40 protein-coding genes and 1 tRNA gene (1 of these 41 cut by a window edge) are annotated in these 49611 nt (G+C 71.3%); 32 read left to right on the plus strand and 9 right to left on the minus strand.

Annotated elements, in window-relative coordinates; translation table 11 throughout:
- On the minus strand, window positions 1-67 hold the beginning of the coding sequence (locus BBH68_RS37070) for an IclR family transcriptional regulator (protein ID WP_065968310.1). It extends 698 nt beyond the left edge of the window; the window shows 67 of its 765 coding nt (coding positions 1-67); its start codon is at window positions 65-67; its stop codon lies beyond the left edge, outside the window.
- A gap of 249 nt (window positions 68-316) precedes the next feature.
- On the opposite strand from BBH68_RS37070, the gene metH reads away from it, so the two are divergent.
- From metH to BBH68_RS37085, 3 genes are all read left to right on the plus strand, one after another.
- On the plus strand, window positions 317-3841 hold the full coding sequence (metH, locus tag BBH68_RS37075; protein WP_065968311.1) for a methionine synthase: 3525 nt from the start codon (window positions 317-319) through the stop codon (window positions 3839-3841).
- Window positions 3842-4052: 211 nt separating this feature from the next.
- Window positions 4053-4754 (plus strand): HAD family hydrolase, encoded by a 702-nt coding sequence (locus tag BBH68_RS37080; RefSeq protein ID WP_065968312.1) that lies wholly within the window; start codon window positions 4053-4055, stop codon window positions 4752-4754.
- Window positions 4755-5096: 342 nt separating this feature from the next.
- The gene (locus BBH68_RS37085) at window positions 5097-6701 is read left to right on the plus strand and encodes an ABC transporter substrate-binding protein (RefSeq protein ID WP_065968313.1); all 1605 of its coding nucleotides are present in this window, start codon (window positions 5097-5099) and stop codon (window positions 6699-6701) included.
- A 58-nt stretch (window positions 6702-6759) separates the two neighbouring features.
- Here BBH68_RS37085 and BBH68_RS37090 read toward each other — a convergent pair whose 3' ends face one another.
- Together BBH68_RS37090 and BBH68_RS37095 are read right to left on the minus strand one after the other, a co-directional pair.
- The gene (locus BBH68_RS37090; protein ID WP_014181038.1) at window positions 6760-7431 is read right to left on the minus strand and encodes a response regulator; all 672 of its coding nucleotides are present in this window, start codon (window positions 7429-7431) and stop codon (window positions 6760-6762) included.
- Between the two features lie 13 nt (window positions 7432-7444).
- Window positions 7445-8326, minus strand: a complete 882-nt coding sequence (locus BBH68_RS37095) for a RecB family exonuclease (protein ID WP_245738494.1) — start codon at window positions 8324-8326, stop codon at window positions 7445-7447.
- A 130-nt stretch (window positions 8327-8456) separates the two neighbouring features.
- On the opposite strand from BBH68_RS37095, the gene BBH68_RS37100 reads away from it, so the two are divergent.
- The 3 genes from BBH68_RS37100 to BBH68_RS37110 all read left to right on the plus strand — a co-directional run bounded on the left by BBH68_RS37100 (window position 8457) and on the right by BBH68_RS37110 (window position 11683).
- Window positions 8457-9707, plus strand: a complete 1251-nt coding sequence (locus BBH68_RS37100; protein WP_104531506.1) for a site-2 protease family protein — start codon at window positions 8457-8459, stop codon at window positions 9705-9707.
- Between the two features lie 233 nt (window positions 9708-9940).
- The gene (locus BBH68_RS37105; protein ID WP_065968316.1) at window positions 9941-10903 is read left to right on the plus strand and encodes a tRNA (adenine-N1)-methyltransferase; all 963 of its coding nucleotides are present in this window, start codon (window positions 9941-9943) and stop codon (window positions 10901-10903) included.
- Between the two features lie 159 nt (window positions 10904-11062).
- The gene (locus BBH68_RS37110; RefSeq protein WP_065968317.1) at window positions 11063-11683 is read left to right on the plus strand and encodes a hypothetical protein; all 621 of its coding nucleotides are present in this window, start codon (window positions 11063-11065) and stop codon (window positions 11681-11683) included.
- Window positions 11684-11687: 4 nt separating this feature from the next.
- On the opposite strand, the gene BBH68_RS37115 is transcribed toward BBH68_RS37110, so the two are convergent.
- Window positions 11688-11978, minus strand: coding sequence for a ferredoxin (locus BBH68_RS37115; RefSeq protein ID WP_104531507.1), 291 nt, complete (start codon window positions 11976-11978; stop codon window positions 11688-11690).
- A 255-nt stretch (window positions 11979-12233) separates the two neighbouring features.
- Between BBH68_RS37115 and arc the strand changes: the two genes are divergently transcribed.
- The 6 genes from arc (at window position 12234) to prcA (ending at window position 18208) form a co-directional block, all read left to right on the plus strand.
- Window positions 12234-14000 carry a proteasome ATPase gene (gene arc, locus BBH68_RS37120; protein ID WP_065968345.1) on the plus strand — a complete coding sequence of 589 codons (1767 nt, stop codon included), beginning with the start codon at window positions 12234-12236 and terminating at the stop codon, window positions 13998-14000.
- Window positions 14001-14308: 308 nt separating this feature from the next.
- Window positions 14309-15820, plus strand: a complete 1512-nt coding sequence (gene dop / locus BBH68_RS37125; protein ID WP_076971107.1) for a depupylase/deamidase Dop — start codon at window positions 14309-14311, stop codon at window positions 15818-15820.
- A gap of 134 nt (window positions 15821-15954) precedes the next feature.
- Window positions 15955-16173 carry a ubiquitin-like protein Pup gene (locus BBH68_RS37130; protein ID WP_065968320.1) on the plus strand — a complete coding sequence of 73 codons (219 nt, stop codon included), beginning with the start codon at window positions 15955-15957 and terminating at the stop codon, window positions 16171-16173.
- Between the two features lie 135 nt (window positions 16174-16308).
- Window positions 16309-16590 (plus strand): endonuclease VII domain-containing protein, encoded by a 282-nt coding sequence (locus BBH68_RS40140; RefSeq protein ID WP_245738497.1) that lies wholly within the window; start codon window positions 16309-16311, stop codon window positions 16588-16590.
- A complete protein-coding gene (gene prcB, locus BBH68_RS37135; RefSeq protein WP_065968321.1) occupies window positions 16542-17387 on the plus strand; it encodes a proteasome subunit beta in 846 nt (281 codons plus the stop codon). Before BBH68_RS40140 ends, prcB begins: the two co-directional genes overlap by 49 nt.
- A 53-nt stretch (window positions 17388-17440) precedes the next feature.
- A complete protein-coding gene (gene prcA, locus BBH68_RS37140) occupies window positions 17441-18208 on the plus strand; it encodes a proteasome subunit alpha (RefSeq protein WP_076971108.1) in 768 nt (255 codons plus the stop codon).
- Between the two features lie 153 nt (window positions 18209-18361).
- Here the strand turns inward: prcA and BBH68_RS37145 are convergent, their stop codons facing one another.
- Entirely contained in the window at window positions 18362-19450 is a 1089-nt protein-coding gene (locus tag BBH68_RS37145; protein ID WP_245738495.1) for a LacI family DNA-binding transcriptional regulator, read from the minus strand.
- A 143-nt stretch (window positions 19451-19593) separates the two neighbouring features.
- Here BBH68_RS37145 and BBH68_RS37150 point away from each other — a divergent pair, with 143 nt between their 5' ends.
- The 15 genes from BBH68_RS37150 (at window position 19594) to BBH68_RS37220 (ending at window position 34819) form a co-directional block, all read left to right on the plus strand.
- On the plus strand, window positions 19594-20853 hold the full coding sequence (locus tag BBH68_RS37150) for an MFS transporter (protein ID WP_065968323.1): 1260 nt from the start codon (window positions 19594-19596) through the stop codon (window positions 20851-20853).
- A gap of 9 nt (window positions 20854-20862) precedes the next feature.
- Complete coding sequence (gene pafA, locus BBH68_RS37155; RefSeq protein ID WP_065968324.1) at window positions 20863-22224, plus strand: Pup--protein ligase; 1362 nt, start codon at window positions 20863-20865, stop codon at window positions 22222-22224.
- Between the two features lie 120 nt (window positions 22225-22344).
- Window positions 22345-23325: an FKBP-type peptidyl-prolyl cis-trans isomerase gene (locus BBH68_RS37160; RefSeq protein WP_065968325.1), complete on the plus strand. Its 981-nt coding sequence runs from the start codon at window positions 22345-22347 to the stop codon at window positions 23323-23325.
- Between the two features lie 55 nt (window positions 23326-23380).
- Window positions 23381-23755 carry an FKBP-type peptidyl-prolyl cis-trans isomerase gene (locus BBH68_RS37165; protein ID WP_065968326.1) on the plus strand — a complete coding sequence of 125 codons (375 nt, stop codon included), beginning with the start codon at window positions 23381-23383 and terminating at the stop codon, window positions 23753-23755.
- Between the two features lie 165 nt (window positions 23756-23920).
- Window positions 23921-24898, plus strand: a complete 978-nt coding sequence (locus BBH68_RS37170; protein WP_065968327.1) for a helix-turn-helix transcriptional regulator — start codon at window positions 23921-23923, stop codon at window positions 24896-24898.
- A 19-nt stretch (window positions 24899-24917) separates the two neighbouring features.
- On the plus strand, window positions 24918-25877 hold the full coding sequence (locus tag BBH68_RS37175) for a helix-turn-helix transcriptional regulator (protein ID WP_065968328.1): 960 nt from the start codon (window positions 24918-24920) through the stop codon (window positions 25875-25877).
- The gene (locus tag BBH68_RS37180; RefSeq protein ID WP_065968347.1) at window positions 25867-26133 is read left to right on the plus strand and encodes a hypothetical protein; all 267 of its coding nucleotides are present in this window, start codon (window positions 25867-25869) and stop codon (window positions 26131-26133) included. The genes BBH68_RS37175 and BBH68_RS37180 overlap by 11 nt, the downstream gene beginning before the upstream one ends.
- A 120-nt stretch (window positions 26134-26253) precedes the next feature.
- Window positions 26254-26505, plus strand: a complete 252-nt coding sequence (locus tag BBH68_RS37185) for a hypothetical protein (protein ID WP_065968329.1) — start codon at window positions 26254-26256, stop codon at window positions 26503-26505.
- 189 nt (window positions 26506-26694) lie between these two features.
- A complete protein-coding gene (gene tatA, locus BBH68_RS37190) occupies window positions 26695-26988 on the plus strand; it encodes a Sec-independent protein translocase subunit TatA (RefSeq protein ID WP_065968330.1) in 294 nt (97 codons plus the stop codon).
- A gap of 122 nt (window positions 26989-27110) precedes the next feature.
- Entirely contained in the window at window positions 27111-28013 is a 903-nt protein-coding gene (gene tatC / locus BBH68_RS37195; RefSeq protein ID WP_065968331.1) for a twin-arginine translocase subunit TatC, read from the plus strand.
- A 29-nt stretch (window positions 28014-28042) separates the two neighbouring features.
- Window positions 28043-28954, plus strand: a complete 912-nt coding sequence (locus BBH68_RS37200) for a diacylglycerol kinase (protein WP_065968332.1) — start codon at window positions 28043-28045, stop codon at window positions 28952-28954.
- Window positions 28955-29061: 107 nt separating this feature from the next.
- The gene (locus tag BBH68_RS37205; RefSeq protein WP_065968333.1) at window positions 29062-31884 is read left to right on the plus strand and encodes a DEAD/DEAH box helicase; all 2823 of its coding nucleotides are present in this window, start codon (window positions 29062-29064) and stop codon (window positions 31882-31884) included.
- Window positions 31885-32072: 188 nt separating this feature from the next.
- Window positions 32073-32789, plus strand: coding sequence for a PadR family transcriptional regulator (locus BBH68_RS37210; protein WP_079151443.1), 717 nt, complete (start codon window positions 32073-32075; stop codon window positions 32787-32789).
- A 201-nt stretch (window positions 32790-32990) separates the two neighbouring features.
- Complete coding sequence (locus BBH68_RS37215; protein ID WP_065968334.1) at window positions 32991-34046, plus strand: ATP-binding cassette domain-containing protein; 1056 nt, start codon at window positions 32991-32993, stop codon at window positions 34044-34046.
- On the plus strand, window positions 34043-34819 hold the full coding sequence (locus tag BBH68_RS37220; RefSeq protein ID WP_065968335.1) for an ABC transporter permease: 777 nt from the start codon (window positions 34043-34045) through the stop codon (window positions 34817-34819). The genes BBH68_RS37215 and BBH68_RS37220 overlap by 4 nt, the downstream gene beginning before the upstream one ends.
- A 124-nt stretch (window positions 34820-34943) precedes the next feature.
- Here the strand turns inward: BBH68_RS37220 and BBH68_RS37225 are convergent, their stop codons facing one another.
- Together BBH68_RS37225 and BBH68_RS37230 are read right to left on the minus strand one after the other, a co-directional pair.
- Window positions 34944-35837, minus strand: a complete 894-nt coding sequence (locus BBH68_RS37225; RefSeq protein WP_065968336.1) for a siderophore-interacting protein — start codon at window positions 35835-35837, stop codon at window positions 34944-34946.
- Window positions 35838-35886: 49 nt separating this feature from the next.
- The gene (locus BBH68_RS37230) at window positions 35887-36798 is read right to left on the minus strand and encodes a 5'-3' exonuclease (RefSeq protein WP_065968337.1); all 912 of its coding nucleotides are present in this window, start codon (window positions 36796-36798) and stop codon (window positions 35887-35889) included.
- Between the two features lie 232 nt (window positions 36799-37030).
- On the opposite strand from BBH68_RS37230, the gene BBH68_RS37235 reads away from it, so the two are divergent.
- From BBH68_RS37235 to BBH68_RS37245, 3 genes are all read left to right on the plus strand, one after another.
- Window positions 37031-38227, plus strand: coding sequence for a quaternary amine ABC transporter ATP-binding protein (locus BBH68_RS37235; protein ID WP_076971112.1), 1197 nt, complete (start codon window positions 37031-37033; stop codon window positions 38225-38227).
- Window positions 38220-40841, plus strand: coding sequence for an ABC transporter permease/substrate binding protein (locus tag BBH68_RS37240; RefSeq protein WP_065968339.1), 2622 nt, complete (start codon window positions 38220-38222; stop codon window positions 40839-40841). Before BBH68_RS37235 ends, BBH68_RS37240 begins: the two co-directional genes overlap by 8 nt.
- A gap of 273 nt (window positions 40842-41114) precedes the next feature.
- Window positions 41115-41849, plus strand: a complete 735-nt coding sequence (locus BBH68_RS37245; protein ID WP_065968340.1) for a helical backbone metal receptor — start codon at window positions 41115-41117, stop codon at window positions 41847-41849.
- A 104-nt stretch (window positions 41850-41953) separates the two neighbouring features.
- Here the strand turns inward: BBH68_RS37245 and BBH68_RS37250 are convergent, their stop codons facing one another.
- A complete protein-coding gene (locus tag BBH68_RS37250) occupies window positions 41954-45199 on the minus strand; it encodes an amidohydrolase family protein (RefSeq protein ID WP_425428898.1) in 3246 nt (1081 codons plus the stop codon).
- Between the two features lie 263 nt (window positions 45200-45462).
- Here BBH68_RS37250 and BBH68_RS37255 point away from each other — a divergent pair, with 263 nt between their 5' ends.
- Both BBH68_RS37255 and BBH68_RS37260 read left to right on the plus strand, forming a co-directional pair.
- Complete coding sequence (locus BBH68_RS37255; protein ID WP_065968341.1) at window positions 45463-46404, plus strand: alpha/beta fold hydrolase; 942 nt, start codon at window positions 45463-45465, stop codon at window positions 46402-46404.
- Between the two features lie 203 nt (window positions 46405-46607).
- Window positions 46608-46684, plus strand: a tRNA-Pro gene (locus BBH68_RS37260).
- Here BBH68_RS37260 and BBH68_RS40150 read toward each other — a convergent pair.
- Window positions 46647-48122 carry a tyrosine-type recombinase/integrase gene (locus BBH68_RS40150; RefSeq protein WP_076971113.1) on the minus strand — a complete coding sequence of 492 codons (1476 nt, stop codon included), beginning with the start codon at window positions 48120-48122 and terminating at the stop codon, window positions 46647-46649. The two genes, BBH68_RS37260 and BBH68_RS40150, sit on opposite strands and share 38 nt — an antisense overlap.
- Window positions 48123-49611: the final 1489 nt, after the last annotated feature.

The raw sequence follows: 49611 nt of genomic DNA on the forward strand, positions 1-49611 counted from the left end.
GCTCGCCGCCGGCCAGCAGGCGTAGCATCGCGGCAGCTCGCTCGAGCGACTGGATGGTCCGTGCCATCGCGCACCCCTCCTGACACTACGGTTCGACAATGCTGAACACTATCGGTCCATGCCGACCCCGCGGTACAGCGGGGAAAGGTTAAACGATCAAAGGCGCCCTCCGAGCGGCACCCCCCGAGCCCCCAAGAACTGTCCCGCCACGTGGAACACCCCCCGTCGAGAGCCCCCCGGCGGCTACGCTGGCCTGGTGCGCCCTCCGGGAGGAGGGCGCAAAGCCGACAGCCGTCGCACCTCAGGGAGCTCACCCATGGCCTCGCACACGCCCACGTCCACAGCCACCGACTCCGCCCACCGGGTCCGCGCACTCCGCGAGGCCCTCGCCACCCGGGTGGTGGTCGCGGACGGCGCCATGGGCACCATGCTCCAGGCCCAGGACCCCACCCTCGATGACTTCCAGCAGCTCGAGGGGTGCAACGAGATCCTCAACATCACCCGCCCCGACATCGTCCGCTCCGTCCACACCGAGTACTTCCAAGCCGGCGTGGACTGCGTGGAGACCAACACCTTCGGCGCCAACCACGCCGCCCTGGGCGAGTACGAGATCTCCGACCGGGTCTTCGAGCTGTCCGAGGCGGGAGCCCGGGTCGCCCGCGAGGTCGCCGACGGCTTCGCCGCCGACGGCCGCCCCCGCTGGGTGCTGGGCTCCATGGGCCCCGGCACCAAGCTGCCCACCCTCGGCCACGCCCCGTACACCGTGCTCCGCGACGCCTACCAGGCGAACGCCGAGGGCCTGATCGCCGGCGGCGCCGACGCCCTCCTGGTGGAGACCACCCAGGACCTGCTGCAGACCAAGGCCGCCGTCCTCGGCGCCCGCCGCGCCCTGGACGCCACGGGCACCGACCTCCCCGTCATCTGCTCGGTGACCGTCGAGACCACCGGCACCATGCTGCTCGGCTCCGAGATCGGCGCCGCCCTCACCGCCCTCGAGCCGCTCGGCATCGACATGATCGGCCTGAACTGCGCGACCGGCCCCGCCGAGATGAGCGAGCACCTGCGCTACCTGGCCCGCCACGCCCGCGTCCCGCTGTCCTGCATGCCCAACGCCGGACTGCCGGTGCTGGGCAAGGACGGGGCGCACTACCCGCTCACCCCCGGCGAGCTGGCCGACGCCCAGGAGACCTTCGTCCGCGAATACGGGCTCTCCCTGGTCGGCGGCTGCTGCGGCACCACCCCCGAGCACCTGCGCCAGGTCGTGGAGCGGGTCCGCGAGCTGGCCCCCACCCCGCGCGACCCGCGCCCCGAGCCCGGCGCCGCCTCCCTCTACCAGACCGTGCCGTTCCGCCAGGACACCTCGTACCTGGCGATCGGCGAGCGCACCAACGCCAACGGCTCCAAGAAGTTCCGCGAGGCCATGCTGGAGGGCCGCTGGGACGACTGCGTGGAGATGGCCCGCGAACAGATCCGCGAGGGCGCCCACCTGCTCGACCTGTGCGTCGACTACGTCGGCCGGGACGGCGTGGCCGACATGGAGGAGCTGGCCGGCCGCTTCGCCACCGCCTCCACCCTCCCCATCGTGCTCGACTCCACCGAGGTCGACGTCCTCCGCGCCGGCCTGGAGAAGCTCGGCGGCCGCGCGGTCATCAACTCCGTCAACTACGAGGACGGCGACGGCCCCGACTCGCGCTTCGCCAAGGTCACCCGCCTGGCCCAGGAGCACGGCGCCGCGCTGATCGCCCTGACCATCGACGAGGAGGGCCAGGCCCGGACCCCGGAGAAGAAGGTCGAGATCGCCGAACGGCTCATCGCCGACCTGACCGGCAACTGGGGCATCCGTGAGGAGGACATCCTCATCGACACCCTGACCTTCACCATCTGCACCGGCCAGGAGGAGTCCCGCAAGGACGGCCTCGCCACCATCGAGGCGATCCGCGAACTCAAGCGCCGCCACCCCGACGTGCAGACCACACTCGGCCTGTCCAACATCTCCTTCGGCCTCAACCCGGCCGCCCGCATCCTGCTGAACTCCGTCTTCCTCGACGAGTGCGTCAAGGCGGGCCTCGACTCGGCGATCGTCCACGCCTCCAAGATCCTGCCCATCGCCCGCTTCGACGAGGAACAGGTACGCACCGCCCTCGACCTCATCTACGACCGCCGCACCGAGGGCTACGACCCGCTCCAGAAGCTCATGGCGCTGTTCGAGGGCGCCACCGCCAAGTCCCTCAAGGCCGGCAAGGCCGAGGAACTGGCCGCCCTCCCCCTGGAGGAGCGCCTCAAGCGCCGCATCATCGACGGCGAGCGCAACGGCCTGGAGGCCGACCTCGACGAGGCCCTCACCGAGCGGCCCGCCCTCGACATCGTCAACGAGACCCTGCTGGACGGCATGAAGGTCGTCGGCGAACTCTTCGGCTCCGGACAGATGCAGCTCCCCTTCGTCCTCCAGTCCGCCGAGGTGATGAAGGCCGCGGTGGCCTACCTGGAGCCGCACATGGAGAAGACCGACGACGGCGAGAACGCGGGCAAGGGCACCATCGTGCTGGCCACGGTCCGCGGCGACGTCCACGACATCGGCAAGAACCTCGTCGACATCATCCTGTCCAACAACGGCTACAACGTGGTCAACCTCGGCATCAAGCAGCCCGTCTCGGCGATCCTGGACGCCGCGCAGGAACACCGCGCCGACGTGATCGGCATGTCCGGGCTGCTGGTGAAGTCCACGGTGATCATGAAGGAGAACCTGGAAGAGCTCAACCAGCGCAAGCTCGCCGCCCAGTACCCCGTCATCCTCGGCGGGGCCGCGCTGACCCGGGCCTACGTCGAACAGGACCTCCACGAGATCTACGAGGGCGAGGTCCGCTACGCCCGCGACGCCTTCGAGGGCCTGCGGCTGATGGACGCCCTGATCGCCGTCAAGCGCGGCGTGCCCGGCGCCTCCCTGCCCGAGCTCAAGCAGCGCCGCGTCGCCAAGCGCGAGGCGGCGGTGGCGGTGGCGGAGCCCGACGAGGGGCCGGTGCGCTCCGACGTGGCCACCGACAACCCGGTGCCCACCCCGCCCTTCTGGGGCAGCCGCGTGGTCAAGGGCATCCAGCAGGCCGACTACGCGTCCTGGCTGGACGAGGGCGCCCTCTTCAAGGGCCAGTGGGGCCTGAAGCAGGCCCGAACCGGCGAGGGGCCGACGTACGAGGAGCTGGCGGAGACCGAGGGCCGCCCGCGGCTGCGCGGCTGGCTCGACAAGCTGCACACCGAGAACCTGCTGGAGGCCGCCGTCGTCTACGGCTACTACCGGTGCGTGTCCAAGGGCGACGACCTGGTCCTGCTGAACGACGACGGCAGCGAACTCACCCGCTTCACCTTCCCCCGCCAGCGCCGCGGCCGGCGCCTGTGCCTGGCGGACTTCTTCCGCCCCGAGGACTCCGGCGAGACCGACGTGGTCGGGCTGCAGGTCGTCACCGTCGGAGCCAGGATCGGCGAGGCCACCGCCGAACTGTTCGCCGCCGACTCCTACCGCGACTACCTCGAGCTCCACGGGCTGTCCGTCCAGCTCGCGGAGGCACTCGCCGAGTACTGGCACGCCCGCGTGCGCGCCGAGCTCGGCTTCGCCTCCGAGGACCCCGCGGACGTGACCGACATGTTCGACCTCAAGTACCGCGGCGCCCGCTTCTCCCTGGGCTACGGAGCCTGCCCCGACCTGGAGGACCGGGCGAAGATCGCCGAGCTGCTGCGCCCCGAGCGGATCGGCGTCAAGCTCTCGGAGGAGTTCCAGCTGCACCCGGAGCAGTCCACCGACGCGATCGTCATCCACCACCCCGAGGCCAAGTACTTCAACGCCCGGTGATCAACGCCCGGTGACGGCCCCGCCGCGCCCGGTACGCGCCCGCACACGCCCGGAGGAAAACCACCGGGCACGCGCGGGCGGACCGTCGTAAACTGGTCGATCCGGTAGAGGCCGGTCGCCTTCCGCATCGCGGAAACCGCTGCATCGCGGTAACCACGGACGTCGCGGGGGACGACCGGCCTTCGTGCCCCTCGCCCCCGGAGGTGATTGGATGACCAGCAGCATCCCCGCCGTCGACACCCGCACGGCCGAAGGCTCCGCCCTGCAAGCCGTCCTGCTCGACATGGACGGCACCCTGGTCGACACCGAGGGCATCTGGTGGGACGCGGAGGTCTCCATCTTCGCCGAGCTCGGCCACGCGCTCGCCGAGGAGTACCGCCATGTGGTCGTGGGCGGCCCCATGACCCGCAGCGCCTCCTTCCTGATCGAGGCCACCGGCGCGGACATCGCGCTCGCCGAGCTGACCGGACTGCTCAACAGCCGCTTCACCGAGCTGCTCGACGGCACCGTGCCGCTGCTGCCGGGCGCGCGCCGGCTGCTCACCGAGCTGTCCGCGCACGGCGTGCCGACCGCCCTGGTCTCCGCCTCCCACCGGCGCGTGATGGAGGCGGTCCTGCGCTCCCTGGGCCCCGAGCACTTCTCGCTCACGGTCGCGGGCGACGACATCGGCCGCACCAAGCCGCACCCGGACCCGTATCTGTTCGCCGCCGCCGGGCTGGGCGTGGACCCGGCGCGCTGCGTGGTCGTGGAGGACACGGTGACCGGGGTGACGGCGGCCGAGGCGGCGGGCTGCCAGGTGGTGGCCGTGCCGTCGCTGGTGCCGATCGAGCCCGCCGTAGGGCGCACGGTCGTCGGTTCGCTCGAAGAAGTCGACGTCCCGTTCCTGCGCACTCTGGTCACGGCATTGCGCTGATCGCGCACCGAGCGTAATTCGGTAAAGGGCGGCCCGGAAAATGGGTTGCCCTAATTCCGCTTGCCTCCCGGTCATGGTCGCCGGGAGTGATGTTTCTCACCGCACGCACCGTCGACAGGGCGGGCACGCTCTGCTTCGGGTCCCCTCTGGCCCGGTTTGCGCGGGTCCATGTGTCCGGATTGATGACATGTCGTGCGGTACGTGACGGCGTCCGGATATCGGAGAACCCTGACGCGTTATCCGGGCGTGATATTGCCTCAACTTCGTTGTGTTCCGGTAGGACTGGCGCCGCGGACTAATCTCTTCGCGAGTAGTTGATCGATCGCAGGGAGACTCCCGACAATGAACCGCAAGTCGCTGGTGCTGCCGGTCCTGGCGGGCCTGATGACCTCCACGCTCACCGCGTGCGGCGGTACCGACGGCGCAGGCTCGGACGACGGCGCGATCGTCGTGGGGAGCACCGACCGGATCGAGTCGTCCAAGGTGGCCACCGCCCCGCTGGACCCCGCCCAGGCCTACGACTTCGCCACCTGGAGCGTGCTGCACAGCACCTTCCAGACCCTGATGAGACTGCCCCGCTCCGGAACCGACCCCATACCCGACGCCGCCGAGACGTGCGGCTTCCAGGACCGGCAGAGCGAGCAGTACCGGTGCAAGCTGCGCAAGGGACTGAAGTTCTCCAACGGCCACGACCTCACCTCCGCCGATGTGAAGTTCTCCCTGGAACGGGTTCTGAAGATCAAGGACCAGAACGGGGTGTGGTCCCTGCTGTCCAACGTGGACAAGGTGGAGACCCCCAACGCGCGCGAGATCGTCATCCACCTCGCCAGCCCGGACGCGACCTTCCCCTCCAAGCTCACCACCCCGGCCGCCGCGATCATCGACAGCGAGGTGTACCGGAAGAACGCGGTGCACAAGGGCTGGGACATGGTGGGCTCCGGCCCGTACACGGCACAGACCGAGGTGAGCGGCAACCGGCTGCGGAAGGTGGTCTTCACCAAGAACGCCGAGTACCAGGGCGACATCGAGCCGCGCAGCGACAAGGTCGAGATGCGCTTCTTCGACGACGCCAAGACCATGGAGCAGGCGCTCACCAAGGGCGACATCGACGTCGTCAACCGCGGCTTCTCGCCCGAACAGCTCGAGCGGCTCGACACCGGCGCGGTCAAGGGCGTCCGGCTGCGGGAGATGTCCGGCCAGGGCATCCGCTACCTGGTCTTCGACACCACCGCGCCGGTGGTGAAGAACAAGGCCGTACGGCAGGCCGTCGCCCGCGTCGTGGACCGCCAGGCCCTGGTGCGCGACGTGTACAAGCGGACCGCCGAGCCGCTCTACTCGATGGTCCCCACCAGCATCTCCTCGCACATCAACTCGTTCCACAACGAGTACGGCGACCCCAACGTCGGCGCCGCCCGCGACCTGCTCCAGCAGGCCGGCGTCGAGACCCCGGTGAAGCTGACGCTGACCTACACCACCGACCACTACGGCCCGGAGACGGCCCAGGAGTTCAAGAAACTCCAGACCCAGCTCAACGCCAGCGGCCTGTTCTCGGTCAGGATCCACGGCGTCAAGTGGACCGAATTCCGCCCCGCCGTCCCCAAGCGCGAGTACGCCGCCTACGGCATGGGCTGGCTCCCCGACTTCCCGGACCCCGACACCTACATCGCGCCGTTCCTCACCAAGGACAACTTCCTCAACTCGCCCTACCGCAACAAGGACGTCCAGGACCAGCTGATACCCAGGACCCGGCAGGAGGCCCAGCGGTCCCTCGCGGTCGGAGACCTCCAGCGGATCCAGGACATCATCGCGGCCGATGTGCCCTATCTGCCGCTGTGGCAGGGCAACCAGTACGTGGCCGCCCGCGACGACATCGTGGGAAGCGAATACCTGCTCGACTCCGCGACCATGCTCCAGCTGTGGGAGCTCGGCCGCGCCAGCGACGGCTGAACCCGGCTCAGGGGAGAGCGCCCCGGGACGCCTTGGCGCGTACCGGGGCGCTCGCGCGTCACTGCGCGCCGGGGCGCACCAGCCCGCTCTCATACGCGTAGACGGCGGCCTGCACCCGGTCCCGCAGGCCCAGCTTCGTCAGCACATGCCCCACATGGGTCTTCACCGTCGTCTCACTGACGAACAGGTCCGCGGCGATCTCCGCGTTGGACAGCCCCTTCGCGACCAGCTTGAGGACCTCCACCTCGCGCTCGGTCAGCGTGTGCAGCGTGTCCGGCACCGGCTCCTCGCCGGACGGCAGATGCCCGGCGTACTTGTCCAGCAGCCGCCGGGTGATGCTCGGCGCCAGCATCGCCTCACCGGCCGCCACCACCCGGATCGCCTGCACCAGCTCATGGGCGGGCGCGTCCTTGAGCAGAAAGCCGCTCGCCCCCGCGCGCAGCGCCTCCACCACGTACTCGTCCAGGTCGAAGGTGGTCAGCACCAGCACCTTCGCCGGACCGTCCCGGCCCGGACCGGTGATCTGCCGGGTCGCCTCCACCCCGTCCATCCGCGGCATCCGGATGTCCATCAGCACCACATCCGGCTGGAGCGCCCGCACCTGGTCCAGGGCCTGAAGGCCGTCCCCCGCCTCGCCGACCACCGCGAGATCCTGCTCGGCCTCGAGAATCATCCGGAAGCCGGTACGCAGCAGCGGCTGGTCGTCGACCAGTAGGACGCGGATAGCCACAGGATCTCCTTCGCTAGACCCGCCCCATTCTGCCGGACGGCGCCGGATGGGCCGCCAGGGGATAAGGCGGGGGAGTCCCACCGAACTCGGGGCAATGCGCCTGGTGGTCGCACCAGCCGCACAGCTTGGTCTGCCGCGGCAGGAACACCCCCGTCGCCGTCGCCTCCGCGATGGCCTCCCACAGGGCCCGCACCTTGCGCTCCACGGCCAGCAGATCCGACTCGCCCGGGTCGTACGTCAGCACATCGCCGCTGCCCAGATACACCAGCTGCAACCGGCGCGGCACCGCCCCCCGCAGCCGCCACAGCACCAGCGCGTAGAACTTCATCTGGAACAGCGCGTCCCCCGCGTACTGCGGGGCGGGGGCCTTGCCGGTCTTGTAGTCGACGATCCGCACCTCCCCGCTCGGCGCCACGTCCACCCGGTCGATATAGCCCCGCAGCGTCAGCCCCGATTCCAGCCGCGTCTCCACATACAGCTCGCGCTCGGCCGGTTCCAACCGGGTCGGGTCCTCCAGCGAGAACCACTGCTCCACCAGCCGCTCGGCATCCGCGAGCCACCGCCCGAGCCGCTCCGGGTCCTCGGCCCCGTCCTCCCCGCGGAACAGCTCCGCCAGCTCCGGCCGCGCCTTCAGCAGCCGCTCCCACTCGCCCGGCACCATCGCACGGGCCCGCGGAGCCGTCCGTTCCGCCGCCGGAGCGTCGAACAAGCGCTCGAGCACCGCGTGCACCACCGTGCCCCGGGTCGCCGCGGAGCTCGGCTTCTCCGGCAGTTTGTCGATCACCCGGAAGCGGTACAGCAACGGACACCGCATGAAGTCCGCCGCACGCGACGGCGACAAGGAGGGCGACGACGGCGACTCGGCCCGTTCGGCCTTACCGGTGGAGGTTCCCATGGCGCAGACCCTACGGCCCACCACCGACAACCGGACGCATACCATCGACGTCCAAGGCCCTCACACTGCATGATCGTGGGGACCATACCGAAGATAGGGGTGCGAACGACGCATCCGACGAGGGGACACCGTGGACAACAGCGGGCAGCGGCAGTCCGACAGCGGGGGAGCGGACCGCACGACCGAGCCCGAGGGCGAGAAGCCACAGCGCCCCCGCGAGGTGGGCGGCGGCTTCCTGATGGGCCGGCCCTTCGGCGTACCCGTATACGTCTCGCCCAGCTGGTTCCTGGTCGCCGCCCTCATCACCTGGGTCTTCGGCGGCCAGCTCGAACGAGTACTCCCCGAACTGGGCGCCGCCCGCTACATCGTCTCGCTCTTCTTCGCGGTGGCCTTCTACGCCTCCGTCCTCGTCCACGAGCTCGCCCACACCGTAGCGGCACTGCGCTTCAAACTCCCCGTACGCCGCATCCAGCTCCAGTTCTTCGGCGGCGTCTCCGAGATCGAGAAGGAGACCGAGACCCCCGGCCGGGAGTTCGTCCTCGCCTTCGTCGGCCCCCTCCTCTCCCTGGTCCTCTCCGGCCTCTTCTACCTCGGCATGCTGGTCGTCGAGCCGGGCACCGTCCCCGGAGTACTGCTGGCCGGACTGATGATCTCCAACCTCATCGTCGCCGCCTTCAACCTGCTCCCCGGCCTCCCGCTGGACGGCGGCCGGATGCTCCGCGCCGTCGTCTGGAAGATCACCGGCAGGGCCATGACGGGCACCGTCGCCGCCGCCTGGACCGGCCGCGCACTCGCCGTCGCCGTGCTCGTGGGCCTCCCGCTGGCCACCCAGACCGGCGGCTTCGGCGACGAGGCCAAAGGCTTCGGCAGCATCGACTCGCTCACCGACGCGCTCCTCGCCGCCATACTCGCCGCCATCATCTGGACCGGCGCCGGAAACAGCCTCCGCATGGCCCGCCTGCGCGAACGCCTCCCCGACCTCCGCGCCCGCACCCTCACCCGCCGCGCCGTCCCGGTCGCGGCGGACACCCCCCTCTCCGAAGCACTGCGCCGCGCCAACGAAGCCGGGGCCCGCGCCCTCGTCGTCGTCGACGGCCACGGCACGCCCACCGCCGTGGTGCGCGAAGCCGCCATCGTGGGCATCCCCGAACACCGCCGCCCCTGGGTCGCGGTCAGCGGCCTCGCCCAGGACCTCAAGGACGGCATGCGGGTCTCCGCCGAGCTCACCGGCGAAGAACTCCTGGACACCCTGCGCGCCACCCCCGCCACCGAATACCTCGTGGTCGAGGAGACCGGGGAAATCTACGGCGTCCTCTCGACAGCAGACGTCGAACGCGCCTTCGTCGCCGCCATGGCAAGAACGCCGGCCTCTTCTGCCTGAGAGGCTCGCTTGCCTCCGGGCGCTCGCCGCGTCCATCAGCGGCCTCCGGCCGCGGGCCTGTCGACACTCCTCGACACTGCGCTCTGTCGCTCGTTCCTCGCTCCGACGCTTGGTCTCCTCGCTCTCGACAGGGGCGCGCCCTTTGGCGCTCGCCTGAGAGGCTCGCTCGCCTCCGGGCGCCCGCGCAAGGGCTCGCGGTCAGGACGTCCCCCCAGGCCGGGTAGGCTGGCCACATGTCCGAACCGACCGGTGCCGCCCGCCGTCGCGGGCCCTTCCAGGTCGGGGACCAGGTCCAGCTCACCGACCCCAAGGGACGCCACTACACCTTCACGCTCGAGGCCGGGAAGAACTTCCACACCCACAAGGGTTCCTTCCCCCACGACGAGCTGATCGGTGCCCCCGAGGGAACCGTCGTGCGCACCACGGGAAACGTCGCGTACCTCGCGCTGCGCCCCCTGCTCCCCGACTACGTCCTGTCCATGCCCCGCGGCGCCGCCGTGGTCTACCCCAAGGACGCGGGGCAGATCCTGGCCATGGCCGACATCTTCCCCGGCGCACGCGTCGTCGAGGCGGGCGTCGGCTCCGGGTCGCTCAGCACCTTCCTGCTGCGCGCCATCGGCGACCAGGGCATGCTGCACTCCTACGAGCGCCGGGCCGACTTCGCCGAGATCGCCCAGCAGAACGTCGAGCGCTACTTCGGAGCCCCACACCCCGCCTGGCGGCTGACCGTCGGGGACCTCCAGGACAACCTCTCCGACAGCGACGTCGACCGCGTCATCCTGGACATGCTGGCCCCCTGGGAATGCCTGGGCCCCGTCTCCAAGGCACTCGTCCCCGGCGGCATCCTGTGCGCGTACGTCGCCACCACCACCCAGCTGGCCCGCACCGTCGAGGCCATCCGGGAGCACGGCACCTTCAACGAGCCCGCGGCCTGGGAGACCATGGTCCGCACCTGGCACGTCGAGGGCCTGGCGGTACGGCCCGACCACCGCATGATCGGCCACACCGGCTTCCTGCTCACCGCCCGCCGCCTCGCGGACGGCGTGGAGCCCCCGCTGCGCCGCCGCAGGCCCGCCAAGGGCGCCTACGGCGAGGACTACGCGGGCTGGGGCGCCGGCGGCGCGGCGGCCGGGGACGCGGGAGCGGCCGGCCGGGCCGCCGAGGGCCCCCGGAACGGCTCAGCCGACCGGGGCTGACCCCACCACCGCCACCCGGCGCCAACACCCGGCCGCGGCCACCGACTTCCCCCCGGAATTCCGCCGGGATTCCCGGGGGAGGCGGTGGCCGCGCCGTGTGAGATGTGGCACGATGCGGGGCACCCCCCGACGCCACCGCTCTCACAGGAGTCACGCCGCGTGCAGCCTCTGGGCCCGGACCTCGCGCACACCCACCCCCGGCCGGTGCACTGGCTCGCGACAGCGGCCGCCCTCGCCGCCGTCGTCGCCGGGGCCGCGGTGCTCCAGCCCTCCGACGCCAAGGCCACGACCGACACCTCCACCGCGGCCGCGCCGGGCACCGGCGCCCCGGTGGTCAAGGCCCCGGACCCCACCGCCGCCCACTACCCGGTGGACTGCGGCCCGGCGAAACTGGACGTCACGGACCGCGCCTCCGGCGATCTGGACGGTGACGGGCGACCGGAGACGGTGGCCGTCGTGCGCTGCCACTCCGCGACGGGCACCCCGCCCAGCGGCATGTACGTCCTCGCCCAGCCGGACGGCCGGAAGGCCGGCGGGGGGCAGGCGGGACAGGGCGCGGGACCGGGGCGGCCGCGGGTCGTGGCCACCTTCCTGGACCCCAAGGAACAGATGAGCGTCAAGGATTTCGCGCTGCGCGGAACCAAGGTTTCGGCCACTTTGCTCGGCTACTCCTCGGAGCAGGTGCCGCGGTGCTGCCCGGACCTTCAGCGCAAGGTCAACTGGCAGTGGAAGGACGGCAGGTTCGCGCTCACGGCGCTGCCGGCGCCGGGCAGTGTCTGAGCCGTCACTCGGCGTCCGGTCCGTAGACCTCGACCCCGTCGGACACCCGGCGCACATGGATGCACTCGCCGGGACACTCCTTCGCGGAGTCCGCGACCTCGGTGAGCAGGGGCAGCGGCACCCGCGTCGTCGCACCCTTGTCCTGGAGCAATTCGTCGTCGGCGCTCTTGACGTAAGCTAGACCGTCGATGTCGAGTTCGAAGATCTCGGGTGCGTACTGGGCACAGATGCCGTCGCCCGTGCACAGATCCTGGTCGATCCAGACCTCAAGGTCACCGAGCTCCTCGTTCCGCACAGTCACGATCTGCCGTCCCCTGATACATGATTCAACATTGACTAAATAGCGCCAGCCTTGGCGGGTGTTGACCGTCTCGACGATACAACCGGTCGCTTTCCGATGTTGTTGGGTGGGTATTCACCTGGCGTGAGGGAGTGCGCAAGGGTGAAGATCGGACACACGCCGACCGGGTTTGTGATCTAGGGGTTTCAACCCGCACCGGCCCAGGTAGGGTCAGGAAGCGTCCAGCTCCCCTTGGAGGAGGTGAGGACCGTGGCAGCCCACGACGACGACATCAACCGCGGCATCCGGCCGGGGCGGGGGTCTGACGACCCAGCCGGCCAGGTTGCCTATCTCGAGCAGGAAATCGCCGTCCTGCGACGCAAGCTCGCCGACTCTCCGCGGCACACGAGGATTCTCGAAGAGCGGATCGTCGAGCTGCAGACCAACCTGGCGGGCGTGTCCGCGCAGAACGAGCGGCTCGCCAACACGCTCCGTGAGGCCCGCGACCAGATCGTGGCCCTCAAGGAGGAGGTCGACCGGCTCGCGCAGCCGCCGGCCGGCTTCGGGGTGTTTCTGCAGGCGAACGAGGACGGCACGGCCGACATCTTCACCGGAGGCCGGAAACTCCGGGTGAACGTCAGCCCGAGCGTCGAGGTCGAGGACCTCAGGCGTGGCCAGGAGGTCATGCTCAACGAGGCGCTCAACGTGGTCGAAGCCATGGAGTTCGAGCGCGCCGGGGACATCGTCACCCTCAAGGAGGTCCTTGAGGACGGCGAGCGAGCCCTGGTGATCGGGCACACCGACGAGGAGCGCGTGGTGCGGCTCGCCGAGCCGCTGCTGGACACCACCATCCGCCCCGGTGACGCCCTGCTGCTCGAGCCCCGCTCCGGCTACGTCTACGAGGTCGTACCCAAGAGCGAGGTCGAAGAGCTCGTCCTCGAAGAGGTCCCGGACATCGACTACACCAAGATCGGCGGCCTGGGCAACCAGATCGAGCTGATCAGGGACGCGGTCGAGCTCCCGTACCTCTACCCCGACCTGTTCAAGGAGCACGAACTGCGGCCGCCCAAGGGTGTGCTGCTGTACGGCCCGCCCGGCTGCGGCAAGACGCTGATCGCCAAGGCCGTGGCCAACTCCCTTGCCAAGAAGGTCGCCGAGGTGACCGGGAAGCCCGCCGGGAAGAGCTTCTTCCTCAACATCAAGGGCCCCGAGCTGCTCAACAAGTACGTCGGCGAGACGGAGCGGCACATCCGGCTGGTCTTCCAGCGGGCACGGGAGAAGGCCAGCGAGGGCACCCCCGTCATCGTCTTCTTCGACGAGATGGACTCCCTCTTCCGGACCCGCGGCTCCGGCGTCAGCTCGGACGTGGAGAACACCATCGTCCCCCAGCTGCTGTCCGAGATCGACGGTGTCGAGGGCCTGGAAAATGTGATCGTCATCGGCGCCTCCAACCGCGAGGACATGATCGACCCGGCGATCCTGCGCCCCGGCCGGCTCGACGTGAAGATCAAGATCGAGCGTCCGGACGCCGAGGCCGCCAAGGACATCTTCTCGAAGTACCTGACCGAGACCCTGCCGATCCACGCGGACGACCTCGCCGAGCACGGCGGGTCCCCCAAGGCCGCGGTCGGCGGCATGATCCAGTCGGTCGTCGAGCAGATGTACACCGAGTCCGAGGAGAACCGCTTCCTGGAGGTCACCTACGCCAACGGCGACAAGGAAGTCCTCTACTTCAAGGACTTCAACTCCGGCGCCATGATCCAGAACATCGTGGACCGGGCCAAGAAGATGGCCATCAAGGACTTCCTGGACCACAACCAGAAGGGCCTCCGCGTCTCCCACCTGCTCGCCGCCTGCGTGGACGAGTTCAAGGAGAACGAGGACCTGCCGAACACCACGAACCCCGACGACTGGGCCCGGATCTCCGGCAAGAAGGGCGAGCGGATCGTCTACATCCGCACCCTCGTCACCGGAAAGCAGGGCGCGGACACGGGACGCTCCATCGACACGGTGGCGAACACCGGTCAGTACCTGTAACACCGCTGTCCGGCTGCGGATGTCCTGGACGGGGCATCCGCAGCCGGATGCGCTTTTCCGACCGCCGAACCGCCGATTCGCCGATCCGGAACAAGTCCACTCCGGACCGGTCGACACAGCGAGCGGCCACCTAGGAGCCGGACCCGAGCAATGACTGAAATGATCGCCTCAGCGCCGCGAAGCGGCTCTAGGCTCTTCGGTACCGCGGCATCGCGGTGCGGGGGATCGGGGGCCGCGCACGGACCGGAAGCACAGCGGTACTTGAGTGCCGACCCCGCCCAGGGGCGGCGCCGGGCAAGGAGGGCCGCATGACCGTACGGCGAGTAATGGGGATCGAGACGGAGTACGGGATCTCCGTCCCGGGTCACCCGAACGCCAATGCCATGCTCACCTCATCCCAGGTCGTCAACGCCTACGCGGCGGCGATGCACCGGGCGCGCCGCGCCCGCTGGGACTTCGAGGAGGAGAACCCACTGCGGGACGCCCGCGGCTTCGACCTCGCGCGCGAGTCCGCGGACGCCAGCCAGCTCACCGACGAGGACATCGGCCTGGCCAATGTGATCCTCACCAACGGCGCGCGGCTCTACGTCGACCACGCACACCCCGAATACTCCGCCCCCGAGGTGACCAACCCCCGGGACGCGGTCCTCTGGGACAAGGCGGGCGAGCGCATCATGGCCGAGGCCGCCCTGCGCGCCGGCCAGCTCCCCGGAGCCCAGCCGATCCACCTCTACAAGAACAACACCGACAACAAGGGCGCCTCCTACGGCACCCACGAGAACTACCTGATGAAGCGGGAGACCGCCTTCTCGGACATCGTGCGCCACCTGACCCCCTTCTTCGTCTCGCGCCAGGTCGTCACCGGCGCCGGCCGGGTGGGCCTGGGCCAGGACGGCCACGAACACGGCTTCCAGATCAGCCAGCGCGCCGACTACTTCGAGGTCGAGGTGGGCCTGGAGACCACCCTCAAGCGCCCCATCATCAACACCCGCGACGAGCCCCACGCCGACGCCGAGAAATACCGCCGGCTGCACGTGATCATCGGAGACGCCAACCTCTCCGAGATCTCGACCTACCTCAAGCTCGGCACCACCTCCCTGGTCCTGTCCATGATCGAGGACGGCTTCATCGCCGTGGACCTCGCCGTGGACCAGCCGGTCCGCACCCTCCACCAGGTCTCCCACGACCCGACGCTGCGCCGCCTGATCACGCTGCGCAGCGGCCGGACACTCACCGCGGTCCAGCTCCAGATGGAGTACTTCGAGCTGGCCCGCAAATACGTCGAGGACCGCTTCGGCGCCGACGCCGACGAGCAGACCCGGGACGTGCTCACCCGTTGGGAGGACGTCCTGAACCGCCTGGAGCGGGATCCGATGAGCCTCTCCGGCGAGCTGGACTGGGTCGCCAAGCGCGAGCTCATGGAGGGCTACCGGCGCCGTGACGGCCTGGAGTGGGACGCGGCCCGGCTGCACCTGGTGGACCTGCAGTACGCGGACGTGCGCCCCGAGAAGGGGCTGTACAACCGTCTGGTGGCCCGCGGCAAGATGAAGCGGCTGCTGGACGAGGACGAGGTGTCCCGGGCCCGGAGCAAGCCCCCGGAGGACACCAGGGCCTACTTCCGCGGCCGCTGCCTGGAGCAGTACGCCGACGACGTGGCCGCGGCCTCCTGGGACTCGGTCATCTTCGACCTGCCGGGCCGGGACTCCCTGCAGCGCGTCCCCACCCTGGAGCCGCTGCGAGGCACCAGGAACCACGTCAAGGAGCTCCTGGACCGCTGCCGCACGGCCGAAGACCTTGTCCGGGTGCTCTCGGGGGGCTGAAATGCTCTTCAACCGGGAATCATCGAGATGGCCTCCGTGCGTTGTACCGAGCGGGAGGCCGATGTCGGACCCGGCTTGTAGGGTCTGATCGACCGATCCATTCGAGCTGGGGCGAACAGAGCGGGGTGAGGGACATGGCGACCAAGGACACCGGCGGCGGACAGCAGAAGGCGTCGCGCTCGACCGAGGAGGTCGAGGAGCAGGCGCAGGACGCGCAGGCGGCGGAAGACCTCAAGGAGCGGCACGAGAAGCTCTCGGACGACGTGGACGACGTTCTGGACGAGATCGACGACGTACTCGAGGCTAACGCCGAGGATTTCGTTCGAAGCTTCGTGCAAAAGGGTGGACAGTAAAGGCCTACAGGCCGCTTTGCCTTCATTTCGAAGGCTTGGGGGGTGAAGGGTGGCTGCCGTGACGGCCTTCAGGTGCGGTGCCGTGAGTGCGTGGCGGAGTACAGCGCCGCGCACTACCGGCGCCGCCGGGAGGCCATGGGAAAGCCGCGCTCGCACGGGATCACCGAAGCCGAGCGTGACGCTTTGGTGGCCTCCCAGGCAGGCGTCTGCTGCATATGTCTGTCGGCTCCGGCCGCACATGTGGATCACTGCCACGAGAAGGGTAGGGTCCGTGGCGTACTGTGCTTCAGCTGCAACGCGGCACTGGGGCAGTTCAAGGATCGGCCCGACGTGATAAGGCGGGCCGCGACATACCTGGAAGGAAACGCGTGGAAGCCAATCCTCGTAGCACCGGGCGTCTACCAGCTGCCTTCCTGACGCCTGGCTCCTCATCCTTCATGGACTTCCTCGGCGCGCACCAGCCCGAGCTGCTCCCCGGAAACCGCCCGCTCCCCGCCGTGCAGGGCGCCATCGAGGCCCCCCACGGCACCACCATCGTCGCGGCGACCTTCCCCGGCGGCGTGGTGCTCGCCGGTGACCGCCGCGCGACGATGGGCAACCTCATCTCCCAGCGCGACGTGGAGAAGGTGTTCCCCGCCGACGAGTACTCGGCCGTCGGCATCGCGGGCACGCTCGGTTTCGCCGTGGAGATGGTCAAGCTCTTCCAGCTGGAGCTGGAGCACTTCGAGAAGGTGGAAGGCACCGTCCTCTCCCTGGAGGGCAAGGCCAACCGGCTGTCGACCATGATCCGCGGCAATCTGGGCATGGCCATGCAGGGCCTGGCCGTCGTCCCGATCTTCGCGGGCTGGGACGTCGACCGCGAGAAGGGCCGCATCTTCTCCTACGACGTGACCGGCGGGCGCTCCGAGGAGCACGGCTTCGCCGCCACCGGCTCCGGCTCGCTGTTCGCCCGTGGCGCGCTCAAGAAGCTGTACCGCGAGGACCTGACCGAATCCGAGACCACCACCGCCGTCGTCCAGTCGCTCTACGACGCCGCCGACGAGGACTCCGCGACCGGCGGCCCCGATCTCGGCCGGCGGATCTACCCCATCGTCACGGTGATCAACGAGGACGGTTTCAAGCGGCTCACCGAGGCGGAGGTGTCCGAGATCGCCCGCACCATCCACGAGCGGCGGCTCGAGGCGCCGGACGGCCCCCGGGCCCCGCTGCTCTGAGGGGACGGTTGATCCGGAATGCATTCGCCATCACAGAAAGGGACGGATAGCCGGTGACGACGCCGTTCTATGTATCGCCTCAGCAGGCCATGGCCGACCGCGCCGAGTACGCCCGCAAGGGCATCGCGCGCGGCCGCAGCGTGGTCGTGCTGCAGTATGCCGACGGCATCCTGTTCGTCGCGGAGAACCCGTCCCGCGCGCTGCACAAGGTCAGCGAGATCTACGACCGGATCGCCTTCGCGGCGGTCGGCAAGTACAACGAGTTCGAGAATCTGCGCATCGGCGGTGTCCGCTACGCCGACCTGCGCGGCTACACCTACGACCGCGACGACGTGACCGCGCGCGGCCTCGCCAATGTCTACGCCCAGACGCTCGGCACCATCTTCTCCAGCGCGGCGGAGAAGCCCTATGAGGTCGAGCTGATCGTCGCCGAGGTCGGGGACGGCCCCGAGGACGACCAGATCTACCGGTTGCCGCACGACGGCTCCATCGTGGACGAGCACGGCTCGGTCGCGGTGGGTGGCAACGCCGATCAGATCAGCAGCTACCTGGACCAGCGCCACCGCGAGGGCCTGACCCTCGCCGAGGGGCTCAAGCTGGCCGTCGAGTCCCTCGCCCGGGACAACAACGGCGGCGAGCGCAGCCTCACCGCCGAGCAGCTCGAGGTCGCGGTGCTGGACCGGACGCGACCGCAGCAGCGGAAGTTCAAGCGGGTCCTGGGCAGCCAGCTGGCCCGGCTCCTGGAATCGGAGGGCACCCCGGCCGACTCCGCCGCCGAGGGGGAGTCCCCGGCCGAGGAGTCCACCGACACCGAGGAGTAACCGCGCCACCCCGTTCACGCGGCGCGCCCCGGCCCAGCCGGGGCGCGCCGCGGCGTGTCCGCCTCGCGGGGCGGGGCGGCGTGCCGACCGGGCCGGGGCGGGGGTGGCCGCCGCGCGGCGGGGCGTACGGCAGCGGCGGCGCGTCAGGGCGCGTCAGTGTCCGCCGGACGGGGTGTCGCGTGGGGGTGGGGCGCTGGAGCCCCGGGGGACGAGTCGCACCGGCAGGGTGGTGTCGCGTGCCGGTTCGCCGTCCAGGACGGCCATCAGGGCCCGCATTCCGGCCGCGCCGACGGCTTCCGCCGGCAGTCGGACCGTTGTCAGCTCGGGGTCCACGGCGGTGGCCAGCGCGAGGTCGTCGAAGCCGGTGACGGAGATGTCGTCCGGTACCCGGAGCCCGAGCCGCCGGGCGGCTTTGCAGGCTCCGGCGGCCAGGATGTCGTCGTCGCACACGAGCGCGGTGGGGCGGGGGCCGGGGCGGGTGAGGGCCCGTTCGGCCGCCCGGCGGCCTTCGTCGACGGTCAGGGGGGCCGCCTCGGTGTGGGCGGAGGCGCCGGGGACGGCGGCCAGGGCCGCCGCCAGGGCGGCGGCGCGTTCGCGGAAGGTCCAGGTGTCCACGGCCGCCGCGAGGTGGGCGATACGGCGGTGTCCGAGGGCGAGGAGGTGTTCGGCGGTCTGCCGCATGCCGTCGGCGATGTCGAGGTTGACGGTGGCCGCCGCGGCGGCCGAAGCGGCCTCGTCGGGTGAGCTGTCGAGCATGACCAGGGGGAGCCCCCCGCCGCGCATCGCGGCGAGGGCGTCGGCGGCCATGGAGGAGGCGATCACGCCGTCGAGGGAGGCGCGGGCCGAGTCGAAGGGGTCGCGGGCCGGGCCCACGCCTTCGGGGGAGGGGTAGAGCACCACGCCGAAGCCGCCCTCGGCGGCCACCCGGGCCGCGCCGGTGTAGACGCGGGCGAAGAACTCGGTGGTGAGTGCCGGTACGACGAGCAGCGCGGTCCTGGTCCGGCCGAGGCGGAGGCTGCGGGCCGCGAGGTTGGGCCGGTAGCCGAGTTCGCGGGCGGCGGTGCGTACGGCCTCGGCGGTGCGTTCGGAGACACGTCCGGCCCATTTGTCGCCGAGGACCAGGGAGACGGTGGCCTGCGACACGCCGACGTGGCGTGCCACGTCCCGGCTGGTCGCCCGCGCGCGGGGGCCGCCTCCGGCGCGCGCGCCGGGCGCGGGGTCCCCCTGAACGCTCGCCACCATCGCCTCCGTTCGTCACGGTCGCCCATGCGGGTGGACCGAGGTCGGCAGCCATGATACGTATAACGGCGGTAGTTATACGTAAAACCTGGGGCGGGCACGCCAGGACACGCCCGAGGGAAGAACCGGAAGCGAGGGGGCGGGCGATGGCGGCCGGCTACAGGGAACTGCTGCGCTGCGAGCACGCGGCCCGTCTGCTCATCGGGACCCTCGTCGGCCGGCTGCCGAACGCCACCGCCGCGCTGGCCGTCGTGCTCTTCACCCGTGCCGAGGGCGGCAGCTACGCGCTGGCCGGCGCGCTGTCCGCCGTCTACGGGGTGGGCAACGCGGTCGGCCAGCCGCTGCTCGGCCGGGCCGTGGACCACTACGGCCAGCCGCGGGTGATGCTCCCGGCGGCCGTGCTGTCCGCCCTCGCGATGGTCCTCTTCGCCGTGGTCGGGCTCGACCCGCTGCCCGTCGCGTATGCCGCGATGCTGGCCGCGGGCCTGTTCACCCCGCCCCTGGAGGGCGGGCTGCGGGCGCTGTGGCCGGGGGTGCTCGGCCGCGAGGAGTGGGTGCACGCGGCCTACGCCCTGGACGCCGTCGCGCAGGAGGTGATCTTCTCCGTGGGGCCGCTGCTGGTCACCGCCCTGGTCGCCCTGTGGTCGGAGGCGGCCGCGCTGCTGGTGATCAACGGGATCGGGGTGGTGGGCGCCCTGTCGGTCGTCCTCTCGCCGCCCTCCAGGCGGTGGCGCTCGGCGCCGCGCGAGGCGCACTGGCTGGGCGCGCTGCGCTCGTCCGGCCTGCGGGTGCTCCTCGGCACGTTCTTCTTCGTCGGGGTCGCCCTGGGCTCGATCGGCGTGGCGGCCGTCGGGTACGCGGACGAGCACGGCGGCGGCATGGTGTCGAGCTATCTGCTCTCCGCGCTGGGCGTCGGCGCGCTGGTGGGCGGCCTCGCGTACGGGGCGCGGCCCTGGGCCGGCGCCCCGGAGCGGCGGCTGCGGGCGCTGGTGGCGGCCCTGGCGCTCGGCTATCTGCCGCTGGTCCTGGTGCCCGGGGTGGTCGCGATGAGCGCGCTCGCCGGCCTGTCGGGGCTCTTCCTGGCCCCCGCGCTGGCCTGTGTCTTCGTGGTCATCGACCGACACGCCCCGCGCGGCACGGTCACCGAGGCGTTCTCCTGGCTGGTGACCACCTTCGTGGTCGGCAACTCGGTGGGGACGGCCGCCGCCGGGCCGGTGATGGAGTACGGCGGAGTCGCGGCGGGTTTCGCCGTTCCCGGGGCGGCCGGGGCGGTGGCGCTGGCCGTTCTCCTGGCCACCGCGCGCTTCCTCGACGGTGCGCGAGGCGTGACGGCGGGTGAACCTCAGGCGGAAAATGATCGCAACCGTGCCGTCGAACCCGGTTTCAGAGCAGGCCATCAGGCGTAATGTTCAGGCATGGACCGCCGCATTTTCGGGCTGGAGAACGAGTACGGCGTCACGTGCACATTCAGGGGACAGCGCCGGTTGTCTCCTGACGAAGTGGCGCGCTACCTCTTCCGCCGTGTCGTCTCCTGGGGCCGCAGCAGCAATGTCTTCCTGCGCAACGGCGCCCGCCTCTATCTCGACGTGGGCTCGCACCCGGAATACGCAACCCCCGAGTGCGACAACGTGACCGAGCTGGTCACCCACGACAAGGCAGGCGAGCGCATTCTCGAAGGTCTGCTCGTGGACGCCGAGCGCCGCCTGCACGAGGAGGGAATCGCGGGCGACGTCTATCTCTTCAAGAACAACACCGACTCGGCGGGGAACTCCTACGGCTGCCACGAGAACTATCTGGTGGCCCGGCACGGCGAGTTCTCCCGTCTCGCCGACATCCTCATCCCCTTCCTGGTGACCCGGCAGCTGCTGTGCGGCGCCGGCAAGGTGCTGCAGACGCCGCGCGGCGCGGTCTACTGCGTCAGCCAGCGCGCCGAGCACATCTGGGAGGGGGTCAGCTCCGCGACGACCCGTTCCCGGCCGATCATCAATACCCGCGACGAGCCGCACGCCGACGCCGAGCGCTACCGCCGGCTGCACGTCATCGTGGGTGACTCCAACATGTCCGAGACCACCATGCTGCTCAAGGTCGGCGCCACCGACCTGGTGCTGCGCATGATCGAGGCGGGCACGGTGATGCGCGACCTGACCCTGGAGAACCCGATCCGGGCCATCCGGGAGGTCAGCCACGACATCACCGGACAGCGCAAGGTGCGCCTGGCCAGCGGGCGCGAGGCCTCGGCGCTGGAAGTCCAGCAGGAGTACTACGAAAAGGCGCTGGACTTCTGCGAGCGCCGCGGAATCCGCACCGGCACGGTCGAGCGCGTGCTCGAACTGTGGGGCCGCACCCTGGACGCCATCCGTACCGAAGAGCTGGACCGGATCGGCACCGAGATCGACTGGGTGATGAAATACAAGCTGATCGAGCGGTATCGCGCCAAGAACAACATCACCATGTCGCATCCGCGGATCGCCCAGATAGACCTCGCCTACCACGACATCCACCGCCGCCGGGGGTTGTACTACCTCCTGGAGAAGCGCGGTCAGGCCGCGCGGGTGTGCAACGACTTGAAGATTTTCGAAGGCAAGTCGGTGCCCCCGCAGACCACCCGCGCCCGGCTGCGCGGCGATTTCATCCGCCGCGCGCAGGAGCAGCGCCGCGACTTCACCGTCGACTGGGTGCATCTGAAACTGAATGACCAGGCGCAGCGCACGGTGCTGTGCAAGGACCCGTTCCGTTCGGTGGACGACCGGGTGGAGAAGCTCATCGCCGGGATGTGACCCGGGCGCCCGGACGGCGCATGTCCGGCCCGGGGCCCCGTACGTTTCACGTACGGGGCCCCGGGCACGTCGTAGAGTGGCGCGCGTTGCCCCCGCAGGATCTACCCGACGAGGACTTTCGTGCGCCGACGCTCCGTACTTCTTGCCGTGCCCGCCGGTCTGCTGACCGCCGCGGGCTGCGGCAGTGAGAAAGCAGGATCCGACAAGTCGTCCAAGGCCTCCCCTTCGGCGGAGAGCGGCAGTCCGAAGCCCGCCAAGGAGCCGGTGCCGCCCATTACCGGCGGCAAGGAGTTCGGCCAGAAGCCGAAGGTCGCCAAAGGCAGTGGGCAGCCGCGTTCCTCGCTCCAGGTCGAGACGGTCATCAAGGGTGACGGGGCCGAGGTGGCCAAGGGGGATTACCTCCAGGTGCACTATCTCGGCCAGATCTGGAACACCGCCAAGGTCTTCGACAACTCCTATGACCGGGGGAAGCCGGCCCTCTTCCAGATCGGCGTCGGCCAGGTCATTCCGGGTTGGGACAAGGGGCTGGTGGGCAAGCGGGTGGGCAGCCGGGTGGAGCTGGCCGTCCCGCCGTCCGAGGGATACGGCGCCCAGGGTCAGCCGCAGGCGGGGATCAAGGGCACCGACACCCTGGTGTTCGTGGTCGACATCGTGGACACCTTCAACGGCAAGAGCTCGGCCAAGGGCCGCACGGTGGCGCAGACCGACATCGCTCTGCCCAAGGTCGGCACGAACACGGACGGCAAGGCGCCGACCATCGACGTTCCCGAGAAGTCCGCGCCCAAGAAGCTGGTCTCGGCGTATGTCATCGAGGGCGACGGGCCGAAGGTGAAGGCCACCGACAGTGTGCTGGTCCAGTACAAGGGCGTGCTGTGGGACGGCGGCAAGGAGTTCGACTCCACCTACAAGAAGGGCCAGCTCGCGCAGTTCTCGTTGCAGCAGGTCGTCAAGGGCTGGGCGCAGGGGCTCACCGGCAAGAAGGCCGGCAGCCGGGTGCTGGTCGTCATCCCGCCGGACCTCGGCTACGGGAAGCAGGCCCAGCAGGGCATCCCGGCCAACTCGACCCTGGTCTTCTCGGTCGACATCCTGGCGGTTCTGTAGGACGCGGTTCTGTAAGACTGGGCGGGTTGCCCACCACGCAAGAGGAGCAAGTTTCGTGAGCATCGACAAGCCCGAGGTCGACTTTCCGGGCGGCGAGCCGCCGGCGGACCTGGAGATCAAGGACATCTGGGAGGGCGACGGTCCGGTCGCCCAGGCCGGGGCCACCGTCTCCGTCCACTACGTCGGCGTCGCCTTCAGCACCGGCGAGGAGTTCGACGCGAGCTGGAACCGCGGTACTCCGCTGCAGTTCCAGCTCGGCGCCGGTCAGGTCATCTCCGGTTGGGACCAGGGGGTGCAGGGCATGAAGGTCGGCGGCCGCCGCCAGCTGATCATCCCGCCGCACCTGGCCTACGGCGACCGGGGCGCCGGCGGTGGCCGGATCAAGCCGGGGGAGACGCTGATCTTCGTGTGCGACCTGGTCGCCGCCTGACGCCGATCGCCCGGACGGCCGACGGGTGAGCCCTGAGGGCGAGCCCCGAGGCCCGGCCGAAGCGCCCGTCGAGGGCCCCTGCCGTCCGGCAGGGGCCCTCGGCTTTTGTCCCGCGTCCCGGTAGCGGTACGGTCACGGTCGGAAGGTCAAGAAGAAAGGGCGTCGATGGCGATTGCCAAGGCCGAGCGGCTGATGAATCTGGCGCTGTGCCTGCTGGGGACCCGGCGTCCGTTGACCAAGCGCGAGTTGCGGGAGTCCATAGAGGCGTACATCGAGGCGGCGGCCACCGGCTCCGGCGGAGGCGACGAGGCGTTCAACCGGATGTTCGAGCGGGACAAGGACGACCTGCGCGAACTGGGTCTGATCATCGAGACCGTCGAGAGCGTGGACGGCGAGATCGGCTATCTCGCCCGCCGCGACAGCAACCGCCTGCCGCCGATCACCCTGGACGCCGAGGAGGCCGCGGCGCTCGGCCTGGCCGCGAAGGTGTGGCAGCAGGCCCGGCTCGCGGGCGCCGCCAGCGGCGCCCTGCAGAAGCTGCGCGCCGCCGGGATGCCGCTGGCCGAGGACCCGTACGACCCCCAGCCGGCCGGTGCCCTGGAGCCGCGGATCCCGGTCCACGAGGCGGCCTTCGAGCCGCTGATGCTCGCCTGCCGCGACCGCCGACCCGTCATGTTCGACTACCGCAAGTCCAACGCCGCGCAGCCCGAGCAGCGCTATGTCGAGCCGTGGACGCTGGAGTGCTGGCGCGGCCACTGGTATCTGGCCGGGTGGGACCGCGAGCGGGCGGCGGAGCGGGTCTTCCGGCTCTCGCGGATCACCGGCAGGGTGCGCCTGCGGGCCGGCGCCTACACCGCCGAGGTGCCCGACCACGTCACCGTGCGCGAGACGGTGGAGCGGTGGTCGGGGGAGACCGCCACCAGTACCGCCCGGATCAGGCTGCGTTCCGGCCACGGCTACCCGCTGCGGGCCAGGGCCCTGCACACCCGCCCGCTGGGCGACGGCTGGGACGAGCTGGAGATCCCGTACGGGCACGGGCTCGACGCCTGGCTGGTGGAGTTCGGCCCGGACGTGGTGGTGCTGGCGCCCGACGAGCTGCGGGCCGATGTCGTCGACCGGCTGCGCGCCGTGGCCAAGGGCTGAGGGGGAGAAGCGACTTCTGATGGCCGGAAACGCCATTGACCAGACCCGCCGGATGCTGTCCCTGGTGACGTATCTGCGTGAGCGCCCGGGCGCCCGCGTCGCCGATGTCGCCCGCGCCTTCGGCATCAGCGAGGACGAGCTGATCTCCGACCTGGATGTGCTGCCGCTGTGCGGCACCAGTTTCCGCGGCGGCGACCTGCTGGACATCGACACCGACGGTGAGCGCATCTGGTGGCACAACCCCGACGATGTCGCGGAGCCGCTGCGGCTGGCCGCCGACGAGGCCACCGCGCTGCTGGTCGCCGCGCGCGCCGTCGCCACCCTCCCGGGGCTGCGCGAGGGCGACCGGGACGCGCTGCTGCGGGCCACCGCCAAGCTGGAGGCCGCCGCGGGTGAGGCGGCCGGGGCCAGCTCCCGGCTGTCGGTCACCTTCGAGGCCGAGGGCGGGGTGTTCGCCGACGTCGACCGGGCCATCGCCGAGCGCCGCCGCCTGTGGCTGCGCTACTACTCGCCCGCGCGGGACGAGCTCACCGAGCGCGAGGTGGACCCGATCCGGCTGTTCGCCGTCGGCCACACCTACATGGAGGCGTGGTGCCGGCTCTCCGAGGCGCGGCGCACCTTCCGGCTGGACCGGGTCGCCGAGATCAAGCTGCTGGACGAGCCCGCCGACCCGCCGCCGATCGAGCTGCGCGACCTGTCGGACCTGTCGGCCGGGCTGGTGCAGACCGGTGCCGAGGACCCGGAGGTGGTGGTCGAGGTCGGCCCCGGCGGGCGCTGGGTCGCCGAGTACTACCCGCACGACAGCGCGGAGGAGCTGCCCGACGGCGGGCTCAGGATCACGCTGCGCACCCCCGATCCCGGCTCGCTGCGCCGGCTGGCGCTGCGGCTGGGCAGGGACGGCAGGATCGTCTCGCCCCGGGGGCTGGCGGACAGCGCGCGGGACGCGGCGCAGCGGGCGCTCGCGGCCTATGGTGAGTGAAGGGACACGCACAGTGACCGCTGGGGGGAATCCCGCCTCGGTGATCTTCAAGGCGGCCTGCCCGGACTGCCGCGGCAGGTTCGAGCTGGCCGCCACCGCCCTGCGGCTGGCGATCGGGGGGAGCGACCGCACCACGTTCTACTCCTTCACCTGCCCCGACTGCGGGTCGGCGGTGCGGAAACCGGCGGGGGAGCGGATCGTGGAGCTGCTCACCGGCGGTGGGGTGAGCACCCTGCGGCTGCACAGCGAGGTCTGAGGCCCCCCGTCGGACCGGTCACGGCACGCCCGGACCGGTCACGGCACGCCCGTACCGGTGACGGCGGGCCCGGCGGTCCCGCCGCCGGGCGGGGTCCGGCCTCCCCGATAGGCTCGGGCCATGCTCTGGCCGATGCTCGCCCTCGCCCTCGCCGTCACCGGAATCGCCGTTCTCGCCGTGCCCGCCGTGCGGGTCTTCGTCGAAGTACGGAGGCTGGCGCGGCAGGTGGCGGAGAGCTCGCGGCGGATCACCCGGGCCGCGGAGGACCTGGAGCGGGCCACGGCACCGCTGGGCGGGCAGGTGGACGCCCTGCGGCGGGGGCACGGCCATGACGTTCGTCAGGACCGGCTGCCGACCGACGTCAGGGACTGACGCGGGGGGCGGCGGGGTAGGCTGCTGGCGCAGTTGTCGCGGCGGTGCCGTGATCGCAACAGGGAGTATGCACGGGCATTGCCCGCGGTTTACCCCTGCGGGTTACGATCGCTGCCAGCACTAGCACGCCAGTCCGATCCCACACGGCAGGCATGGAAGTACGCCGCCCCGGCGAGAAGGTAGTCGCACATGCTCGGCAATCTGAGGCCCACCGAGATCATTCTGATCCTCGTTGTCATTCTGCTGCTCTTCGGCGCCAAGAAGCTCCCGGACATGGCTCGGTCCCTCGGCAAGTCGGCCCGCATCCTCAAGAGCGAGGCCAAGGCCATGAAGAAGGACGACGAGGCGGCGAAGGCCGCCGAGGCCCCCACGGCCCCCGCCGACCCCTCCGCGCAGGGCGCCCCGCGGACCATCCAGGCGGCTCCTGGCGATGTGACCAGCTCGCGCCCGGTCAGCGAGCCGAACCGCACCACCCAGGGCTGACGGAGCCGACGCAAGCCGAGAGCGCCGCGGCGGCTCGCTGAGCCGACGGCGGCCTTCGCACGAGACGAGGACGTGGGTTGCTCAAGTCTGCCCGCAAACAGCAGAAGGACCCTGAGGGGCGGATGCCCCTGGCGGAGCATCTGCGAGAGCTGCGCAATCGGCTGCTGAAGTCGGTCGTCGCGATCATCGTGGTCACGGTCGTCGCGCTGATCTACTACAAGCAGATCGCGGAGTTCCTCACCGGCCCGGTGATCGACAGCGTCGGCTGCAAGAAGGGTGAGGGCATCGGTGGCGAGCACACCCAGCCCTGTGCGCAGATCACCGCCAACGGCCTGCTGGCCCCCTTCACGATCATGCTGAAGGTGGGCCTGATGACCGGCGTCGTCGTCTCCAGCCCGATCTGGCTCTATCAGCTGTGGGCCTTCCTCGCGCCGGGCCTGCACAGCCACGAGAAGAAGTACGCGCTCGGCTTCGTGGCCGCGGGCGTGCCCCTTTTCCTGGCCGGTGCCTGGCTGGCGTACGCCGTGCTGCCGACCACGGCCGGGGCGCTGGTCGGCCTCACCCCCGAGGACTGGGACAACCTGTTCCCCGCGGACGAGTTCTTCGACATCGTCACGCGCATGGTGATCGTCTTCGGGCTCGCCTTCGAACTCCCGCTGCTGCTGGTGCTGCTCAACTTCGGCGGGGTGATCACCGGTCGGCGGATGCTGGGCTGGTGGCGGGGCATGGTCGTCGGCATCACCGTCTTCGCCGCGATCGCCACCCCCACCGGCGACCCGCTGACCATGTCGCTGCTGGCGGCGCCCATCGTGGTGCTGTACTTCGGCGCCACCGGCATCTGCCTGTTCAACGACCGCCGGCGGCGGCGCGCCAACCCGGACGCCGGGCTCAGCGACGACGAGGCCTCCGACCTCGACCTGACGCCCGCGGCCATCGGCGAGATCGAGCCGGTGTCCCCGTCCCGCGGCGACGACCCGGAGGACCCGGGCCCGACCCGGCGGAACGGCTACGACGACATCACCTGAGCCGGCGGCCCGCCCGGTAGGGTCCGCGAGTGACCTGCGACATCACCGTCATCGTCAACCCCACGGCGGGCCGCGGCCGCGGCGCCCGCGCCGCCCGGCCCGCCGTCCAGGCCCTGCGGCGGGCCGGATTCGCCGTGCGGACGGTGAGGGGCGCCGACGGCGCCGACGCCCTGCGGCGGGCCCGCGAGGCGGCGGCGGGCGGCACCGGAGCGCTGGTGGCCGTCGGGGGTGACGGCATGGTCTCGCTCGCCCTCCAGGCGGTCGCCGGGACCGGCACCCCGCTGGGGGTGATCGCCGTCGGCGGCGGCAACGACTTCGCCCGGGCCGCCGGGCTCCCGGTCCACGACCCGGCCGCCGCGGCCCGGGCCATAGCCGTCTCGCTCAAGGGCGACGGCGGCCGCGAGCTGGACCTGGGCCGGGCGGGCGAGGTCTGGTTCGGCACCGTCCTCGCCTCCGGCTTCGACTCCCGGGTCAACGAGCGGGGCAACCGGATGCGCCGCCCGGGCGGCCGGCTCCGCTACGACCTCGCCATGCTCGCCGAGCTCGCGGCCCTGCGGCCGATCCGCTATCGGATGAGGCTCGACGGCGGGCCGGAGCGCGAGTTCGAGGCCACCCTGATCGCCGTCGGCAACGCCGAGTCGTACGGCGGCGGCATGCGGATCTGCGCGGACGCGGCCCTCGACGACGGGCTCTTCGACATCACGGTCGTCGGCCCGTGCAGCCGCACCACACTGCTGACGGTCTTCCCCCGCGTCTACCGGGGCACCCACCTCGGCCACCGGGCGGTCACCACCCACCGCGCCGCCTCGGTCTCCCTGGCCGCCGAGGGCCTGACCGCCTACGCGGACGGTGAGCGCCTGGGGCCGCTGCCGCTCACCGCCCGGGCCGTCCCCGGCGCCCTGCGGCTGCTGGGCGCGCCCGGGCCGGACGCGGGCCGCTGAGGACCCCGGCCGCCCCGCCCCGGCCCTCGCCCGCCCCACCCCCTCCTCCCGGCCGGCAAATAAGATCGCGTGCGTTGTCGGAGGCGGCCGGTAGTCTCGTACGTACGATGACCGACGAGCTATCTCCCGCCGAGCGCTACGCCGCGGCCCGTCTGCGGGCGGCCGAGGAGGCCACCGCGCTGGCCCCCTTCCGCGAGATGTACGACTTCGAGCTGGACCCGTTCCAGATCGAGGCGTGCAAGGCCCTGGAGGCCGGGAAGGGCGTGCTGGTCGCGGCCCCCACCGGTTCGGGCAAGACCATCGTGGGCGAGTTCGCCGTCCACCTGGCGCTCACCCAGGGCCGCAAGTGTTTCTACACCACGCCCATCAAGGCGCTGTCCAACCAGAAGTACACCGATCTCGTCAAGCGCTACGGCGCCGACCGGGTCGGCCTGCTCACCGGCGACAACAGCATCAACTCCGAGGCCCCGGTGGTCGTGATGACCACCGAGGTGCTGCGGAACATGCTGTACGCGGGATCCCAGTCGCTGCTGGGGCTCGGATATGTGGTGATGGACGAAGTCCACTACCTCTCCGACCGGTTCCGCGGCGCCGTCTGGGAAGAGGTCATCATCCACCTCCCCGAGTCGGTGACGCTGGTCTCGCTGTCCGCCACCGTGTCCAACGCGGAGGAGTTCGGCGACTGGCTCGACACCGTCCGCGGTGACACGGAGGTGATCGTCTCCGAGCACCGCCCCGTCCCGCTGTGGCAGCACGTGCTGGCCGGGCGGCGGATGTACGACCTGTTCGAGGAGAAGAGCCCGCAGGGCGACGGCCAGGCCGGCCGCCGCGAGGTCAACCCCGACCTGGTCCGGCTGGCCCGGATGGAGAACTCCCGGCCCAGCTTCGGCCGCGACAAGCGCCGCGGCCGCACCATGCGGGAGGCCGACCGGGAGCGCGAGCGCCGCCAGCGCAGCCGGATCTGGACCCCCGGCAGGCCCGAGGTCATCGAGCGGCTCGACGCCGAGGGGCTGTTGCCCGCGATCACCTTCATCTTCAGCCGCGCCGGCTGCGAGGCCGCCGTACAGCAGTGCCTGTACGCCGGGTTGCGGCTCAACGACGAGGCGGCGCGCGCCCGGGTGCGGTCCCTCGTCGAGGAGCGCACCTCCGGCATCCCCGACGAAGACCTGCATGTGCTGGGCTACTTCGAGTGGCTGGAGGGCCTGGAGCGGGGCATCGCCGCCCACCACGCCGGCATGCTGCCGACCTTCAAGGAGGTGGTGGAGGAGCTGTTCGTCCGCGGGCTGGTCAAGGCCGTCTTCGCCACCGAGACCCTGGCGCTCGGCATCAACATGCCCGCGCGTTCGGTGGTGTTGGAGAAGCTCGTCAAGTGGAACGGGGAGCAGCACGCCGACATCACCCCCGGCGAGTACACCCAGCTCACCGGCCGGGCCGGCCGGCGCGGTATCGACGTCGAGGGCCACGCCGTGGTGCTGTGGCAGCGGGCGATGGACCCGGCCGCCCTCGCGGGCCTGGCCGGCACCCGCACCTATCCGCTGCGCTCCTCCTTCAGGCCCTCGTACAACATGGCGGTCAATCTGGTCGCGCAGTTCGGGCGGCACCGCTCGCGCGAGTTGCTGGAGACCTCCTTCGCGCAGTTCCAGGCCGACAAGGCGGTCGTCGGCATCTCCCGGCAGGTGCAGCGCAACGAGGAGGGGCTGCGCGGCTACCGCGCCTCCATGACCTGTCACCTCGGTGACTTCGACGAATACGCTCGCCTGCGCCGCGAGTTGAAGGACCGCGAGACGGAGCTGGCCCGGCAGGGCGTGGCGCAGCGGCGCGCCGCCGCCGCGGAGGCGCTGGAGAGGCTCCGCCCCGGCGATGTCATCCACGTCCCCACCGGCAAGTACGCGGGGCTGGCGCTGGTGCTCGACCCAGGGCTGCCGGCGGGGCGTACGGGCGGCCATCGCGGCCTGGAGTACCACGACGGCCCGCGGCCGCTGGTGCTCACCGCCGAGCGTCAGGTCAAGCGGCTGGCCGCGATCGACTTCCCGGTGCCGGTGGAGCCGCTGGAGCGGATGCGGATCCCCAAGTCCTTCAATCCGCGCAGTCCGCAGTCCCGCCGGGACCTGGCGTCCGCGCTGCGCAGCAAGGCGGGCCACCACGATGTGCGCCGCCATCGCAAGCAGCGCTCGGCGGCGGCCGACGACACCGAGATCGCCCGGCTGCGGGCCGCCATCCGGGCCCATCCCTGCCACGGCTGCGACGAGCGCGAGGACCACGCCCGCTGGGCGGAGCGCTATCACCGGCTGCTGCGGGACACCCGGCAGTTGGAGCGGCGCATCGAGGGGCGTACGAACACCATCGCGCGCACCTTCGACCGGATCTGCGCGCTGCTGAGCGAGCTCGGCTATCTGCGGGGCGAGGAGGTCACCGACGAGGGCAAGCGGCTCGCCCGGCTCTACGGTGAGCTGGACCTGCTGGCCAGCGAGTGCCTGCGGGACGGGGTGTGGGAGGGGCTGAAGCCCGCGGAGCTGGCGGCGTGCGCCTCGGCGCTGGTCTACGAGGCGCGGGCGGCGGATGACGCGCTGCCGCCCAAGCTGCCGGCGGGCGGGGCCAAGGAGGCGCTGGGCGAGATGGTCCGGATCTGGGGTCGGCTGGACGCCCTGGAGGACGAGCACAAGATCAAGCAGGCGGAGGGGGTCGGGCAGCGCGAGCCCGACCTGGGCTTCGCCTGGGCCGCCTACCGCTGGGCCTCCGGCAGCGGTCTTGACGAGGTGCTGCGCGAGGTGGAGATGCCCGCGGGCGACTTCGTGCGCTGGTGCAAGCAGGTGATCGACGTGCTGGGGCAGATCGCCGCGGCGGCCCCGGAGGGCACGGTGGCGCGCAGCGCCCGCCGCGCGGTCGACGGGCTGCTGCGCGGGGTGGTGGCGTACTCCTCCGTCGGCTGACCCTTCTCGTCCTTCCTCACGGGCCGTGTCCGGCCGGGTCGACTCCCGGGTCGGACACGGCCCGTCGTGTTGCTTCCCGTGTTTCTTTTCTTCCCGGGCCGTAAAGTCGAGGCAAACGCGATACATCGCGGTTGACGTCTTCGGGAAACTCGCGATATGTTCGCTCACGGATATACGGAGGCGAGGTGATGGCGGTGGCGGCGAAGCGGCGCAAGCTGGGCAACCCCCTGGCGCTCGCGGTGATGGCGCTCCTGAGCGAGCGGCCCATGCATCCGTACGAGATCGCGCAGGTGCTCCGGAGGCGAGGCAAGGAGCACAGCATCAAGATCAACTACGGCTCGCTCTACACCGTCGTCCAGAACCTGGAGAAGCACGGCTTCGTCGAGGTCGCCGGAGTGCAGCGGCAGGGGCGCCGCCCCGAGCGCACGCTGTACGGACTGACCGCGGACGGCCAGGTGGAGCTGCACGACTGGCTGGCCGAGCTGGTGTCCGTGCCGGCCCGGGAGTACCCCCTGTTCGAGGCCGCGCTCTCGCTGATCCTGGTGCTGCCCGTCGACGAGGCCGACGAGCTGCTCGGGCGGCGGATCGAGGCGCTGGAGGCCCGGGCCCGGGCCGTCGGCGACACGCTGGAGGCCCTCGCGAAGGACCTGCCGAGGATCTTCGTCCTCGAGACCGAATACCAACTCCACATGATCCGCGCCGAGACGGAGTGGATCCGCGCCCTCCGCCAGGACCTCGCGGCGGGCGCCCTCTCCGGCGCCGCCGAATGGCGGGCCCTGAGCGAGACCGGCGAGATACCGGCCGAATGGATGGAGATAGAGGAGAGAACCAGCCCGGACACCAACCCGGACACCAGCCCGGACAGCAGCCCGGACGCCAATCCGGGCACCAGCCCGGGCATATGAAGAAGGCCCCGGCGCGCGCTGCGCCAACAGCGCGCGCCGGGGCCCTGACCCCGGACCGGACCTGCGGCGATGGCAGGCCAGGCGATCGAGGTGCGGCACACCCAGGATAGCCCGGCTCTCCACCCGCGAACCGGTACGGCGGATTTCACCCCCGCACGACGGATCACCGTCTGCGACCGACCGAAGTGGAGACACGCCACCATGGCGCCGACAACCGGGGGACGCCCCCCGCACCACCTGCGCGACCGCGCGCTCGCAGTGGAGACACACCAACTGGTCAAGACCTACCCCGGCGGGGTCAGGGCCCTGGACGGCATGGAGCTTGCCGTCGAGTCCGGCACCGTCTTCGGCCTGCTCGGGCCCAACGGGGCCGGGAAGTCCACCACCGTCAAGATCCTCACCACCCTCGCCCGGCCCGACGCGGGCACCGCGGCGGTCGCCGGACACGATGTGCTGCGCCACCCCGGCCGGGTCCGCGCGGCCATCGGCGTCGTGGCCCAGAAGTCCGGCGCCGACCCGGTGGCGACCGGGCGGGAGAACCTGCTGCTGCAGGGCAGGCTGTACGGCCTGAAGGGCGCCGCCTGCGCCCGGCGCGCGGATGAACTGCTGGAGCGCTTCGACCTCGCCGACGCCGGGAACCGCCCGGTCAAGGGCTACTCCGGCGGCATGTCCCGCAGGCTCGACGTCGCCCTCGGCCTCGTCCACCGCCCCGAGGTGCTCTTCCTCGACGAGCCCACGACCGGGCTCGACCCCGAGGCCCGCGCCGCCATGTGGGAGGAGATCGCCCGGCTCGCCGGCGAGGAGGGACTGACGATCCTGCTCACCACCCACTACCTCGAGGAGGCCGACCGCCTCGCCGAGCGCATCGCCATCGTCGACCGCGGCCAGGTCGTGGTCGAGGGCACCCCGGACGAGCTGAAGGGCGAACTGCGCGGCGACGCCGTCCACCTGGAGCTGCGCGAGGCCGCCGCGGACGGCGCGGAGCCGCTGCTGCGCGACGCGCTCACCGCGCTGCCGGGCGTGCACGAGGTGGCCGTCGACGGACGGCGGGTCAGCGCCCGCGCCGACGACGGCGCCGCCGCCGTGCCCGCGCTGCTGGCCGCCCTGGAGCGGGCGGGCGCCGCCGTGGCCACCGCCACCGTGGCCCGCCCCTCCCTCGACGACGTCTATCTGCGCTACGCGGGCCGCAGCTTCACCGAGGCCGACGCCGCGGTCGGCACGCCCGTCCCGGCCGGCGCCGCTGGAGGTGCCCGATGAGCGCGACCCTCACCCAGACCTGGTACATGACACAGCGCCAGCTGATGGTCTACTGGCGTCAGCCCGTCTTCCTGCTGATCAACCTCATCCAGCCGATCATCTGGCTGTTCCTCTTCGGCTCCCTCTTCCGGAAGGTCACCGACCTCGGCGGCTTCGGCACCGGCTCGTACCTGGACTACCTGGTCCCGGGCATCGTGGTGATGAGCGCCCTGTCCTCCAGCATGTGGGCCGGCATGGGCACCCTGGAGGAGATCGAGCGCGGCACCCTCAACCGCTTCCTGACCACGCCCATCTCCCGCGGCGCGCTGATGAACGGCAATGTGGTCTCCCAGGGCATCGGCACCGCCGTGCAGTCCGTCATCATCGTGGCGCTCGGCAAGCTCGGCGGCGCCGACTACCCGGGCGGCCTCACCGGCCTCGCGCTGCTGGTCGTGGCGTCCGTGCTGCTGGGCACGGTCTTCGGCGCGCTCTCCAACGCCCTGGGCATGCTGGTCCGGCAGCGGGAGTCGATCATCGGCATCAACACCTTCCTGCTGCTGCCCCTGACCTTCCTCTCCGAGGCCTTCATGGCGCCAGCCCTGATGCCGGGCTGGATGCGGCACATCGCCGACGTCAACCCGGTCAACTGGGCGCTGGTGGCCGGACGTTCCGCCATGGCCGACGACCCGGACTGGGGCGATGTGGCGAGCCGGGGCGGAGCCCTGCTGGTGCTCGCGCTGGCCGCGGTCTGGCTGTCGACCCGCACCTTCCGGTCGTACCAGCGGTCGGTCTGACCTCCGGGCCTTCGGTCCCACCCGGGCCTTCGGCCCCACCCGTACAAGAAGGCGGCCCCGGCGGTGACATCACACCGCCGGGGCCGCCCCGCGCCGTCGTCCGGGCCGTCGTCCGGGCCGCGGGTCAGGCCGCCGCGGCCCCCTTGCCCCCCGGCTCGCCCGCGGCCCCCGCCGCTCCTTCCTGTTCCGCCTCCACCCGCTGGTTCCACTCCCGCTTCGAGGCCTGCCAGCCGTCCTCGTCATGGCCGCGCCGCCAGTAGCCGGAGATCGACAGCCACTCGCGCGGGACCTCACGCTCGATCCGCAGATAGCGGCGGATCTCCTTCACGAACCCCGCCTCGCCGTGGACGAACGCGTGGACCCGGCCGGGCGGGAAGTCCAGCGCCCGGACGGCCGCCACCAGCGACTCGCCGACCCGCCCGGCGCCCCGGTGCAGCCAGCTCACCTCCGCCCCCTCCGGCACGCGCAGCTTGAGCTCCTCCTGCGGCCCGGCCACCTCGATCAGGGCGTGCACCGGCGCGCCCGCCGGCCCGTCCGCGAGCCGCTCCAGCGCGGCGGCGATCGCGGGCAGCGCGCTCTCGTCGCCCGCGAGCAGATGCCAGTCGGCCTCCGGGCTCGGGGTGTACGCCCCGCCGGGGCCGAGGAAGAGGATCTCCTCGCCCGGCTCGGCGCGCGCGGCCCACGGCCCGGCCAGCCCCTCGTCCCCGTGGATCACGAAGTCCAAGGTCAGCTCCCGCGCCGCGGGATCCCACGCGCGCACCGTGTAGGTGCGGGTGCGCGGCCACTGGTCGCGCGGGAACTCGGCACGGACCCGCGCCATGTCGAACGGCTCGGGATAGGCGACGCCCTCGACCGGGAAGAGCAGCTTGACGTAGTGGTCGGTCCACTCGCCGGCCGAGAAGCCGTCAAGGCTTCCGCCGCTGAGCACCACCCGCGTCATGTGGGGCGTCAGCCGCTCGGTGCGCGCCACCCGCGCCCGGTTGACCTGTGGCGTCTTGCGGGCCGGACGCTCTGCCACGGCCACCTCCCTGATCCACAAACGAGTTAGGGTGACCTAACCTAACACCTCACCCCTCGAGAGTGGAGAGCAGTCGGCGCAGCGATCCGCCCAGGCCCCACCGCTCCGCCAGCGTCTCCAGCCCCCGCGCGTCCCGCGGCCGGCGCGGCAGCGCCGGGTCGAAGGCGGGCAGCGGGACGTCGGACGCGACCCGCACCACCTTCGCCGCCACCGCCACGTACTCCCGCGCCTCCTCCAGGCGCCTGCGCTGGGCCGGGGTCAGCGCGGAGGCGGGGTCGGCGGCCGCGGCCATGATCCCCGCCAGGTCGCCGTACGAGGCGAGGAGCTTGGCCGCGGTCTTCTCGCCGATCCCGGCCACGCCCGGCAGCCCGTCGCTGGTGTCGCCGCGCAGCAGCGCCAGATCCGCGTACCCCGCGCCGCCCACCCCGTACTTCTCGCGCAGCGCCGCCTCGTCGATCACCTTGAGGGTGCCGACCCCCTTGACCGGGTAGAGCACCCGCGCCGCGCGCCGGTCGTCCACGAGCTGGAACAGATCGCGGTCGCCGGTGACGATGTCGACCGGGCCGGACGCACGGGCCGCGAGCGTGCCGATCACGTCGTCCGCCTCATAGCCCTCGGCGCCCACCCGGGCGATCCCCACCGCGTCCAGCACCTCGTCGATCACCGGGACCTGCGGGGAGAGGGTGTCGGGCACCTCCTCCTGGTCCACCCCGCCGGGCGCCGGGGCCTCCTCGGCCACCCGGTGTGCCTTGTACGACGGGATCAGATCGACCCGCCACTTCGGGCGCCAGTCGAAGTCCATGCAGGCCACCAGCTCGTCGGGGCGGTGGTCCTGGACCAGCCGGGCGATGAAGTCCAGCAGCCCGCGCACGGCGTTCACCGGCGTGCCGTCCGGGGCCCGGACCGATTCCGGCACGCCGAAGTAGGCGCGGAAGTAGAGGGACGAGGTGTCGAGGAGCATCAGGCGTCGGGTCACGCCTCGATGATGCCGCACCCCACCGACAGCCACGCCCCGGAAATGTGACGTGGGTCACCAATTGGTTTGCGCCAAGAGGATCAGGGCAGGCGCGCAGCCGGAGCGGACCCGTTAGGTAAACCAACTATTGCATCGGGCACGCGGTCGGACACCGCCCGCTCCACGACCTGCCGGCGGGGGAGGCAGGTCGTTTTTTGGTGCGACCCGAGAGGTATATGTGTCCAGGCTGCAAGCCGAGCATCTGTACAAGGTGTTCGGCAGACGACCCAATGAGGCGGTGGCGAGGCTCCAGGACGGCGCGGGCCGTGACGAGCTGCGTGCGGACGGTACGACGGCGGCGGTCATCGACGCGTCCTTCGCCGTCGAGGCGGGCCAGATATTCGTCGTCATGGGTCTGTCCGGATCCGGTAAGTCCACCCTGCTGCGCATGCTGAACGGACTGCTGGAGCCGACCGCCGGACGTGTCCTCTTCGACGGCCAGGACCTGACGGCCCTGTCCCCGCGCGAACTGCGCCAGGTGCGCTCCCACAAGATCAGCATGGTCTTCCAGCACTTCGCGCTCTTCCCGCACCGCAGCGTCCTGGAGAACGCCGCCTACGGGCTGGAGGTCCAGGGCGTCGCGCGCGAGGAGCGCGACCGGCGCGCCACCGAGGCGCTGGGCCTGGTCGGCCTCGCGGGCTGGGAGAACTCCTGGCCCGACGAGCTCTCCGGCGGTATGCAGCAGCGCGTGGGCCTGGCCCGCGCCCTGGCCACCGACGCCGACCTGCTGCTGATGGACGAGTCCTTCAGCGCGCTCGACCCGCTGATCCGGCGCGACATGCAGGACCAGCTGCTCGAGCTGCAGAAGCGGCTGAAGAAGACCATCGTCTTCATCACCCACGACCTCAACGAGGCCATGCGCCTGGGCGACAGCATCGCCGTCATGCGCGACGGCCGGATCGTCCAGATCGGCACCGCCGAGGACATCCTGGTCACCCCGGCCAACGACTACGTCGCCTCCTTCACCCAGGACGTCGACCGCAGCCGGGTGCTCACCGCCGGCGCGATCATGGCCGACCCCGAGGAGGCGCTGGGCACCACCACCCCGGACGGCACGGTGCTGCGCACCGAGCGCGACGTCCTGGAGGCCGCCCCCGCGACCGTCACCGCCGACACCCCCATCGTCGAGCTGTTCACGCCCTGCTCGCGCAGCGGCGTCGCGGTCGCCGTGACCGACGAGGACGAGTCGCTGATCGGCGTCGTGCCGCGGGCCCGGCTGCTCGCCGTCCTCGGCGAGCCGGACCCGGGTGCGGACGGCGCCGCCCCCCAGGAGGGGCGGAAGACCGCGGGAGCCGCGGTGGCCAAGACCTCCGGCGCGACCGACGCCCCCGACGCCCCCGAGGCTCCGGAGGGGAAGGTGATCGCCGGTGCCTAGGCTCGAGCTCGGAAGCTGGATCCAGTCCGGCGTCGACTTCCTCCGCGACCACTTCGAGTGGCTCTTCGACTTCATCGCCAAGGTCGTCCAGGGCATGTACGACGGCGTGCACGACGTGCTCGCCGCGCCCGACCCCCTGCTCCTCGCGGGCATCCTCGCGGTGCTCGCCTGGTGGCTGCGCGGCCTGGTGCCCGCCGTCCTCGCCTTCGCCGGCTTCGCGCTGATCGACTCGATCCAGCAGTGGGACGAGGCGATGGAGACCCTCTCCCTCGTGCTGGTCGCCGGCGCGATCACGATCGTGCTGGCCGTGCCGCTGGGCATCTGGGCCTCGCGCAACCGCGCGGTGAGCGCCGTGCTCCGCCCGGTGCTGGACTTCATGCAGACGATGCCCGCCTTCGTCTACCTCATCCCCGGCATCTTCTTCTTCGGTGTCGGCGTGGTCCCGGGCGTCATCGCGACCATCGTCTTCTCCATGCCCCCGGGCGTGCGGATGACCGAGCTGGGCATCCGCCAGGTCGACGCGGAGCTCGTCGAGGCGGCCGACGCCTTCGGCACCACCCCGCGCCGCACCCTGCTCCGGGTCCAGCTGCCGCTCGCCCTGCCCACGATCATGGCGGGCGTCAACCAGGCCATCATGCTCGCGCTGTCCATGGTCGTCATCGCGGGCATGGTCGGCGGCGGCGGCCTCGGCTCCTCCGTCTTCGAGGCGATCAGCTCGGTCGACGTGGCCCTCGGCTTCGAGGGCGGCATCGCGGTGGTCATCCTCGCCATGTACCTGGACCGCATGACCGGCGCCCTCAACCAGCGCGTGTCGCCGCTGGGCCGGCGGGCCCTGGCCAAGCAGGCCGCGCGGGCCACGGGCGGCCTGAAGGTGCTGCACTGGCGTCCCGCGACCTCGGTCGCGATGGTCGGCGTCGTCGTCCTCGCGCTCGTCGCGGGCGGCCTCAACATCTTCGGCGGCGACGACAGCGGCCAGAAGGTCACCGCCGACGTCGGCAAGGGCCGCACGGTCAACCTCGGCTACATCAACTGGGACGAGGGCGTCGCCTCCACCTACCTGTGGAAGGAGATCCTGGAACAGCGAGGTTTCAAACCGAAGCTGCAGACCTACGATGTCGGCGCGCTGTTCACCGGCATGGCCGCCGGCGACGTGGACATGCAGACCGACGCCTGGCTGCCCGCCACCCACGCCTCCTACTGGAAGCAGTACAAGAACCAGCTCGAGGACCTCGGCACCTGGTACGACAAGACCTCGCTGGAGGTCGCGGTGCCCTCGTACGTCAAGGGCGTGAAGACCCTGGACGACCTCAAGGGCAAGGGCGGCACCTTCAAGGGCAAGATCATCGGCATTGAGCCGGGCGCCGGCGAGATGAAGCTCATGAAGGACAAGGTCCTCCCGGACTACGACCTGAACGGCGAGTACAACCTCGTCAAGGGCTCCACCGCGGGCATGCTCTCCCAGCTGGAGCGCTCCTACGCCAAGAAGGAGCCGGTCGCCGTCACCCTGTGGTCCCCGCACTGGGCGTACAGCAAGTACAAGCTCACCAAGCTCGAGGACCCCAAGGGCGCCTTCGGCAAGGGCGACGGCATCCACGCCATCGCGCGCAAGGGCTTCTCGGCCAAGGAGCCGCAGATCGCCCAGTGGATGAAGGACTTCAAGCTCTCCGAGAAGCAGCTCACCAGCCTCGAGGCGGCCATCCAGGACGCGGGCAAGGGCAAGCAGCAGGACGGCGTGCGCGCCTGGCTGAAGCAGAACCCCGGCCTGGTCGACAAGCTCGCCCCCGCGGGCGACGCGGGCGCCAAGAAGGGCAAGCAGGCCGGGGCCGCGCCCCGGATCGGCTACTTCCCCTGGGACGAGGACGTCGCCACCACCTACCTGTGGAAGAACGTCCTGGAGAAGCGCGGCTACAAGCCGTCGATCAAGCAGTACGACGTGGGCTCCATGTTCACCGGGATGAGCGCCGGGCAGATCGACGTCGAGTTCGACGGATGGCTGCCGAACGCCCAGAAGCAGTACTGGGACCGGTACAAGAAGAACCTCGTCGACATCGGGCCCTGGTACGACAAGACCTCCCTCGAGATCGCGGTGCCCTCCTACGTCAAGGACGTGAAGTCCCTGGCGGACCTCAAGGGCAAGGCCGGCATGTTCAAGGGCAAGATCATCGGCATCGAGCCGGGCACCGGGGAGATGCAGCTGCTCAACAGCAAGGTCCTCAAGGCGTACGGCCTGGACAAGGAGTACCAGGTCACCAACAACGCCTCCCCGGCCATGCTCGCCCAGCTGCAGCGCTCGTACGCCAAGAAGGAGCCCGTGGCCGTCGTGCTGTGGACCCCGCACTGGGCGTACAACAAGTACGAACTCACCAAGCTGGCCGACCCGAAGAAGGCGTTCGGGGCCAACAACGAGATCCGCTCGCTGGGCCACAAGTCCTTCCCGGACAAGTTCCCCGAGTTCCACGGGTGGCTGAAGAACTGGCACATGACCGAGCAGGAGCTCGCGAGCCTGGAGCAGTCCGTCCAGGAGGCGGGCAAGGGCAACGTCGAGGAGGGCGTCCAGAAGTGGATCGACGCCCACCCCGGCATCGTCGACAAGATGGCCCCGGTGAAGTCCTGACGGCCCACCGGAACCGGCCCCAGCGGCCTTGACCGGCCGTAGCCAGGCCCGCAGGCAGTCCGCCGCGGTCCGGAGCAAACGCTCCGGGCCGCGGCGGCGGCGTTCACGGGGCGTACGGGGGACGGGCCGCCCCCCTTCACGCCGTACGGGGGTGGGTGCCGCCCGTCACGCCGTACGGGGGGTGAGGCGCCGCCCGTCACGCCGTAAGTGGGGTGAGGTGCCGCCCTCACGCCGTTGGGCGGAGGTGCCGCCCTCACGCCGTACCGTTGAGCCATGACCCCCCGCACCCCCGTACGGCGCGTGGTCTCCCTCGTGCCCTCCCTCACCGAGGCCGTGGCCGCCACCGCCCCCGGGCTGCTGGCCGCGGTGACCGACTGGTGCAGCCACCCGCCCGGGCTGACCGCGGAGCGGATCGGCGGCACCAAGAACCCCGACACCGCGCGCATCGCCGCGCTCGCCCCGGACCTGGTCCTCGCCAACGAGGAGGAGAACCGCGCCCCGGACCTCGCCGCGCTGCGGGCCGCCGGCCTCGAGGTCCTGGTCACCGAGGTGCGCGGCCTCCGGCAGGCGTTCCGCGAGCTGGAGCGGGTGCTGGTGGACGGCTGCGGCCTCGCCCGCCCCCGCTGGCTGGACGAGGCCGAGGCGGCCTGGGCCCGGCTGCCGCCGCCCACCGGCCCCGGACGGCGGGCCGTGGTGCCCGTCTGGCGCCGGCCCTGGATGGTGCTGGGCCGCGACACCTTCGCGGGCGACCTGCTCGCGCGGCTCGGCGTGCACGTGATCCACGCCGAGCACGCCGAGCGCTACCCCCGCATCCCCCTGGACGAGCTGAACGCCTCGGGCGCCGACCTGGTGGTGCTGCCCGACGAGCCGTACCGCTTCACGGCCGAGGACGGCCCCGAGGCGTTCCCGGACCTGCCCGCCGCGCTCGTCAGCGGGCGCCATCTGACCTGGTACGGCCCCTCGCTGGCCCAGGCCCCCGCCGTCCTCGGCGCGGCGCTGGGGCGGTAGGACGGCGGGGGAGGGGCGCGGCGGCGCCCGTACGGAGCGAAGCCGCCCGCCGCACTGACGGCCCGCGCCCCCAGGAGGCCACCGCCTCACCCGTCCGCGTCACGTCACCCGTGGTCGCAGCAGGTGTCCCGCCGCAGCAGCCGCCCCACCTCCAGCCAGTGCTCCGCCGACTTCCCGTGCCGCGCCCGGTCGGGCTCCGGGAAGGCATCGACCAGGTCCCGCTGCTCGTACGGCACCCCGCCGCGCAGCACCGAAACGGTGCGCACCAGGGAGTCGAAGTCCGTGAAGGGATCGCCGTCCACGACCGTCAGGTCGGCCAGCTTCCCCACCTCCAGGGTGCCCAGGTCCCGGTCGGCGCCGAACGCCCGCGCGGGCAGCAGCGTCGCGGTGCGCAGCGCCTCGGCCGCCGACAGCCCGTACCGGTGCAGCGCCCGCAGTCCCAGGTGCAGATGCAGCCCCACCGGCACCAGCGGCGCGTCGGTGCCCAGGGCGACCACACCGCCGCCGGCCAGGATCCGCCGGTAGACCCCGATCTCGGTGTGGAGGGTGGCGAGCTGGGCGGCGGTGGGCGGCGTCTGGGCGGACTGCCGCACCAGGGCGGTGTCCCACGGCGGCATGAGCCGGGTCACCCGCTCGTCCTCGGCCAGCGAGGGATCGGCCCCCACCAGCGGCGAGGCCGTGAACGGCGTGGCGATCAGCCGGAAGTCCGTGGCGGTGTAGATCTCCGCCACGTCCTGGAAGGACCGCCCGGTCGCCGTCGTGGCGTGCCCGTACTCCAGGCGCTGCGTGGCCTGCAGATGGGTGGTCAGGTCCTGCCCGAGCTGCACGCCCGGCGAGCACAGATGGCTGCCGGTGCGCACCCCGAGCCGCTCGTGCGCGAAGCGGGCCGCCTCCTCCATGATCCAGCCCGGGGCGCGCACATACGTCTTGACGAAGTCCCAGTCGAGCGCCGCGCCGCGCTCCAGCGAGCGGCGCAGCCCCTCCCGGGTCCGGTGTGCCCGGCCCATGCTGTACGCGACCCGTGGCCCGTCCAGCAGCTCCCCGGTCGTCAGCAGCCGGGGCCCGGCCAGCGCGCCCGCCGCGATCGCCTCGCGCAGCCGCGCCTGTTCGTACGCGAAGCCGCCGAGGGAGACGGCGGTGGTGATGCCGTAGGCGAGTTGCAGCACGGTCTGCCGGCCGCCGTAGGTGTACTGCCACGGATGGGTGTGGGCGTCCCAGAGGCCCGGTACGACGGTGCGGGCGGAGGCGTCCACGCGGCGCTTGGCCGGCCGCCCGGCGCGGTGCGGTCCGACGGAGAGGATGCGACCGCCGCGCACCACGATGTCGACGTCCTCGCGGACCGTGTCGTCGCCCCCGGTGCCGTCCCAGAACCTCCCGGCGTGGACGACGGTGTCGGCGGGGCTCGGGCGCCGGTGGTCGAGCGGGACGCGCACGGTGCGCGCGGTGCCGCTGTCGAGGTCCAGCAGCCGCAACTTGCACGCGGACAGATACAGGATGGAGCGCGAATCCCCCGACCAGGAGGGGTGGTCGGCGCTCTCCTCGGTCAGCCGGCGCGGCTCGCCGTCGGGGGTGCCGTCGGGCCGTACGGGCAGCAGCCACAGGGCGGATTCGGCGATCACGGCGAGATGGCGGCCGTCGGGGGACCAGACGGGGCCGGAGTCGTAGCGGTCGGAGAGCGAGGTGTGCGGCGCCAGGGCGTACAGCCTGGCCGCGCCGCTGCTCGCGTCCACGACGCGTATGAGGTTGTAGCCCTCGCGGAACCGCTGATTCAGCCGGTTGCGGTCGCAATAGGCGACAAAGCGACCGTCGGGCGACCAGCTCGGTCTGCCGGGCAGCCCGCCGCCGCCCAGCGGCGCGGCCAGGACGCGCTCGGTGCCCGCGGCCAGGTCGCGCACGACCAGGTTTCCCGACATGTCGATACTGGCGAGACGGTCGCCGCGGGGGGACAGCGCGGGGTGCACCCTCCCCCCGGAGGCGAGCGTGGTCTCCTCCCCGGAGGCCAGGTCCCGGCGGCGCACGGCGAGCAGGCCGTCGCGGTCGTCCGCGTACACCAGGGCACGCCCGTCGGGCGTCCAGGTCGGCGCCAGCAGATAGCGGGTGGGGGCGGCCCGCACGACCCGGCGCGGGGGCCGGCCGCCGGCCACCTCGGCGACCCACAGCGAGTTCAGCGCGGCGAAGGCCACCCGGCGCCCGTCCGGCGACAGCGCGGGCAGGTGCACGCCGCGCACCGGCCGTGCCCCGCCGCCGCTGTCGAAGTCGTACCGCTTGACGCGATAGCGCGGCCGGTCGACCGGCAGCGCCGCCCTGAAGGGGATCTCCTCGCCTCCGCCGGGCGCCTCCGGGCGCACCAGCCGGAACCGCCCGTCCACGGTGAGCAGCAGCTCCCCCTCGGCCGTCCAGCGCGGCGGCACCGGCTGCACATCGCCCCCCACGGCGACGGCCGCGCCGTCCACCACCAGCGTGCAGGAGGCGTCGGGGGCGGGGGTGGTGCGCAGATAGGCCAGGGACCCACCGGGCGAGCGCGAGGGCGCGAGCACCGAGGCGCCCGCGGCCGTCTCGGTGTGCTCCACCTTCACCGGGCCGCTGCCGTCGGCGCGCACCGAGACGACCGTACGGGCGTCCAGCGCGGCCCCGGCGAGCCGGCCGCGTACGAACAGCACCCGCTCGCCGTCGGGGGACCAGGCCGGGTCGAAGTCCTCCCAGGCGCCGTCCTGCAGCGGCCCGTCCTGCCCCGGCACCCCGGTCAGCCGGGTGAGCTCCCCGGTGGCCACCTCCAGGACCCACAGCCGGTACGGGCCGCCCGTCACCGGGTCGCCCCCGCGCTCGGAGGCGAAGGCGATCCGGGTGCCGTCCGGCGACCAGGCCGGGCCCCGGTCGTCCCAGGGGCCGTCCGTGCGCTGTCGCAGATCCGACCCGTCCGGGCGCAGCGTCCACAGATGGAAGCCGCCGCCCCGGTACGCGCAGACGGCCAGCCACTTCCCGTCCGGCGAGAAGACGGGCCGGGTGGGCTCCAGGTCGGGCGGGGTGAGCGCGGTCGCGGCGCCGCCCTTGCGGGGGAGGGACCACAGGACGTTCTGGATCTCGGCGACCAGCCGGTCGCCGGCGGGGGAGAGCGTCGCGGCGCCGTTGGTGGCACCGGTGAACGACAAGGTGAGCGAGGCCCGCCGCTCCTGAGCGACGGCCGCCTGCCCAGGCAGCCCAGCCGCCGCCCCCGCCACCGCGGCGGTACCCGCGGCGGCCCGCAGGAACCCGCGGCGGGACAGCGGGGACAGCGGGGACGACGTGGAGCCGTCGGCGAGCGGCTCGGCTATGACGGGCTCGGCTGGGACGGAAGAGTCTGCGGTGTCCAACGGTCCTCCTGGAACACGTGAGTTGTGCGGAGCAGGAGTAGGCAGTGGTGCGTGCAGCGCTTGATCGTTTCACAGGCCACAGGCCCCCGGTCAACACCCTCGACGCGGCCGTGGGCCTCGGCGGGGTGGGCTGACCCCGCGCCCTTGCCTCAGCCGTGGGCCTCGGCGGGAGAGGCTGACCCGCCCGCCTTGACTTAGCAGCGGGTCTCCCGGGGAAAGGTTGATCCCATCCCCCTCCCTCCCCACCCAGGAGCTGAGACGGCATGTCGACAGACGGCATCACCCACCGCACTGACCACCTCCCCACCCCCGACGGCGTACGAGTGGCCACCTACACCTGGCTCCCCGGGACCGACAGCCCGCGCGCGATCGTCCAGATCGCCCACGGCGCCGCGGAACACGCCCAGCGCTACGACCGCTTCGCCCGCCACCTGTGCGCACATGGCTACGCCGTCGTGGCCTCCGACCACCGCGGCCACGGCGCGACCGCCGCCTCCACCGGCGGCTACGGCGTCGTGGGCGAGGAGGGCGACAGCTGGCGGGCCACCGTCAAGGACCTGCGAACCGTCGGCGACCGAACCCGCCGCACCCTCCCCGGGATCCCCCTCTTCCTGCTGGGCCACAGCATGGGCTCGATGCTCGCCCGCGACTACGCCCAGGAGTACGGCGAGGACCTGGCCGGCCTGATCCTCTCCGGCACCTTCCGCTCACTGCCCGCGACCGAACCCGACCAGGCCATCGCCCGCCTCGAAGCCGAGATCGCCAAAGGCGGCCGCACCGCCCTGTCCGGCTTCACCACCCAGCTCTTCGCCTCCTTCAACGACCCCTACGAATTCGGCACCGGCTACGAGTGGCTCTCCCGCGACACCGCGGAGGTTGCCGCCTACGCCGCGGACGAGCGATGCGGCTTCCCCTTCAGCGCCGGCCTCTCCCTCGACTGGGTCCGCGCCGTCCGCAAGATCAACAACCCCCACCACCAGGCCCGCACCCCCACCCGCCTCCCGGTCCACATCGCCGTCGGCGCCGAAGACCCCTGCAACCAGCGGATGACCCTGGTCTACGAACTCCTCGAGGACTTCCGCTACCTCGGCACCCACGACCTGACCTGGAAGGCCTACCCAGGGGCCCGCCACGAGATCCTGAACGAGATCAACCGCCACGAGGTCCAGCAAGACCTCCTGACCTGGCTCCACACCCACACCTGACCCCACCCAGCCCCCGCCCCTCACCTGCCCCCACCCCGGGCCCCACTCCTCCACCGTCACCGCACATCAGCAGACAGTAACCAAAGCCCCCATCCCCGCCCCGCCGGGGCTCCACCCCCAAAGGTGGCAGCGACCACCCCCTGAAGTGCGGTATTGTTCTCTTGCGCGACCGGCCAGGGCGAAAGCCCGAGCCGGACAAGCACCGGGACGTGGCGCAGTTTGGTAGCGCACTTGACTGGGGGTCAAGGGGTCGCAGGTTCAAATCCTGTCGTCCCGACCAGCGTTTTCGCAGGTCGGAGGCCGTTTTTCCAGAGATGGGAGAGCGGCCTTCTTCGTGTTGTGCGGCGTGGTGGTCGCATGGTGGTCGCATGCACGCCTTGAGGTGTGGAGGCGCTCGGTGAACTGGCGGCCGGGGCGGCGAAGTAGGGCAGCGTGAGGCGCGCCCGGTGTCCGTTCGGGTGGTCGGGGCGTGGTCGCAGCCAGGCGGGCCAGTGTGGATGGCTATCGGCGGTGGGGTCGGCTTGGGTCAATGCGGTGTCGATGGCGTCTACGGCGTCGTGGGCGGCTTGCTGGGTGAGGTGGCTGTAGAGGTTGGCGGTGGTGGAGAGGGTGGAGTGCCGCAGGGTTTTGGAGACGACGGTGAGTGGGGTGCCCGCGGTGATGGAGAGGGTGGCAGCGAGGTGTCGCAGGTCGTGCAGGGTGATGCGGGGGACTCCGGCTTCCTTGGCTCGTCGGCGGAAGCGGTCCAGGACGGTCTGAGGCCGTAGCGGGCGGCTGTCGGGGCGGCAGAAGACCAGTCCGGTGAAGGGATCCGAGGAGCGGTGAGACAGCACTGAATCCGGAGCTTCGGCTGCGCGGCGTGTGAGAGCGGCTGCCACGCGCGGGGAGATGGCGACCCAGTCTTTGCTGCTGCGGGTTTTGGGTGAGGTGATGACCAGGCGGGCGTTGTTGATGGCCGAGAGGGTGTAACGGACGTAGAGCACCCCTTCATTGAGGTGGACATCGTGCCAGTGGAGGGCGAGTGCTTCCCCTTTGCGCATGCCAGTGCCGATGAGAAGTTCACACAGATCCGCGATGAGTGGGTCGGCTTGGTGGCAGTAGCGCAGGAAGCGGGCTGCTTCCTCGGCCGTCCAGATCCGACGCTCGGCCGCCGCCGGGCGGGGCAGGACGGCCGGACGTGCGGGGTTGTGAGTGATGCGGTGCTGGCGGACGGCGTCGCCCAGGGCGCTGGAGAGGGTGGCCAGGCACCGGTAGACGGTCACTTGGCCGCGGCCTGCGGCGAGCTGGGTGTGAACGAATCCGGCGATGTGGCGGTGGCCGAGCTCGTCAAGCTTGAGCGTGCCCAGAGCGGGGATCAGGTCGCCGGTGACGTAGTCGCGATACCGGGCCAGCGTGGTTGGCTTGAGCACGTACGCCTTCGTCTCCAGCCAGGTCGTGAGGTAGTCGGCGACGGTCTGGTTGGGGTCGCCGTTGAACCCGCCGGCCTCGCCCTCGAGGATCCGTTGCAGCGCGGCCTGGGCGGCGTTTGGGGTGGGGAAGCCGCCGCGGCGGATGGTGGTACGGCGGTGGCCGGGGGAGGGGAGGTCGATGGCGAAGGTCCAGCTGCCGTGGTCACCGTCGGTTGCCAGTCGCGGGCAGCGGGTTCCGAGCTGGTGGCGGTGTGCGTCGCGGCATCCGCAGCGGCGGTAGATTCGGCCACGGTGGGTGACGGAGCGCATGGTGATCGCCTCCTGGGTTTGGTGCGATGTGCCGACGATCCCAGTCTTCGCCGAGCCGGGCACACCATGCGATCACCTCAGGCTCCACAGGCCTCTGAGCTGGGTCTTCCCCTTGTCGTAGCCACAAGTACGGAGAGCTGCTGTTCAGGCCACGAAGGCGCAAAATAATGTGCCAAGCACCCGGAAACTGCGTCACCCGAGGTGACCTGCGGTCTCGGGCCCGCGGGGCCGAGGCCGCCCTCGAAGCGGTCGACCGGCAGCACACCGCCCGGCCAGAGGAGAGGATGATCACCCGGGGCTGATCGTCACCCCGGCGAGGGAGGTGATGGGCCTCAACGAGCAGCTCGCCGAAATCGGCAGGCTCATTGCGGTCCCGTGTCGCGAGCACGACCTCGCCGACGTGACGCGGCGACGACACGACTCTTATAGCCGAGGTGCAACATGCGCGCCGGAAACTCTGCGCTGCCAATCAGGACGTGTCCTCCGCTCCCCCAAGCCCAACGTCTTCGAGGGCGTCTGCGGCACTGCCTGTCTCTTCGAGCCTCCGCGGATCGCGGACCGCGCGCACGCGAGTGCCTACGCGCCGTCGGATCCGGCGAGCATGTGGCCGACTGTGACCCGTGGTGCAGCGTGGCGCAGGCTGATGCGTGTGCTGGGCGAGGGGCGCACGGAGGTCCCGTGCGGGGGCTGTTCATGGGCGGGCGATCCTGTCACCATCTCTACGTACTTTGGAGATAGCGGATGGCACTTACCGCCGGCCGAAGGAAGGTCGACGGCAAAAGCTCAGGTACCGTGCCTCGAACCGTCCTGGAGTCGGGGCAGCTGGCACCGTACTGCCGGCCATTCGGGCGACGGCACGCGCCACGCCGGCACACGCGGCCGCGTTCACGGTTCACCTCCGGTGGGGGAGTGCGTGACCCCACCGTGGAGGTGCCGGCGCCCTGGGTAAAAGGTGGCTGCTCACGCGTAGCAAGGGCGACCGCCATCACCCAAGGCTCATCGAGGAAACTGACCGGCGGTGCCCCCTTTCGGGTGCGTGCGGCAGCGTCAGGCTTCGTGGCGCTGTTCGTGCTTCATGGGAGCCGTCGGCGGGCGGGCTCGAAGGAGTGGGGTCCTGTCTGGTGAGCTGGGGTAGTTGCTCGGTAACAGGTGCAGTAGCCCGCGCCAGGCGCAGCGGACTCGGGCCTCACTACGAACAGGGTCTGAGGCGCCGGTAGTAGGTGGCCCCAGAGAAGGCCGGCCAGGAGGCCGCCGACCTGATCGCAACCGCTCGTCCACCCCGTGTCTGCGATGTTCCTCAGCCGGCTGCTCATGGCAAACAGTTCCGACCGCGTGAAGTCCTACCCCGTGGCTGTGGCTTCGGCTGCGCCGGTCTCAGAGCTTTCCAGCCAGGCCACATCCTTATGCAGCCACGTCGGCTCGGCGGGCACGTGGTCTTTTTCGGCCGGGCTCGGGCTGGTGTGCTCGCCGGTCAGAGCAATCACTGCCA

Origin of the sequence: Streptomyces sparsogenes (assembly GCF_001704635.1) — a bacterium.
Classification (GTDB): domain Bacteria; phylum Actinomycetota; class Actinomycetes; order Streptomycetales; family Streptomycetaceae; genus Streptomyces; species Streptomyces sparsogenes.

Excerpts from the sequence above, each read along its gene's own strand:
- BBH68_RS37085 (WP_065968313.1), top strand. The coding sequence starts at position 5,097 with ATGAACCGCAAGTCGCTGGTGCTGCCGGTCCTGGCGGGCCTGATGACC.
- BBH68_RS37255 (WP_065968341.1), top strand. The coding sequence starts at position 45,463 with ATGTCGACAGACGGCATCACCCACCGCACTGACCACCTCCCCACCCCC.
- BBH68_RS40150 (WP_076971113.1), bottom strand. The coding sequence starts at position 48,122 with ATGCGCTCCGTCACCCACCGTGGCCGAATCTACCGCCGCTGCGGATGC.
- BBH68_RS37210 (WP_079151443.1), top strand. The coding sequence starts at position 32,073 with ATGGCGGTGGCGGCGAAGCGGCGCAAGCTGGGCAACCCCCTGGCGCTC.
- BBH68_RS37095 (WP_245738494.1), bottom strand. The coding sequence starts at position 8,326 with ATGGGAACCTCCACCGGTAAGGCCGAACGGGCCGAGTCGCCGTCGTCG.
- BBH68_RS37215 (WP_065968334.1), top strand. The coding sequence starts at position 32,991 with ATGGCGCCGACAACCGGGGGACGCCCCCCGCACCACCTGCGCGACCGC.
- tatA (WP_065968330.1), top strand. The coding sequence starts at position 26,695 with ATGCTCGGCAATCTGAGGCCCACCGAGATCATTCTGATCCTCGTTGTC.
- metH (WP_065968311.1), top strand. The coding sequence starts at position 317 with ATGGCCTCGCACACGCCCACGTCCACAGCCACCGACTCCGCCCACCGG.
- BBH68_RS37220 (WP_065968335.1), top strand. The coding sequence starts at position 34,043 with ATGAGCGCGACCCTCACCCAGACCTGGTACATGACACAGCGCCAGCTG.
- BBH68_RS37180 (WP_065968347.1), top strand. The coding sequence starts at position 25,867 with ATGGTGAGTGAAGGGACACGCACAGTGACCGCTGGGGGGAATCCCGCC.
- BBH68_RS37175 (WP_065968328.1), top strand. The coding sequence starts at position 24,918 with ATGGCCGGAAACGCCATTGACCAGACCCGCCGGATGCTGTCCCTGGTG.
- dop (WP_076971107.1), top strand. The coding sequence starts at position 14,309 with ATGACCGTACGGCGAGTAATGGGGATCGAGACGGAGTACGGGATCTCC.
- BBH68_RS37145 (WP_245738495.1), bottom strand. The coding sequence starts at position 19,450 with ATGGTGGCGAGCGTTCAGGGGGACCCCGCGCCCGGCGCGCGCGCCGGA.
- BBH68_RS37150 (WP_065968323.1), top strand. The coding sequence starts at position 19,594 with ATGGCGGCCGGCTACAGGGAACTGCTGCGCTGCGAGCACGCGGCCCGT.
- BBH68_RS37245 (WP_065968340.1), top strand. The coding sequence starts at position 41,115 with ATGACCCCCCGCACCCCCGTACGGCGCGTGGTCTCCCTCGTGCCCTCC.
- tatC (WP_065968331.1), top strand. The coding sequence starts at position 27,111 with ATGCCCCTGGCGGAGCATCTGCGAGAGCTGCGCAATCGGCTGCTGAAG.
- pafA (WP_065968324.1), top strand. The coding sequence starts at position 20,863 with ATGGACCGCCGCATTTTCGGGCTGGAGAACGAGTACGGCGTCACGTGC.
- BBH68_RS37230 (WP_065968337.1), bottom strand. The coding sequence starts at position 36,798 with ATGCTCCTCGACACCTCGTCCCTCTACTTCCGCGCCTACTTCGGCGTG.
- BBH68_RS37185 (WP_065968329.1), top strand. The coding sequence starts at position 26,254 with ATGCTCTGGCCGATGCTCGCCCTCGCCCTCGCCGTCACCGGAATCGCC.
- BBH68_RS37205 (WP_065968333.1), top strand. The coding sequence starts at position 29,062 with ATGACCGACGAGCTATCTCCCGCCGAGCGCTACGCCGCGGCCCGTCTG.
- BBH68_RS37130 (WP_065968320.1), top strand. The coding sequence starts at position 15,955 with ATGGCGACCAAGGACACCGGCGGCGGACAGCAGAAGGCGTCGCGCTCG.
- BBH68_RS37170 (WP_065968327.1), top strand. The coding sequence starts at position 23,921 with ATGGCGATTGCCAAGGCCGAGCGGCTGATGAATCTGGCGCTGTGCCTG.
- BBH68_RS40140 (WP_245738497.1), top strand. The coding sequence starts at position 16,309 with ATGGGAAAGCCGCGCTCGCACGGGATCACCGAAGCCGAGCGTGACGCT.
- BBH68_RS37105 (WP_065968316.1), top strand. The coding sequence starts at position 9,941 with ATGTCCGAACCGACCGGTGCCGCCCGCCGTCGCGGGCCCTTCCAGGTC.
- BBH68_RS37080 (WP_065968312.1), top strand. The coding sequence starts at position 4,053 with ATGACCAGCAGCATCCCCGCCGTCGACACCCGCACGGCCGAAGGCTCC.